The sequence below is a fragment of the Streptomyces sp. NPDC032721 genome, assembly GCF_055579625.1.
On sequence record NZ_JBVIMX010000016.1, the window covers coordinates 27,559 to 72,242 of the forward strand.

36 protein-coding genes and 1 pseudogene are annotated in these 44,684 nt (G+C 71.4%); 9 read left to right on the plus strand and 28 right to left on the minus strand.

Translation table 11 applies throughout. From position 1 onward, the window contains the following. Positions 1-117 precede the first annotated feature (117 nt). From ACZ5PB_RS29830 to ACZ5PB_RS29940, 23 genes and pseudogenes are all read right to left on the minus strand, one after another. On the minus strand, positions 118-1,455 hold the full coding sequence (locus tag ACZ5PB_RS29830) for a cytochrome P450 (RefSeq protein WP_468695361.1): 1,338 nt from the start codon (positions 1,453-1,455) through the stop codon (positions 118-120). Positions 1,456-1,494: 39 nt separating this feature from the next. Further along, complete coding sequence (locus tag ACZ5PB_RS29835; RefSeq protein ID WP_468695362.1) at positions 1,495-2,349, minus strand: class I SAM-dependent methyltransferase; 855 nt, start codon at positions 2,347-2,349, stop codon at positions 1,495-1,497. Next, positions 2,343-3,200: an alpha/beta fold hydrolase gene (locus ACZ5PB_RS29840; protein WP_468695364.1), complete on the minus strand. Its 858-nt coding sequence runs from the start codon at positions 3,198-3,200 to the stop codon at positions 2,343-2,345. The genes ACZ5PB_RS29835 and ACZ5PB_RS29840 overlap by 7 nt, the downstream gene beginning before the upstream one ends. Then, positions 3,197-3,886, minus strand: coding sequence for a LysR substrate-binding domain-containing protein (locus ACZ5PB_RS29845; RefSeq protein WP_468695366.1), 690 nt, complete (start codon positions 3,884-3,886; stop codon positions 3,197-3,199). The genes ACZ5PB_RS29840 and ACZ5PB_RS29845 overlap by 4 nt, the downstream gene beginning before the upstream one ends. Then, positions 3,879-4,622, minus strand: coding sequence for a DUF6182 family protein (locus ACZ5PB_RS29850; RefSeq protein ID WP_468695367.1), 744 nt, complete (start codon positions 4,620-4,622; stop codon positions 3,879-3,881). Before ACZ5PB_RS29850 ends, ACZ5PB_RS29845 begins: the two co-directional genes overlap by 8 nt. After that, positions 4,619-5,785, minus strand: coding sequence for a hypothetical protein (locus tag ACZ5PB_RS29855; protein WP_468695369.1), 1,167 nt, complete (start codon positions 5,783-5,785; stop codon positions 4,619-4,621). The genes ACZ5PB_RS29850 and ACZ5PB_RS29855 overlap by 4 nt, the downstream gene beginning before the upstream one ends. Further along, complete coding sequence (locus ACZ5PB_RS29860; RefSeq protein ID WP_468695371.1) at positions 5,782-7,344, minus strand: FAD-dependent oxidoreductase; 1,563 nt, start codon at positions 7,342-7,344, stop codon at positions 5,782-5,784. Before ACZ5PB_RS29860 ends, ACZ5PB_RS29855 begins: the two co-directional genes overlap by 4 nt. A 76-nt stretch (positions 7,345-7,420) precedes the next feature. After that, complete coding sequence (locus ACZ5PB_RS29865; protein ID WP_468695373.1) at positions 7,421-8,284, minus strand: class I SAM-dependent methyltransferase; 864 nt, start codon at positions 8,282-8,284, stop codon at positions 7,421-7,423. Positions 8,285-8,481: 197 nt separating this feature from the next. Further along, entirely contained in the window at positions 8,482-10,200 is a 1,719-nt protein-coding gene (locus ACZ5PB_RS29870; RefSeq protein WP_468695374.1) for a GH3 auxin-responsive promoter family protein, read from the minus strand. Beyond that, complete coding sequence (locus ACZ5PB_RS29875; protein ID WP_468695376.1) at positions 10,187-10,855, minus strand: dTMP kinase; 669 nt, start codon at positions 10,853-10,855, stop codon at positions 10,187-10,189. The genes ACZ5PB_RS29870 and ACZ5PB_RS29875 overlap by 14 nt, the downstream gene beginning before the upstream one ends. 337 nt (positions 10,856-11,192) lie before the next feature. Then, the gene (locus tag ACZ5PB_RS29880; RefSeq protein WP_468695377.1) at positions 11,193-11,990 is read right to left on the minus strand and encodes an alpha/beta fold hydrolase; all 798 of its coding nucleotides are present in this window, start codon (positions 11,988-11,990) and stop codon (positions 11,193-11,195) included. A 41-nt stretch (positions 11,991-12,031) separates the two neighbouring features. Next, positions 12,032-13,345: an acyltransferase family protein gene (locus ACZ5PB_RS29885; protein WP_468695378.1), complete on the minus strand. Its 1,314-nt coding sequence runs from the start codon at positions 13,343-13,345 to the stop codon at positions 12,032-12,034. A 469-nt stretch (positions 13,346-13,814) separates the two neighbouring features. Continuing rightward, positions 13,815-15,068: an FG-GAP repeat domain-containing protein gene (locus ACZ5PB_RS29890; RefSeq protein WP_468695379.1), complete on the minus strand. Its 1,254-nt coding sequence runs from the start codon at positions 15,066-15,068 to the stop codon at positions 13,815-13,817. Positions 15,069-15,122: 54 nt separating this feature from the next. Further along, complete coding sequence (locus ACZ5PB_RS29895; protein WP_468695381.1) at positions 15,123-15,875, minus strand: hypothetical protein; 753 nt, start codon at positions 15,873-15,875, stop codon at positions 15,123-15,125. Next, positions 15,875-17,071 carry a non-hydrolyzing UDP-N-acetylglucosamine 2-epimerase gene (gene wecB, locus ACZ5PB_RS29900; protein WP_468695382.1) on the minus strand — a complete coding sequence of 399 codons (1,197 nt, stop codon included), beginning with the start codon at positions 17,069-17,071 and terminating at the stop codon, positions 15,875-15,877. Before wecB ends, ACZ5PB_RS29895 begins: the two co-directional genes overlap by 1 nt. A 347-nt stretch (positions 17,072-17,418) precedes the next feature. Further along, positions 17,419-18,828 (minus strand): phosphomannomutase/phosphoglucomutase, encoded by a 1,410-nt coding sequence (locus tag ACZ5PB_RS29905; RefSeq protein ID WP_468695384.1) that lies wholly within the window; start codon positions 18,826-18,828, stop codon positions 17,419-17,421. A 106-nt stretch (positions 18,829-18,934) separates the two neighbouring features. Continuing rightward, positions 18,935-20,602: an FAD-binding oxidoreductase gene (locus ACZ5PB_RS29910; protein WP_468695385.1), complete on the minus strand. Its 1,668-nt coding sequence runs from the start codon at positions 20,600-20,602 to the stop codon at positions 18,935-18,937. A 385-nt stretch (positions 20,603-20,987) separates the two neighbouring features. Then, positions 20,988-22,187, minus strand: a pseudogene (locus ACZ5PB_RS29915) (MFS transporter); the annotation flags it as partial. Further along, positions 22,188-22,811 carry a sigma-70 family RNA polymerase sigma factor gene (locus tag ACZ5PB_RS29920; RefSeq protein ID WP_468695386.1) on the minus strand — a complete coding sequence of 208 codons (624 nt, stop codon included), beginning with the start codon at positions 22,809-22,811 and terminating at the stop codon, positions 22,188-22,190. 52 nt (positions 22,812-22,863) lie between these two features. Next, a complete protein-coding gene (locus tag ACZ5PB_RS29925) occupies positions 22,864-23,661 on the minus strand; it encodes an SDR family NAD(P)-dependent oxidoreductase (protein WP_468695388.1) in 798 nt (265 codons plus the stop codon). Positions 23,662-23,851: 190 nt separating this feature from the next. Beyond that, entirely contained in the window at positions 23,852-25,306 is a 1,455-nt protein-coding gene (locus ACZ5PB_RS29930; RefSeq protein WP_468695390.1) for an MFS transporter, read from the minus strand. 106 nt (positions 25,307-25,412) lie between these two features. Further along, entirely contained in the window at positions 25,413-26,480 is a 1,068-nt protein-coding gene (locus ACZ5PB_RS29935; RefSeq protein WP_468695391.1) for a ParB/RepB/Spo0J family partition protein, read from the minus strand. A 281-nt stretch (positions 26,481-26,761) separates the two neighbouring features. After that, on the minus strand, positions 26,762-27,730 hold the full coding sequence (locus tag ACZ5PB_RS29940) for a UTP--glucose-1-phosphate uridylyltransferase (protein WP_468695393.1): 969 nt from the start codon (positions 27,728-27,730) through the stop codon (positions 26,762-26,764). 221 nt (positions 27,731-27,951) lie between these two features. Here ACZ5PB_RS29940 and ACZ5PB_RS29945 point away from each other — a divergent pair, with 221 nt between their 5' ends. Then, positions 27,952-28,437 (plus strand): MarR family winged helix-turn-helix transcriptional regulator, encoded by a 486-nt coding sequence (locus tag ACZ5PB_RS29945; protein WP_468695395.1) that lies wholly within the window; start codon positions 27,952-27,954, stop codon positions 28,435-28,437. Between the two features lie 46 nt (positions 28,438-28,483). Here the strand turns inward: ACZ5PB_RS29945 and ACZ5PB_RS29950 are convergent, their stop codons facing one another. From ACZ5PB_RS29950 to treS, 3 genes are read right to left on the minus strand one after another with little or no spacing between them, the layout of a single operon-like run. Beyond that, positions 28,484-29,128, minus strand: coding sequence for a DsbA family oxidoreductase (locus ACZ5PB_RS29950; protein ID WP_468695397.1), 645 nt, complete (start codon positions 29,126-29,128; stop codon positions 28,484-28,486). After that, the gene (locus ACZ5PB_RS29955; protein WP_468695399.1) at positions 29,119-30,594 is read right to left on the minus strand and encodes a maltokinase N-terminal cap-like domain-containing protein; all 1,476 of its coding nucleotides are present in this window, start codon (positions 30,592-30,594) and stop codon (positions 29,119-29,121) included. The genes ACZ5PB_RS29950 and ACZ5PB_RS29955 overlap by 10 nt, the downstream gene beginning before the upstream one ends. Continuing rightward, complete coding sequence (treS, locus tag ACZ5PB_RS29960; RefSeq protein WP_468695401.1) at positions 30,591-32,267, minus strand: maltose alpha-D-glucosyltransferase; 1,677 nt, start codon at positions 32,265-32,267, stop codon at positions 30,591-30,593. The genes ACZ5PB_RS29955 and treS overlap by 4 nt, the downstream gene beginning before the upstream one ends. Here treS and ACZ5PB_RS29965 point away from each other — a divergent pair. Further along, a complete protein-coding gene (locus ACZ5PB_RS29965) occupies positions 32,254-32,598 on the plus strand; it encodes a hypothetical protein (RefSeq protein WP_468695403.1) in 345 nt (114 codons plus the stop codon). The genes treS and ACZ5PB_RS29965 overlap by 14 nt on opposite strands. On the opposite strand, the gene ACZ5PB_RS29970 is transcribed toward ACZ5PB_RS29965, so the two are convergent. After that, the gene (locus ACZ5PB_RS29970) at positions 32,579-34,549 is read right to left on the minus strand and encodes an alpha-1,4-glucan--maltose-1-phosphate maltosyltransferase (protein ID WP_468695405.1); all 1,971 of its coding nucleotides are present in this window, start codon (positions 34,547-34,549) and stop codon (positions 32,579-32,581) included. The two genes, ACZ5PB_RS29965 and ACZ5PB_RS29970, sit on opposite strands and share 20 nt — an antisense overlap. A gap of 36 nt (positions 34,550-34,585) precedes the next feature. Continuing rightward, positions 34,586-35,908 carry an acyltransferase family protein gene (locus ACZ5PB_RS29975; RefSeq protein ID WP_468695407.1) on the minus strand — a complete coding sequence of 441 codons (1,323 nt, stop codon included), beginning with the start codon at positions 35,906-35,908 and terminating at the stop codon, positions 34,586-34,588. Between the two features lie 199 nt (positions 35,909-36,107). On the opposite strand from ACZ5PB_RS29975, the gene ACZ5PB_RS29980 reads away from it, so the two are divergent. The 7 genes from ACZ5PB_RS29980 to ACZ5PB_RS30010 all read left to right on the plus strand — a co-directional run bounded on the left by ACZ5PB_RS29980 (position 36,108) and on the right by ACZ5PB_RS30010 (position 44,546). Then, positions 36,108-36,935: a type 1 glutamine amidotransferase domain-containing protein gene (locus ACZ5PB_RS29980; protein WP_468695409.1), complete on the plus strand. Its 828-nt coding sequence runs from the start codon at positions 36,108-36,110 to the stop codon at positions 36,933-36,935. Between the two features lie 33 nt (positions 36,936-36,968). Then, entirely contained in the window at positions 36,969-38,588 is a 1,620-nt protein-coding gene (locus ACZ5PB_RS29985; protein WP_468695411.1) for a thiamine pyrophosphate-binding protein, read from the plus strand. 32 nt (positions 38,589-38,620) lie between these two features. Continuing rightward, the gene (locus ACZ5PB_RS29990) at positions 38,621-39,070 is read left to right on the plus strand and encodes a nuclear transport factor 2 family protein (RefSeq protein WP_468695413.1); all 450 of its coding nucleotides are present in this window, start codon (positions 38,621-38,623) and stop codon (positions 39,068-39,070) included. Position 39,071: 1 nt separating this feature from the next. Next, positions 39,072-39,683, plus strand: a complete 612-nt coding sequence (locus tag ACZ5PB_RS29995) for a DJ-1/PfpI family protein (RefSeq protein ID WP_468695414.1) — start codon at positions 39,072-39,074, stop codon at positions 39,681-39,683. A gap of 62 nt (positions 39,684-39,745) precedes the next feature. Next, complete coding sequence (locus tag ACZ5PB_RS30000; protein WP_468695415.1) at positions 39,746-41,626, plus strand: AGE family epimerase/isomerase; 1,881 nt, start codon at positions 39,746-39,748, stop codon at positions 41,624-41,626. Then, positions 41,623-41,976, plus strand: a complete 354-nt coding sequence (locus ACZ5PB_RS30005) for an STAS domain-containing protein (protein WP_468695416.1) — start codon at positions 41,623-41,625, stop codon at positions 41,974-41,976. Before ACZ5PB_RS30000 ends, ACZ5PB_RS30005 begins: the two co-directional genes overlap by 4 nt. Before the next feature lie 74 nt (positions 41,977-42,050). Further along, entirely contained in the window at positions 42,051-44,546 is a 2,496-nt protein-coding gene (locus tag ACZ5PB_RS30010) for a sugar phosphate nucleotidyltransferase (RefSeq protein ID WP_468695418.1), read from the plus strand. Positions 44,547-44,684: the final 138 nt, after the last annotated feature.

A 44,684-nucleotide genomic window follows, 5' to 3' on the forward strand; every position in this document is an offset into this window, starting at 1 on the left:
TTGGGTTGTTGTCGTTCCCTTGGGTGGGGGGGTGGGGGGGGGGGGGGGGGAGGGGGGGGGGGGGGGGGAGGACCCCCTCCCCCCCCCCCCCCCTCCGCCATGCGTCACGTCCTCGTGTCAGGTGCGCGGTGTCACCATCAGGGGCAGGCTGCTGGGGTGCGGCAGGGAACTGTTCATCTCGCGGATCCGGGTGCCCGGGGCGATGCGCAGCCGCCACTGGGTGACCAGGGTGGCCAGGGCCACCACCATGGTGGTCTCGGCCAGGTGCTCGCCGACGCAGCGGTGCGGTCCGGTGCCCCAGGGGAAGTAGGCGCCCCGGGGAAGGTCCTTGCCCAGTGCGGACTCGGTGCGCTCGGGGTCGAACAGGTGGGGCATGTCGTAGGTGCCGGGGTTGCGGTGCATGGCCCGGGGGCTGTAGCCGACCTCGGCGCCGGCCGGGACCTCGATGCCCGCGAGCACGACGTCGTGGCGGGCCCGGCGGGTGAAGAGCATCGGCGAGTGCAGGCGCAGCGTCTCGTCGATGACCTTGCGGGTGTACGTGAGTTCCTGGAGCCGGTCGTAGGTGAGGGGGCGCCCGTCGAGTACCGCGGCGGCCTCCTCGTACAGCCTCTGCTGCACCTCGGGGCGGACGGCCGTCTCGAAGACCGCCCAGGTCAGTGAGGCGCTGGTGGTCTCCAGTCCGGCGAAGAGCATCATGAGCAGCTCGCTGCGGACCTGTTCGTCGGTGTAGGGCAGGCCGGTGTGCGGGTGGGTCGCCCGGAGGATGGCGTCGAGCACGTCGTGGGCGGCGGGGTCGGGGGTGGTCCTGCGCTGCTGGACGAGGGTGTCGATGGTGGCGTGGAAGCGTTGCACCGCGGCCTGGAAGCGGCGGTTGGCGGGGGTGGGCAGGGAGGTCAGGGCGTCGGGGAAGACGGTGCGGGAGATCAGCCTGCGCGCGATCATGAAGAGGGTCTCGCGGATGTCCCGTACGACGTCCTGCCCGAGGTCCGTGGAGAACAGCGCGCGCAGGACGACGGCGGCGACCAGGTCGGACATCTCCTCGTCGGCGGCGACGGGGGTGCCGGGCCGCCAGGCGGCGAAGCGGTTCCGGGCCTCGTCGACGATGTCCTGGCTGTGGTTGCGGACGCTGCGCCGGTTGAAGGCCGGTTTGACGGTGCGGCGCTGGTGTCGGTGGGCCTCGCCGTTGGAGGCGATGAGCGGGCTGCCGAAGTGGCCGGCCAGGCCCTCGAAGAAGCGGCCCCGTTCGAAGGTCTCGGTGTCCACCTGGATGCGGTGGACGAGGGCGGGGTCGTTGGCGAGGTACAGCCCGATGGGGCCGAATCCCACCCGTACCAGGGGGTCGCGGGTCCTGGTGGACTCGAAGAAGGAGAGCGGCTTGCGGAGCAGGGCGGGCGCGTGACCCAGGACGGGGACGCGGCCGGGGGCGGGTGGGCAGGCGGTGAGGGTCGCTGACATGGGCGGGAGGGCTCCTCTTCGGACGGGTGGGGGCGGGTACTACCGGTGGGGGTCCGGGACGGTGCCCGTGGCCAGTACGTTTCCCTCGCTGATGTAGCCGTCCGGGTCGTCCAGGGGGTGGTCGGTGGCGGCGGGGTCGGTGAAGCGGTGCCAGGACGGGTCCAGGCCGAGGGCCAGGGCCTGGTGGGCGAGTTGGGCGCAGGCCGCGGTGTAGAAGTCCCGGGCGACCGGTGCCAGGGGGGCGTGGTGCTCGATCAGGAGGGACTGCTGGGATACGGAGACCAGTCCGGCCCGCTTGAGGTGGCGGGAGAGCTCGCGGGTGCGCAGCAGTTGGCGGGCGTACCCCTGCTGGGTGCCCGCGGCGCGGAAGAAGTCGGCGAACAGGTAGGGGTCGGCGGGGCGTGCGGTGATCAGGTGGGCGTCCAGGTCCTTGACCGCGATGGTTCCGCCGGGGCGTACGACACGGCTCAACTCGCCGAGCGCGGTGGCGAGTTCGTCGTCGTCGAGGTACTGCACGGTGTTGGAGCACCAGGCGGCGTCGAAGGTGTCGTCGGGGAAGGGCAGGGCGTGCAGGCTTGCCTCCCGTACGTCCAGGGGGCAGGGGAGCTGCCAGGTGGCCGCGCGTTCGGCGGCGAGGGCTGCGTTCTCCCGGGCCAGGTCGATGCCGGTGACGCGTCCTTCGGCGCCGACGATCCCGGCCAGGTGCGGGAGGAAGTCGCCGGGGCCGCAGCCCGCGTCCAGGACGTGCTGTCCGGCACGGAACCCGGCGCGTCCCAGGAGTTCCAGGTAGGGCTTCTCGCAGGCGCGGAAGTGGGCGTCGACGATGCCGGCGTCGGTGAAGCCCAGTCCGGTGGACGAGGTGTATCCCCAGTCCCGGTGGTCCTCGGTCAGCATGCGGTGGCTTCCTTCGTGGCGGGGGCGGGGTGGCGGGCGTCGTCGTGGTCCTGGGTGCGGTCGACCTGGTCGAGGAGGTCGAGGAGGGTCCGGGTGACGTCCCGGGGTGCTTCCAGGGGCTGGAGGTGGCCGGTGCGCGGGAGGGTGATCAGGCGCCCGTACGGCAGGGTGTCCGCCACGTGGGCGGACTCCTCGGCGGTGACCAGGGCGTCCTCGGCTCCGGCGACCACCACGGCGGGCACCCGTGCGGTGCGCAGTACGTCGGTGGCGTCCGGCCGGTCGGCGATGGCCCGCTGTGCCCAGGCCAGCGCGGCGGGGTCGGCGGCGTGCGCGTCCGTGAGGACCCGGTCCAGGAGTCCGGGGTGTTCGGTGCGGGTGGTGGCGCCCAGCAGCAGGGGGGTGACCTTCTCGACGAGGGCCCGGTGGTGCTGTTCGTCTTGGACGAGTTGGGCGAACTGCCGCCGCTGGGCGGCCGCTTCGGGGCTGTCGGCACCCGCGCGGGCCGACAGCAGGGCCAGGCCGGCCACCCGCTCGGGGTGGCGGCGCAGGAACGCCATGGCCACGTATCCGCCCATCGACGATCCGGCCAGCACCGCACGCTGGACGCGTTGTGCGTCCAGCGTGCGGGCGAGGTCGTCGGCCACCACGTCCAGCGAGGGGGGCGCGCTGCCCAGCGGCGTACCGCCGAAGCCCCGTTGGTCGAACGCGAGGACCTGGTGTCCGGCCGCACGCAGGGCGTCGCGCTGCGCGTCCCACATGGAGGCGTGCAGGGACAGTGCGTGCAGCAGGACGACGGGGGTGTGCTGTTCGGGGGTACGTGGCTCGGGGGTACGCGGCTCGGGGGTGCTCATCGGAGGGCCGCCGCCGGGCCCGCGGATTCGGCCGCCGCTTCGGCCGCTGCTTCTGCCGCCGCGATGAAGTGGGCGACGTGGGAGGGGAGTTCGCCGCGCCGCCATGCCACGGTGACCGGTGCGGGCGGCAGGTCGTGGATGGGGACGACGCGGATGGCCGGCGGGGCGACGTCGGCCAGCGAGAGCAGCGAGATGTGGATGGCCTTGCCGGATGCCACCAGGCGCATCATGTCGGGGATGGCGGCGACGTGCTGGTTGCGGCGGACCAGACGGCCCGCCGGGGTGCGCGGCGGTACGACCTCGTCCCAGACGTAGGCAGGGAAGTTGCCGGGCCGCGCGAAGGTGTCGTAGTCGGCGAGGTCCTCGATGGACACCGATGTCCGGGCGGCGAGCGGGTGGTCGGCGGCGACGACGGCGGCGCGGGCGTCGTGGGCCAGGGTCCGGCCGGCCACCAGGTCGGGTTCGCGGAGCCCGAACTTGATGATCATGAGGTCGAGTTCGCCGGACCGTACGCCGCGGAACGGGTCGGCGACGTCGTACTCGCTCAGTGCGACGGCGGACTCCTCCCAGCCTGCCGACCGGGCGATGTCGGAGGCGACCGCGCTGGAACCGTGGTAGCCGAACCGGATGGTGGGCGTGGCCCGCAGGGTGCGGGTGAGCGTGGGGGTGGGGGTCGGGTCAGGCAACGAGGACCTCCTCGGTCAGCCCGGCGGCGGCCCTGAGCCGGCCGGGGAGTTGGGGTTCGGTGACGACGCGCACCCCTGCCAGCGGGGCGGGCAGTCCGGCGATGCGGGGCACCTGTCGCAGCAGGAGCCGGTCGCCGGGAGCGATCAGTCCGTCCAGGACCGCTTCGGTGATCACGTGGTTGAGGTGCACCAGGGCTTCGGCGACGGTGCATCCGGCGGTGGCGACGCAGAGCACGCGGCAGCGGCTCCGGGGGCCGCGCGCCGGGGTGCCGCCGGGGACCTCGATGAGGGTGTCCGGGCGGGCCGGGAGCGCGATGGGGCCCTGGAACAGTTTCAGCAGCCGTCGCAGTGCGGCGGTCTGCGGGGCCTCGGCGGGGCTGGTCCAGGCGGCGGACCGGTCCTCGGCGACGTACGCGAAAGAGAACCGGTCGCGCAGGTGCGCCGGGTTTCCGGCCAGGAAGACGGTCCGGGTGAAGGCGGTGCGCCAGGCCGCGCCCTGCTCCGGTGTCAGGCTCAGGCCGAACGCGCAGGTGTCGCGCACCCAGCGGGCGAGGTCGAGGTCCCGGAGGACCACGGTGGCCAGGGTGGTCAGGGCCGCGTCCTCGGCGGCGATGTCGGCCTGGGCGGCCAGCAGTCCGTCCAGCGAGTCCAGGTCGTGGCGGCCCGCGAGGTCGGGCCGGGCGCCCTGGATGCGCGACGCGGCCCGCTCGCGCAGTCCGAGTTGGGTGAGGGTCACAGGAACACCTCCCTGAGCAGGTCGAGGGCGGGTGCCGCGCGCCGTTTGCCGAGGAGTCCCGAGGTGAGCCGGTAGGGGTCGACGTACAGGTGGTCCTTGCGGTGGGACGCGAGGCGTGCGCCGAGCGGGCCCGGCACGTCGAGGTCCGCCGAGTCGAGCAGCCTGCGGGCCCGTTTGAGGCTCTGGTGCAGCAGGTCGGCGCGGAAGGACTGCTGCTGGCCGGGGCCCAGTACGGCGACGAAGTACAGCCGCATGCCCAGGTGTACGGTCTGCGGGTCGTGCTCCGCGTACGCGGCGTCCAGGAGCGCCGCGGCCTGGAGGTCCGGCAGGCCGCCGTGCCGCGCGGAGAGGATCTTTCCGTCGATGGGTACGCGGCCCAGGCTGACCCGGCGGACCCGGGGGCCCAGCGCTGTCAGGACCCGTTCGAGCAGCTGGTAGTCGGGGTCGAGCTCGCTGTCGTACAGGAGCACCACCTCGTCGAAGTCCGGTGCCAGCGGCAGCAGTTCACGCAGGGCGCAGGCCAGGTAGTTGGGGCGGCCGTCGGCGGTGACGAGCTGGCGCAGCGGGAGGCCGTAACGGGTGAGGTCCAGGTAGACGGGGCCGCCGACGGAGCGCTGGTCGAGACACATGCCGAGTTCGGCGAGGCGGTGGAGGGCGGGTTCCAGTTCCAGTCCTGGTGGCTGGTACGCCTGGAGTCCGGGGTCGTGCAGGCCCAGGGCGCGGTAGTGCTGGGCCCAGAGTTCCAGCACCCGGGCACCGGCGGGGTGCACCCAGCCCCGGGCGGCGGCTTCCGCGTAGGGGCGCAGCGCGGGGGCGGGTGCGCGGGGCGCGGCGCGGAAGGCGACGTACAGGTCGCCGATCCGGTGCTCGGTGAGGTCGTCGTAGTCGGTGTCGCCGCGGGTGCGGTCGAGGAACTCCCAGAAGCCGAGGGTCTGTTCGGTGGGGTGGTAGGTGGTGTGGCTGTAGCGGTAGGTGACGTCCGCGAGGGCGCAGGTGGCCCGGTACATGACGTCGGTCCACAGCAGTCCCTTGAGGTGGCTGGGGGTCAGGGGTTTGGACGGGGTGATGGTGATGGGGGCCAGGAGGACCTTGGGGCGGGGGGCGGTCGGGGGGTTCTCCGGGCGGGGGTGGGTGAGGGGCAGGTTCAGGGTCAGGGTCGTCACACGAGGACTCCTTCCGCTTCCCTTGCCGCTTGTGTTTCCGCTTGCGTTTCCGCCTGCATTTCGGCTCGCGTTGCCGCTTCGGTTGCCGCTTCCGTGACGCGGCGCAGGAGTTCCTGCCGGGACGGTGGCAGCAGGTGGGGGTCGGGCGCGGCTGCGGGGCCCGCCCGTTCCACCCGGGCGAGGAACGCCTCGTCGCCGAGTACTTCCGCGGGGACGCTGAGCGTCATGAGCATCCGCATCAGGCCGCGCCACACGGTGGCGTCGTGCTCGGCGGCGCCCGCCACCTCCTCGATGGTCGGCAGCGCGCCCTTCGGCCTGCCCGGGAGGGGGGCCGGAGTGCCGTGGACCGCGGCCTTCCAGCGGGCGATGCGCATCCGGTCGGAGGCCACCGACTGGGCGTACCAGGGCAGGAAGTGCTCCTGGGTCATCCGGGCGACGGCCTGCCGCTGGGCGTAGTCGACGGACGGCTGTTCGGCCAGCAAGTCGGCGAGGGCGAAGGCGTGGGACAGGGCCAGTGACATGCCCCGGCCGAACAGGGGGTTGGTGATGCAGGCCGCGTCGCCGACCGGGAAGAGTCCGGCGACCGGGCACTGGAGCGGTCCCGCGGTGCCCCACAGGGTGTTGGGCGGGCTGGTGATCGCGTGGACGGGCGAGATCGGTTCGCTGACGTCGGGGTCCAGCCAGGGCTGGAGTCCGGGGGTGGCACGTGCTGCCGCGGTGAATCCCGCGCGGGTGTTCAGGCCGTGCAGTGCGCGGTCGCCGGGGAGGGTGGCGAGGGCGATGGAGAAGGTGTCGTTGTCGCCGGGGTGCAGGACGCCGGCGTAGTGGCTGTAGATGCCGCCCACCGCGTTGCCGCGGTTGACGGGGCCGGGCAGGGTGCTGCCCTTGAGCCGGTAGAAGCGGGTGTGGCCGGCGAGTCCGGAGGGGCTGGTCCAGTTCGCGGCGAGCAGGATGCCCTCGTTGCGCAGCCAGGTGCGGGACAGGGCCCGGCGGCCGGTGGCGTCGACGACGATGTCGGCGGGGATGCGCTCGCCCGTGCCGGTGACGACGGCGCGTACCCGGCGGGCGGCGAGTTCGAGCCTGGCCACCGTGGTGTCGTGCCGTATCTCCACCCCGGGGAGCTCGCGGACCGCCCGGTGCAGGATCAGTTCGAGGGTGGAGCGGCGGATGCCGAGTGCGACGAGTTCGTCGTCGCCGGGCCGGGGCGCGCGGTCGGTGACGGCGGCGGGGAGGGCGTCGGTGAGGTGGAGGGTGGGTGCCGAGGCGGCGCGGGCGGCGGCCAGGATCTGCGGGGCCCGCTCGCGCAGCACCTTCACGCCGAGCGAGGTGAGGGTGTGCGAGTGCACGCCCTGCGGGACGGTGGGGCGCTCCCAGCGGCCTGCCGCTTCGGCGAGGGACCACCGCGGGGGTTCGGGGGCGCGTTCGAGGACCAGCACCCGGTAGCCGATGCGGGACAGGGCGAGTGCGGTGGCGAGGCCGGCGATGCTGCCGCCGGCGACTACTGCGGTCGGCGTGGCTTTGGCGGGCGTGGTTGTGGTCGGCATGGCTGTGGTCGGCATGGCTTTGGTCGGCCCAGCTGTGGTCGGCATGGCTTTGGTCGGCCCAGCTGTGGTCGGCATGGCTGTGGTCGGCATGTCAGCGTCGCCGTCCGTGGACGAAGAACACCCTGCGTACGTTCTTCTCGCTGCGCGGCGGGACCGGGTCGGGCCAGCGGCCGAAGTCGGCGCCCTCCTCGCCCGGTTGGGCCGCCTGTACGTCGTACCCGTAGGTGTCGAAGAGGGCTTCGGGCTCGTCGGTGCCGAACAGCCAGGGGCAGCCCCAGCCCTCGAACACGTCGAGCAGGCCCCGCATGTGAGGGAGCGTCAGGGCGGCGGAGTTGACGATGTCGGCGGCGATGCGGCTGCCGGGGGCGGAGATCGCCGCGATCCGGCGGAGGATGCGGTGGGTGTCGGCCTCGGGGATGTAGTACAGCAGCCCTTCGAGGAGCCAGGTGGAGGGGACGGTGGGGTCGTAACCGGCTGCCTGGAGGCGGTCCTCCCAGTCGGGTTCGGTGAGGTCGACGGCGACCTTGCGGTGGTCCGTGCGCGGCGGGGTGTCGCCGAGGCGCTCGTCCTTGTACGCGAGGACGGCCGGGCGGTCGACCTCGTACCAGCGCACCCGGTCCGGCCAGTCGAGGCGGTAGGCGCGCGAGTCCATGCCGGCGGGGGCCAGCACGATCTGGGTGGTCTGGGGGTCGCGGGCGGCCTCCTGGAGGTAGTCGTCGAAGAAGCGGGTGCGGATGGCGTTGTAGTCGGGGGTGCTGGGGAGGGTGCGCTCTCCGTCGGGCGGGAAGGTCGCGGTGCGGACCTCGGCGAGGAGCTCGGGGCCGATGTCGCCGGCCAGGGCGGCGGCGATCGGGTCCTCGTAGAGGCGGTCGGGGCGGCGGGTTTCGGCGGCGCGGAGGGCGGCGGTGAGGAGGGCGGTGCGTTCGACTGCGTCGAGGGTGGTGGGGGTGGTCATGGGTGGGCCTTTCTGGTCTGGGGTTGGTTGCGGTGGGCGGGGCGCCGGGGGCGGGGGTGTGGGGCCATGGCGGAGGTGGGGCGGGGGCGGGGGGTTCGGCTCCGCCGGGGGCCGCCCCCTTGCCCGCCCGTTCCGCCCCCGGGGGGCGGCCCCGCCGCCCAAGGTGGCTCGGCGCGCGGCCTCGCCGACCGAGGGGGCTAGGGGGTGGGGGAATCAGGGGTGGTGAGGGGGGACCAGTGGGTGGGGTCTTGGCGGAAGAGGCGGTCTTTGATTTGGGTGGGGCGGATTCCGCTTTCGAGCCGGGTGTGCCAGTCGCGCAGGAAGGCTTCCGGGTCCAGGCGGCGCAGAGTGGGGGCGCCGAGGAGCCCCCGGGAGCGTGCCGTGCGGTAGCCGGGCGACTCGTGCTGGAGTCCCCGGTCGAGGTGGGCGGTGAAGCGGTCGGTCTCGTCCTGGCTCCACGGGGTACGGACGGCGACGGCGAACTCGTAGGCGGCGAGGCCTCGTTCGGGGGCCCTTTGTCCGGGGGCGCTCTGTTCTGCGGTGGCCACGCGGCAGGCGGCGTTGTGCATTTCCAGTCCTGTGGCGTCCTGGGCGTGTTGCAGGGCTCTGATCACCTGGGCGTCGCGGAGCCTTTCGCCGGCGTGGTCCGAGAGGGTGCTGCGGCCCGCGTAGGCGAGGCGCGGTACGCCGTCCTGGTGGTCGGCCACGCGGACGACGTCGCCGACCGCGTACCGGTAGAGCCCGCCGACGTGGCTGAAGACGACGTGGTAGTCGCGGCCCGCTTCGAGTTCGTGCGGCAGCAGGGTGGCCGTGCCGGGGGTGAGGTCCTGGTCGGCGTCGGCGAATTCGTACACCGAGGCGGTGACCACCAGGCTGCCCGCGGTGGGGTGCCGGTCGAGGGCGACGCCGGTGGGGCCCTCGGACGCGGCCACGGGTGCCGGAAGGACCGTCACTCCGGGCCCGAACTCCTCCCGCAGTCTGGGCAGGTAGAGCGAGGCGAGCCCGGTCGTCCAGCAGAACAGGGCCCGGATCCGGGGCCAGACGTGGGCCGGCCTGACGGTGCCGTGTCGCCGGGCGAGCTGTTCGAGCTCGGCGGCCCGCGCGGGGTTGGGGGTGCCGTACGGCAGGCCGCCCAGGGTGCCGTCGCGGACCTCCTTGAGGATGCGGTCCCACCACAGGTTCAGCTGGTACGGCAGGGCAGCGACCATCGCCGGGTTGATCCCGATGACGCAGCGGACGTCGCTCTCCACCGCGAGCCGCAGGCGCAGGTACGTCTTCTCCAGGTGCTGGTCCGCCGCCACCTGTACGGGCAACCGTGCCCAGGGGGCCCCGGTGCCGGGCTCCGCGGAGAGCGGCTCGCCGAAGGCCGTGCCGAAGTCGACCTGGCTGGCGCCGACGTGCGGTTTGCCGGACGCGGTGGTGGGCGGGGCGCTGAGCGGGTCGTGCTTGAGGTTGAGCACCGCTCCGGGCGTGGACAGGACGTCGGGGAAGTGCTCGATGAGGGGTGCCCAGGCGGCGAAGTAGAACGGGAAGAAGGAGGTGCGCATGAAGCGGGGCGTCACCGGGATCTTCTTGTGCGCGCCGGTGCTGCCGCTGCTGGTGAAGAAGACGGCGGGGCGGTCCGCGGTCAGGACGTTGTTCTCGCCCGCGGCGGCACGCTCGATCCAGGGTTCGAGGTCGGCGTACGTCTGGATCGGTACCGCGTCGCGGTAGTCGTCCAGGGTGCGGACGCGGGCGAAGCCGTGCCGCGTTCCGTAGTCCGTGCCGGCGTTGAAGTCGAGCAGGTCGTGCAGGACGCGGTCCTGCTGGGCGGCCGGGTCGGCGAAGGCGCCGCGCAGGGCGTCGCGTTCGGCGAAGACCCGTTCCCGGTAGGCCCGCAGCCGGGCAGGGTCGCTCCACGCTTCAGCCGAGGTCATGGGTGAGTGCCTCTCGTATCGCCGCCGCGGTGTGCTGGGGGTGCTCCACCGCGTCGATCACGGTCACGGGGAGGTCCTGGATCTCGTCGCGGAGGGTTTTGGCCAGGTCGTTCTGGTAGCGGCGGAAGCCGTCCCACTCGGGGCTCGGTCCGTAGTGTTCGAGCAGGTTCAGCTCGGCGCCCCGTCTGCTGCGGCGCCAGGCGATCTCCGGGGGTACGTCGAGGTAGACGACCCGGCGCGGCCGGGGGAACGTACGCCACCAGTCGAACAGGGCGCTGTCGGGGGCGCCTGCGAGGCGGCACTTGGCGAGGAGCTTGTAGTAGTACGAGTCGATGACCGCGGGCGTCCGGGGGTCGCCGCGCAGGAGTTCGTCGCGGAGGTGCACGGCGGCGGTCTGCAGCAGCGTGGTGAGGAACTCGGGCGACCAGGCGCCCGGGTGGGGGGCCACTTCCTTCACCACGTCCCGGCGCAGCTGCCCGATGAGCCGGTGCTCCGGGGCGAGGCGGTCGGTGTCGACCGAGAGGTAGCGCCAGTGCGGTGCCAGCTTGGCCAGGCGGGCCAGTGCGGAGGACTTGCCCGCGTAGTCGGGGCCGAGGAGCACGGCGAACGGCGGGTGTCCGGCGTTCGCCTGGCCGTCGGGTCCGGGTACGGGCACGGGTACGGTTCCGGGTCCGCGGGCTTCGCTCGCCGGGTGTTGCGGTGTGGCGCTGCGGTGACCGGCCATGGTGGTGCACCCCCTGGAGTGTGGGCCGACCGTGGCGTGGGCCGGTCGGCCGGCGGCTGCGTACAGCGACCGATATTAGGTAGCGACCGTTCGGTTTCACGTGGTTGCGGCGGGGGTGGCCACGACACTGGCAACTCGCCCAAGAAGAGCGGGCGTTGGGGCCGGGCGGGGGCTGGGCGACACAACGCCGGAGGGGCCCGCGGCTGGTTGCCGCGGGCCCCTCCGGGAGTGCCAGGTACTGGGGGTACTAGGTGCTAGGCACTAGGTACTAGCTGAGGAACTCGGTGATCAGGCCGGCCAGTTCGCCGGGGTTCTCGAAGGGGATGTTGTGTCCGCCGTCGATCTCGGCGTAACGGCTGCCGGCGATGCCGGTGTGCAGGTCACGGGAGTGCGCGATCGGGATCACCTGGTCCTGGCGGGCCCCGATCACGAGTGTTGGCGCTCGGATCTCGGCCAGTTTGTTGTGTATGTCGACCGTGATGTCCAGATCTATCTGGCGGCGGGCCCCTTCGGTGGGCAGGGCCGATGCCGCCAGTTTCGCGATCTGCTCGGGAGCCAGTCCTGAGAGGTGGCCGGGGGCCAGGGACAGCAGGGTGATGAACTCGCCGTAGGCCTGCGGGTCGAGGTCGGCCAGGCGCCGCCACAGACCGAGGGCCAGTTGCTGGCGCGGATCGTCGTTGCGGGCCCAACCACCCACCAGGACAAGGCGGTTCACCAGGTGGGGGTGGTCCGCCGCGAGGGCGGCGGCGATGACCGCGCCCAGGGAGGCGCCGACGACATCCAGCGGGGCACTGTCGTTCCCCGTGCTGTCGCTCTCGGCTTGTGCGACGGCGGCGATCTGGTCGACCAGGTGGTCGAGGGTGAGGGTTCCGCCGGGCGGCAGTGCGGTGAGGCCGCTGCCCGCGTAGTCGGGGGTGATGACGGTGTGGCGGTCGGTGAAGTACGGGCGCAGGCCGGCGAAGTTGGCTTCGGAGTCGGCGGTGGAGCCGTGGACGAGGAGCAGGCCGGGGCCGGTGCCGTTCTTTCGGTAGTGGACCTGTGTGTCTGCGACTTGGAGGGTCGGCATGGGGGCTGTGCTCCATTCTGCTGGGGGGGTGGCTGAGGCGGTCAGAGGGAGGGGAGGCCGGCCAGGGCCTTGTCCTGCGCCTTCGAAACGGCCGGGTCGGCCGGGTCGATCGGGTCGGCCGGGGTGCTTTCCGTCGCGTGAACGGTGGCGACGGGTGCCGCCTGCTCGGGGGTGGACGGTGCGACGGCGGTACGGGGCTTCCGGCTGCGGGCCCAGCGGCGCATCGCGGGCATTTCCACGAAGCGGTAGAGGAGCCAGCCGCCGAGGAGGGAGGCGGCGAAGAAGAGGGCGATCACGGCGATCGAGACGGGGACGCTGTAGGTGTTCGCGCCGAGCAGGGAGCGCAAGTAGAAGATCGTGACGCCCTGGACGAGGTAGAAGCCGAAGGAGATCTCGCCGAGCCACTGCATGACCGGGCCCCGCAGACGGGTCCTGCGGCCGTCGACGTCGGCGGCGGCCACGGCGCTGATCAGCGCGCCGACCGGGATGATCGTGGCGACCACGAAGCCGTACTGGAAGGGCAGGACCAGCGCGGCGGCGTAACCGACGGCGGTCAGGACCAGGGAGAAGCCGATGCCGATGCGGCGCGGCCAGTTGCCGGACAGGACGATGCGGGCGAGCAGGATGCCGAGGGCGAACTCGAAGACGCGGCCGGGCGGGAAGAGGTAGCCGAACCAGAACTGCATGTCGGAGATCGGGGTGATGGCCGACTTCGGGGAGTCGGAGACCAGGTAGGTCGAGATGAGCTGGACGGCGACCATGCCGAGGACCATGACGCCGGACCAGGCCCACAGGGCCTTCTGGGCGATCTTGCGGATCGGGACGATGAGCAGCGGGAAGAGCAAGTAGAACAGCAGCTCGCTGCCCAGGGACCAGCTCGGCGGGTTGACGCTGAGGTTGATGCCGGGCTGCGGGAAGAACGTGTGCAGCAGGAACAGGTTGGGGAGCCAGTCGGCGATGCCGGACACCGCGGCGCCGGCGAAGAGGATCATCGAGGCGGCGAACACCACCAGGTGGTTGGGGAAGATCTTGAGCATCCGGCGGCGCCAGAACGAGGTGACCTTCTCACCGGGCTTCGCGGCCCAGGCGAGGACGAATCCGCTGAGTACGAAGAAGAAGGAGACTCCCAGGTAGCCGGCCTTGCTGAAGGCGGCCTCGAAGAGGTTGGCCAGTCCCCCGTCGGCGAAGGGGTTGATGGGGGCGTTCGGCGGGATCGGGGAGTCCATCAGGGAGGAGTGGAAGAAGAAGACGAGCAGCGCGGCGAAGAACCGGAGACCGGTGAGGGAGGGAAGCTTCGGCGGCTTGGTCGCTGTCGCTCCGGATGGGCTGGGGGCGGTACGTATGGTCGTGGACATGACAGGAGTGGCCTTCTGAGTCGGTGAAGCGGCGGGAGGTACGGCGGGTGGGGTGGCGCGGGGCGGGTGACGCTGCGGGGGGCGGAGGCCGGCAGGAGCGGGAGGGGCGGGGCCCTTCGGGACCTGAGGTGCGTGACGGGCCGGAGGTGGACCGAGGTGGAGGCCCACCGAGGGGGGAAGTCCACCGAGTCGGGAGCCTGTCGGGCCGGGCCGTTGGGGCGGGCGCACTTGGGGCGGGAGCCCGTTGAGGCAGGAGCCCGTCGGGGCGGAGATCCGCCAGGGCTGAGGCCTAGCGAGAGTGGGGCCCGCTGAGGCGGAGGCCACCAAGGGCGGAGGCCCTTGAAGTGGTGGGTCCTTGAAGCGGAGGGCGCTTGGGGCGGACGGGCCTTGAAGCGGAAGGCTTGAAGCGGAGGGTCCTTGGGGCGGAGGGGGCGGCTTTGGTGGGGCCGCCCCCGGTCCCGGGCCGGGGTTACTGCACGTCCGTTTCGTTGCGGTAGAGCATGAGCTTGGCGTCCTTGGCCACGTAGTAGTTCTGGACCGAGTAGGCGATCGTGGCGAAGTCGAGGCGGCCGTCGCCGTTGAAGTCCGCGGTGGCGATGCGGGCGACGGACTCGTCGGAGACCCGCCACTTGGCCCAGACGCCGTTCTTCATGTCGATGGCCTTGTAGTACATGACGCCCTGCCACGGCCACGGCCCCCGCAGCGCGACCAGGAACTCGTCCTCCCCGTCGCCGTCGAAGTCGGCGGTCACGATCTGGTGGCCCGGTCCCTCGCCGTTCTCGTTGGGGTCGCCGTAGACGTCCAGCAGTACGCGGTTCCACTCGACGTCCTCGGGGGCGCCGTCGGTGGCCTTGGTGTAGACGGCCACGGTGTTGCCGTGGAAGGGCTCGACGGCGGCGACGTACGCCATCGGGTCGTCGCCGACCCGGCCGACGTTCAGGTCACCGCTGCCGCGGAAGCCGGTCTGCTCGAACTGGGTCAGTTCGCCGGTGCCGATCAGCTTGCGGATCCACTCCTTCTTCGCGTCGTCCCAGAACAGCCAGGTGACGCCTTCGTCTGAGGCGAGCAGCATCGAGTCGCGGTCCGAGCCGGGGATCAGGCCCTTCTTCTTCTCGGCTCCGTGGATCATGCGGAAGTGGTTGTCGTCGATGACCGTCATCGGCCACTCCTCGGCGGCGTGGACGTCGTCGGGCTGGGTGAACATGACCACCGGCAGCACCGCGTGGACGTCCTCCTTGGCGACGATCGGCAGGCCGATGATCTCCAGGCGTTCGGTCTGGGTGAAGTGGCCGACCCGCAGCCGGTGCATTCCGGTGGCGCGGCCGATGTAGTGGCGCTTCCAGCGCGACTCGTCCTTGTCGGGGCTGCCCGGGTTCTCCAGCCAGTCGATCTTGCCGCCGGCTGTGTTGGCGTCGTGGATGGTGCCGATCGGGCCGTAGAGGTCGTAGCAGACGATGATGTCCGGGTGGCCGTTGCCGCTGACGTCGGCGTAGTCCGCGCCGACCGGCATCTTGATCTTGTCGGCGACCAGGTGCTTCGTCCACTTGTCGTCGTTCTGGTACCAGTAGATCTCGCCGAGGCGCAGACCGTAGCCGAAGAGGTCCGGCTTGTTGTCGTTGTCGATGTCCGGGGCCTCCAGCCAGTACCCGTCGCGGAGTTGGTCGGCGACGACCTCCGGCGTGAACTTGGGGGCGCGGAAGGTGGCGAGGTCGTTGTTCGGCATGGTCTTCTCCTGAAGTCCTGAAAGTCGGGGCAAGTGGGTGGGTGGGTCAGTGGGTCAGTGGGGGAGGGCGTGGTACTCGACTGCTAGCCAGACGCAGTCGGTGTCGGCGTAGTACTGGTGCCAGGGGTAGCGGTACGAGCCGTCGGGCGCGATGTCGCAGAAGGGGTCCGGGGTGGTGTAGCCCGGGCTCATCCGGAGGTCCTCGTAGAGGGTTGCGTGGTCCTGGGCGGTGAACTTCTGCATGCGGCCCAGGCCGTGCACCTGGGTGTGGACCTCGATGAAGTCGTGCTGGTTGTGGATGGCGCAGTCGGTGCCGGCCGGGGCGTACCAGAGGTTGAGCTTGATCTGGAACTTCCGTTCCTGGAGCGGCAGTTGACTGCCCGTCAGGAGGTGGTCGGGGTCGAAGGAGACGGTTCCTCCGTCGTCCTGGGGGCTCTTCCAGAGGGGGGTTTCGCGGGGGAAGGCGGGGAGCAGGTCTCCCAGCAGGTCCCAGCCCGGTTCGCCGACGATGCCGGCGACCGGTGCGTCCAGGTCGGTGTGCAGGAGTACGAGGGTGTCGGCCCGCTCGATGCGGGTGTCGCGCAGGATCGTCGAGGACAGGGGCGGGATGCTCTTGCGGGGGATCTCGGCGAGGTGGGCCGGGGTGGCACCGGTGTTGACGACGATGGCGGTGCCCCGGACGAGGTAGTTCTCGGCGTTGCCGACGAGGGTGGCGCGGACGTGGCGGCCGCTGAAGTTGAGGGGTGTCTCCTGGTTGGCGCGGGTGGGGGTGGTCGTCGTCGGGCGGGGGCGGGTGGGCGTACTCATCAGGCGTCCGCGTAGGCGGCGGTGCGGGCCAGGTCCACGACCAGGTCGTCGATCGGCATGGCCGGGACGAAGGGCGCGACCGCGGGGCCGTCGCCGAAGTGGTGGGCGATCGCGTTGACGGTGCGTTCGGTGGCGAGTCCGTCGCCGTAGGGGTTGGCGGCGTTGGCCATGCGGTCGTACTCGTCCTTGTTGCGCAGCAGTTCGGTGGCGGCGGTGACGATTCCCTCGGTGCTGGTGCCGACGAGGCGTGCGGTTCCTGCGACCACGGCTTCGGAGCGTTCGGTCACGCTGCCCAGTACGAGGGTCGGCTTTCCGAGGGCCGGTCCCTCCTCCTGTGCGCCGCTGCTGTCGGAGACGATGATGTCGGCGCGCCGCATCAGCTTGCTGAAGTTCAGGTAGGCCAGCGGGTCGACGACGGTGATGTTCGGGTGGCCGCCGATCCTGGGGAGCAGGGCGTCGCGGACCACGGGGTTGCGGTGCAGCGGTACGACGACCCTGACGTCGGGCTCCTCGGCGATCTCCACCAGGGCCTGGGCGATCTGGGGCAGGTGGGGCCAGGCCTCGCGGCGGTGGGCGGAGGCCAGGACGATGCGCCTGGGGTCGGTGTCGAGGTCGGCGAGAGCGGGGTCGCCGTAGGAGTGGGACTTGTCGGCGGCCCAGCGCAGGGCGTCGATGACCGTGTTCCCGGTGACGACGATGCAGCTCTCCGGGATGCCCTCGCGCAGCAGGTTGGTCTTGTTGCCCGGGGTGGGCGCCAGGTGCAGCGCGGCGATCTGGGCGACCAGCCGGCGGTTGCCCTCCTCGGGGAAGGGGGATCCCAGGTAGCCGCTGCGCAGGCCCGCTTCGACGTGGATGACGGGGATCTGGTGGTGGAAGCCGCAGAGGGCGGCGGCGAGGGTGGTGGCGGTGTCGCCGTGGACGAGGATCGCGTCGGCGTGGAGCTCCTTGAATATCTCGCCCAGACCGTTCAGCGAGCGGGAGGTCACCTGGGAGAGGGTCTGCTTGGGCGCCATGATCTTGAGGTCGATGTCGGGCCTGAGGTCGAAGGCCTCCAGGGTCTCGTCGAGCATCTGACGGTGCTGGCCGGTGGAGATGACGATGGGATCGAATCGGGGGTCGTCCTGGAGTGCCCGGATCACCGGTGCGAACTTGATGGCCTCGGGCCGGGTGCCGAGAACGACTGCTACGGAACGCATGGGTCTTCTTCCTTCAACTGTGGGGGCGGGCAACGGGAATTTCCGGGCGTAATCAATCAGGTCGGCAATTCGCATCCGAAGACGGTTTGGATGGAATCGACTTGGGCTTTTGTCGGTGCTTCTCAGTTCTTCTCGGTTCTTCTCAGTGCTTCTCGGTGTTTCTCAGCGCTTCTTGGGGGGCTTTCCGTTCCCCCTTCCGCTGATAGATATCTTTCCCGTGAGCTAGTTCTGCGTCAATTGAGCTAGGTGGGAGTTGCACACCCGGGAGGGGCCTGCGGTAAGCAGCCCGCGGGCATGAAAAAACCCCGTGCTCGCGGCGCGAGCACGGGGTTTGGGCAGGTCAAAAGCTAACTGCGGATGAGGGCGAGGACCTCGTCGCGGATGCGGGACATGGTGGTGGCGTCGCGTGCCTCCACGTTCAGCCGCAGCACCGGTTCGGTGTTGGACGGGCGCAGGTTGAACCACCAGTCGGCCCCGGAGGCGGTCAGACCGTCGAGCTCGTCGAAGAGGAGCCCCTCGCGGCCGTCGAAGGCCGCACGCACCGCTTCCGTACGTCCTGCCTGGTCGGCCACGGTCGAGTTGATCTCGCCGGAGGAGTGGTAGCGGTCGTAGCCGGCCACCAGCGCGGACAGCGGGCCCTCCTGGCCGCCCAGGGCCGCCAGGACGTGGAGGGCGGCGAGCATGCCGGTGTCCGCGTTCCAGAAGTCCTTGAAGTAGTAGTGCGCGGAGTGTTCGCCGCCGAAGATCGCGCCCGAGTTGGCCATCTCCTGCTTGATGAAGGAGTGGCCGACCCGGGTGCGGACCGGGGTGCCGCCGTGCTCGCGGACCACCTCGGGGACCGACCAGGAGGTGATCAGGTTGTGGATGACCGTGCCCTTGCCGCCGTTGCGGGCCAGCTCACGGGCCGCGACCAGGGCCGTGATCGCGGAGGGGGAAACGCCCTGGCCCCGCTCGTCGACCACGAAGCAGCGGTCGGCGTCACCGTCGAAGGCCAGGCCCAGGTCCGCGCCCTCCGCACGGACCCGTTCCTGGAGGTCCACGATGTTCGCCGGGTCCATCGGATTGGCCTCGTGGTGGGGGAACGTACCGTCCAACTCGAAGTACATCTCCACCACTTCGAGCGGAAGGCCCGCGAAGACGGTGGGCACCGTGTGGCCGCCCATGCCGTTGCCCGCGTCGACCACGACCTTCAGCGGCCGGATCGCGGAGAGGTCGACGAGCGACCTCAGGTGGGCCGCGTACTCCTGCTGGACGTCCTTGCGCCGGATCTGCCCGACGGGGGTGAGCGAGGGCGGCGGGCCGTTGCGCACCCAGCTCTCGACCAGCAGGCGGATCTGGGTCAGGCCGGTGTCCTGGCCGACCGGGGCGGCGCCCGCGCGGCACAGCTTGATGCCGTTGTACTGGGCCGGGTTGTGCGAGGCGGTGAACATCGCGCCCGGCAGGCCGAGGGCGCCCGACGCGTAGTACAGCTGGTCGGTGGAGCACAGGCCGATCTCCGTGACGGCGGTGCCGTACAGCGCCGCGCCCTGGGCGAAGGCCAGCGCCAGGGCGGGCGACGAGGGCCGCATGTCGTATCCGGTGACGATCGCGTCCGCCCCGGTGATCTGCGCGAAGGCGGCGCCGAAGAGGCCGGCCAGGGCGTTGTCCCACTGGTCGGGGACGACGCCTCGGATGTCGTACGCCTTCACCAAGGGGGTGAGGTCGATCTCCGGCGGGGCGGCGGGCAGCGGGGCGAGGGGCAGGGGCGTGCTGGGCAAGGGGGTCCTCCGTGGGGTACGGGCCGGGCGAGCAGGGCAAGAGCAGGGGGTACGGCAACGGGCGCGCCCCGCGTGAGTCACGAGGGGCGCGCCCGGTGCGTACGGGTCAGCGGCGGGGCAGCTCGACGGAGAGCGAGTGGCGGAAGAAGTCGGTGGGGTCCCAGCGCTTCTTCACCTGCTGGAGGCGCGGGTAGTTGCCCTTGTAGTAGAGGGTCTGCCAGGGCACGCCGGAGGTGTTGTGGCGGGGGTCGGAGACGTCCCGGTCGGGGTAGTTGATGTAGCAGCCGTCCGTACGGTCGTCGATGACCGGGACGCCGCCCGTCTTGGCGAAGAAGTCCTCGTACAGGCCGCGGGCCCAGTCGAGGTGGAAGTCGTCCTCGCTCTCGTCGGCCCAGAAGGTCTGGAAGCACATCTTGAAGATGGAGCTGCGCTGCGCGTTCGCGGTGGCGTCCGGGGCGAGGGCGTTGACCTGGCCGCCGAAGGAGAACAGCACGAGCATGGTGTTCGGGTTGTGGAAGTCCGGCCGGGACATGTGCTTGTAGAGGGCGGCGACCTGGTGGTCGGTGAAGTTCTTCCGCATGTACCCGGACTTGTGGGCGCCGCGCGAGGTCGGGTTGGTGATGGTCGGGTTGTTGGTGCCGACCAGGCGGGTGGCCTGGAGCCACGGCAGGTGCTGGGGGGCCAGGAGTTCGGGCATCGCGGGCAGTTCGCCGTTGGCCTTGGCGAGGGCGGTGGGCGTGACGCCGGTGCCCGCCAGGATCGCCTTGAGGTAGTCGTCCAGGAGTTGCCGGGCGCCGGGGACGGTGGCGTCGACCTGGGTGAACATGCCCATGCTGCCGTGTGCCTTGGCGCTGACGTTGAACAGGCTGCTGAGGTGGCGGTACTTGGAGTCGGGGGCGCTGTGTGCCTCGTGCCAGGCGCCGAAGTTCTTCAGCAGCCGGGTGAACCTGGCCTCCGTCAGCTGGTCCCAGGGCAGGTCAATCGCGCTGACCAGGACCGTGGACGGCGGGGATATCAGCTGGTCCTCGGGGCGGCTGCCGGTGGCGCCCGGGGAGCGGAAGTAGTACCGGGTCACCAGGCCGAAGTTGCCGCCGCCACCGCCGGTGTGGGCCCACCACAGCTCGCGGTTCGGGTCGTTGGCCTCCCGGGTGGCCAGTACGGTGCGGGCCTTGCCGCGCTCGTCCACGACCACGACCTGCACGGCGTAGAGGTGGTCGGAGACCAGGCCGTGGGCGCGGGAGAGGAGGCCGTAGCCACCGCCGGCTATGTGGCCGCCGGCGCCGACGCTGTAGCAGATGCCGCCGGGGATGGTCACTCCCCAGCCCTTGTAGAGGGCCTCGTACACGTTCACCAGACGGGCGCCCGGCTCGACGGTGAAGGCGCGGAGTCCGGCGTCGTAGCCCACCTCGGTCATCTCGGAGAAGTCGAGGATCACCTCGATGTCGGGGTTGGCCGTGAAGTCGGCGAAGCAGTGGCCGCCGCTGCGCACCGATATGCGCTTCTTGGCGCGGAAGGCCTGCTCCAGGGCGCGTTCGGCGTCCGCCGACGACTTGATCATTTTTACGTAGTCGGGGCGGGCCACGAAGCGCTGGTTGTTGCCGCTGGTGAGCAGCGGATAGCGCGGGTCACCGGGCTTGACGGTCGCCCCGACCGCGGCCGGGCCGGATCCGGTGGGGGCTGCCACCGCGGTCTTGGCCACAAGACCGGAGACGGCAACGGTGCCGGCGACCGCAGCACTGCGGCCCAGCATTGTCCGGCGAGCGACACCACTCATCGTCAGAAACCTCGAATTCTCGAATCGGCTGCGCGGAAGGCGCGGAGGAGGCTGGGCACGGGGTCGGGCGGTCGTACGGTCATACGCGGGCGTGCGTCGGTGCTGGGGGTGCGGTGGGATCGGCGGATGCGGGGGACCCGGCGGGGGTAGCGGATGCGGCGGGCTCGGCGGGCGTGGCGGGCCCGGCGGGCGTGGCGGGCCCGGCGGGCGTGGCGGGCGTGGCGGGCCCGGCGGGCGTGGCGGGCGTGGCGGGCCCGGCGGGCGTGGCGGGCCCGGCGGGCGTGGCGGGCGTGGCAGGCGCACCAGACCCGGCGGGCGCGGCGGACCCGGCGGGCGCGGCAAGTGCGGCGGACCCGGCAGGCGCGCCGGGCATGCCAGGCCCGGCAGGTCCGGCGGCCGTGGTGGGTTCTGCGGGCGCGTTGGCGAGTGTGCGGCGTTTGGCCGGGCGGCGGTCGAGCAGGACGGAGAGCAGGGCCACGGCCAGGCCCGCGGCGGCCAGTAGGGCTCCGATCCAGTTCGGGGCGGTGTAGCCGAGGCCGTTGCTGATGGCGAGGCCGCCCAGCCAGGCGCCGAGTGCGTTGCCGAGGTTGAAGGCGGCGATGTTGGCCGCCGAGGCCAGCGCCGGTGCGCCTTCGGCCTTGCGCATCACCCGCATCTGCAACGGCGGTACGGTCGCGAACCCGATGGCGCCGAACGCGGCGAGGGTGAGGGCGGCGGGCAGCGCCGCGTGCACGGTGAACACGAAGATCACCAGGATGGTCGCGAGGGCGGCCAGGATGAGGCAGAGGCTGCGCATCAGATTGCGGTCCGCGAGCCGCCCGCCTGCCATGTTGCCCACGCACAGCCCCACGCCGAACAGGACGAGCAGCCAGGTCACCGCCCCGTCGGAGAACCCCGCGAGCCCCGTCATCATGGGGGCGACGTAGGTGAACGAGGCGAAGACACCGGCGAATCCGAAGGTGGTGGTCAAAAGTGCCAGCCACACCTGCGGCGAGCGGAAGACGGCGAGTTCGCGGCGCAGACCGCCGCTGTCGTCGCGGGGCTGGTGCGGCACCAGGGCCATGATGCCCAGCAGGCCGACGATTCCGAACGCGGTCACCACCCAGAAGGTGGAGCGCCAGCCGAAGTGCTGGCCGAGGAAGGTCCCGAGCGGTACGCCGAGCACGTTGGCCACGGTGAGGCCGGTGAACATCAGGGCGATCGCGCCGGCCTTCTTCTCCGGTGCGACCAGTCCGGCCGCGACGACGGAGCCGATGCCGAAGAACGCGCCGTGGGTGAGGGCCGCGACCAGACGGCCGGCCATGAGCAGGCCGTAGGTGTCGGCGAGCGCGCACAGCAGGTTGCCCGCGATGAAGACGAGCATCAGGGCGCCGAGCATGGTCTTGCGGGGCAGCCGGGAACCCGCCGCGGTCATCAGGGGGGCGCCGACGACGACTCCCAGGGCGTAACCGGTGACGAGCATGCCCGCCGAGGGGATCGAGACGCCGAAGTCCCCGGCGATCTCCGGCAGCAGGCCGACGATGACGAACTCGGTGGTGCCGATGCCGAAGGCGCCGAGGGCCAGGGCCACGAGGGCGAGGGGCATTCAGACCGTCTCCTTGGGCTTGTTGGTCTTGCCCCGACGGCCGGCCGGGCGGCGCTCGGAGCGCTCCTCCAGCAGGCTGCGCAGGCGTCTGCGGCCGCGGTGCAGCCGGGAGTTGACGGTGCCGCCGGGGATGCCGACCAGGGAGGCGATCTCCTGGTAGGGCAGGCCCTCCACGTCGGCGAGGTAGACGACGGTGCGGAAGTCGTCGGGTATGGCGCGCATGGCCGAGCTGAGGTCGGGGTCGGGGATCCGTGCCAGGAGCTGTTCCTCGGCGGAGGGCAGTCCGCCCGAGGTGTGGGAGGCGGAGCGGGCGAGCTGCCAGTCGTCGGCCTCGGGCATCGGGACGTACCTCGGCTCGCGCTGCTTCTTGCGGTGGGCCGTGAAGTGGGTGTTGGTGAGGATGCGCGACAGCCAGCCCCCGAGGTTGGTGCCGGGGCTGAACTGGTGGAAGCCCCGGTAGGCCCTGGTGTAGGTCTCCTGCACCAGGTCCTCGGCGTCCGAGGGGTTGCGGGTCAGGCGCAGGGCGCGGGCGTAGAGGTCGGACTGGTGGCTCAGCGCGTCGCGGGCGAAGCGCGCCGCGCGCTGCTGGTCGGTCTCTGCGTTGATCGTCGTCGTGTGCGTCATCGGTGTCCTCGCGCTCCGTTACGTCCGCTGCGCCCGCAGGGGGCCTGGCCGCTCAGATCTGGCGCAGGGCGCCGCCGTCGACCGCCCATTCGGCGCCGGTGACCTGTCCGGCCAGCGGGGAGAGGAGGTAGGCGATGACGCGGGCGACGTCGTCGGGGGTGCCGATCCGGCCGCTGGGCAAGGCGCGTACTTCGCGTACGAAGTGCTCCACGGCGTCGTCCGGCGACAGGCCGAAGCGTTCGGCGAGCTGTTCGGCGAAGCCGCCGGGGGCGTCGAACAGGGCGGTCCTGGTCGGTCCCGGGGAGACGATGTTGGACCGGATGCCGCGCGGGGCGAATTCGGCGGTGAGCGACTTGGAGAGCGACAGGAGTGCGGTCTTGGTGGCCGCGTAGTCGGCCAGCGGGAAGTCGGGGAAGCGTGCGGCCTCGCTGGCCAGGTGGACGATGCTGCCCCGGCCCTGGGCGAGGAGGGCGGGCAGCGCGGTCCTGGTCATGCGGACCAGCGAGTGGAAGTTGAGTTCGAAGGTCTCGCGCCACTGGTCGTCGGTGATGTCCAGGAATCCGGTGCGGGACTTGAGTCCGCCGACGTTGTTGACCAGACCGTCGAGCCGCTGGTGGCGTTCCAGGACGGTGTCGACGACGAGCCGGGCCGCGTCGGGGTCGGTGACGTCGGCGGCGACGGCGGTGACGGTGCCGTCCGTGCCCTCGCCCAGGGCCTCGATGCGGTCGGCCTTGCGGGCGACTCCCACCACGGTGGCGCCCTCGGTGGCGAGCAGCCGCACGGTGGCCGCGCCGATTCCGGCGGAGGCACCGGTGACCAGGAAGACCTTGTCGGCGAGTTGCAGGTCCATCGGAGGGTTCCTTTGCGTGTACGGGGGGGTGCCCGGGGCACCGGTGGCGGGCGCGGGGGGGGGGAACGGGAGGAGCCGGGTAAGGCGGCGGTGCGTGGACGACGGGGGGGGGGACGTGCACGCACCGCCGGTCAGCTGCCGAAGCGGTACGGCACTCGGGGGCGAGCCCTCAAGTGCCGTACAGCAGGGGCTAGTTGAGGGCCGACTCGCGCTTCTTCCCCTTGAGGAAGACAGCGGCCGCGGCGACACCGATCAGGACGATGGCGGTGTTGATCAGAACGGCGAGGGAGACGCCGTCCAGGACGGCACCGGGGCCGGTGTTCCCCGCCATGTGCCCGGTGGCGATCGCGCTCATGATCGGCGTACCCATGGTGATACCGATCTGCTGGGTCATGGTGGCCAGACCGGTCGCCATGCCCTGCTCGCTGTCCGGCAGTCCGGACGTGGCGGTCACCATGAACCCGACGATGACCAGCATGTTGCCGATGCCGCCGAGGAAGGTGCCCACCAGCAGGAGCCAGATGAACGACCGCTCGTCACCGAGGAAGAACAGTCCGAAGGTGGCGGCGGCCTGGAGCAGGCCACCGAGGATCAGCGTCGACTTCGTGCCGATCTTCCCGATCACCTTCGCGGCGACCATGCCGCCGATGACCGTGCCGACACCCAGCACACCGAAGGACAGGCCCGCCGCGAGCGGCGAGAAGCCCAGTACTTCCTGGAGGTAGAGCGTCATCAGGAAGACCAGCGAGGTCTCGGTGATGAACGCGATGACACCGGCCACGTTGCCCCAGGCGACCGTGCGGCGCTTGAGGACCGACACCGGCACCAGCGGCGAGGCGGCGTTCTTCTCGATCGCGTAGAAGATCAGGAGCAGCACCACACCGACGGCCAGCGAGATCAGCGTGACGGGCGCGCCCCAGCCGTGCTCACCGGCCTGGGTCAGACCGAAGACCAGGGCAAGGAGACCGACGGTCACCGCGACGGCGCCGGGCAGGTCCAGCTTCGGGCGGACGGTCGGCTTGGACTCCTTGATCACCGCGGGGGCGATCAGCAGCACGGCCAGCGCCACCGGCACGTTGATGAAGAACGACCAGCGCCACGACAGCAGGTCGGTCAGTACGCCGCCGAGGATCGCGCCGGTGGTGAAACCGGCCGACATCAGCGCGCCGTTGAGGCCCAGCGCCTTGTCGCGCAGCGGGCCCTCCGGGAAGGAGGTGGTCAGCAGCGAGAGACCGGCGGGGGTCACCATCGCCGTCGCCAGACCCTGCGCCACACGGGCGATGAGCAGCATCTCCGGCGAGGTGGCGAGACCGCCGACCAGCGAGGAGACGCCCAGCAGGGCCAGGCCGAGCAGGAACAGCCGGCGGCGGCCGAAGAGGTCCGCGATCCGGCCGAACAGCAGGGTGAAGCCCGCCGCGCAGAGTGCGAACGAGGTCGCGATCCACTGGAGGTTCGCGAGATCGAAGCCGAGCCCCTTGCCGATGACCGGCAGGGCCACGTTCAAGATGGAGAAGTCCACCGCGAGCATGAACTGCGCCACCAGCAGCACCACCAGTACCAGGCGCATTCGCCCGGTCATCTTCGTGGGATCGGGCGCCTTCCCTCCGCTCCGCGCTGCTACTGAAACCTCTTCGATCACCGACATGGAAAGCTCCCTCATCTGTTGTTCACTGGTTCATTCGCAGAGCTCTCCTCACACCGGTGCCGACGGATCGGAACCGGTGGAAAGAAAGCGAAGTGCTGCGCGACTGCTACGTGGGGTTGGTCCGCTGGGTTTTTTCCGCGAATTCCTGCCATGCCGTAGCGCATTCCATGGCCGCCGTGGCGACCAGGCCTGCCCGGTGCGGGGGGACGGCTTCGGCTATGCGCCTCCATTGAGCGGGGAGGTGCATTTCCAGCAGCCGCAGCAGCAGGCGCCCGGCTTCCGTCTGGCGCAGGGACGGGTCCCTGCGCAGACTCGCCACGGCCGACGCCAGGTCGACCGCCGTGCCGCCGCCGGTTCCCCGCGCGGCCGGGCCGGGGGTGCCCGTCGCCGCTCGGGGCGCCGCCGTCGGCGCCGCTGCTCCTGGACTCGCTGTTCCTGGCCTCGCCGTACCGGGCGTTGCCGGTGCGGGCCTTGCCGCTCCTGGCCTCGCCGGTGCGCGCAGGGCCGGGGGGACCGGGTCCTCCCCGCGCGCGATACGGGCGCGTACGTCACGCACCGTGCCGGGTGAGATGCCTGCCTTACGGGCTATGTGCCGCAGGGAGGCGTCGGGTTCCTCGCTCAGCAGCCGGCCGGCGGCCCGGCGGCCGTTGGCCGAGTTGACGGGCCGCAGTCGGCCGTCCTGCCCCACGCGTACCGCGGGCCCGGGGTTCTCCCCGGCACTCCGGCGGCGCAGGGCCCCTATGGTCTTGGGGTCGAGCCCCGCCACGGAGGCGATGGCCCGGTCCGACCACTGCGGGTGGGTGATCATGATGCGGGCCGCGGCCGCGGCCCGCTCCGCCAGGGTCAGCGGCAGACCGTGGGCCATGTTGGACCGCACGGCCACGACATAGGCCTCCTCCGGTGTTCCGTCGAAGAACCGCGCCTCGATGACGTCCTGTTGGCGCATCATCGCCGCCCGCACGCGGTGCATGCCGTCGATGACCCGCATGGTGGGCCGGTGCACGAGGATCGGCGCGAAGCCGCCCGATGCGCCGAGGGTCCGCGCATGCTGGAGGTTCTCCCCCATGCGCGGCGAATCGGCCGGCAGCAGGGCGCCGACGGGTACTTCGTACACGGTGTCCGAGTCGGATGCCCCGCCCAACTGGCGTACGGGTACGGCGTGTTGTACGTCCATGTGCGGCACACCCCCTCAGGTGTCGGTGTGGACAGATGGTCCGTCGCGCCCGGTCGTACGGAGCGGCCCGGCGCGACTCTCCGAGATTACATAACGAACGCTATTTTCTTTCGGCGGGAGCCAACTCCGCCTACGATCTGGGCAAGTTGCCGAAATCGCCGGCCCGTACGGCGCCCTCCGGCACGGCACTCGCGGGCACGGCACCCGCAGGCACGACGCCCCCGGGCACAGCACCTCCCGGCCTGTGCAACCGCGGGAGATTCCCCGGTTGCACAGTGCGCTCACGCCACGGGTACGAGCGTGCTCCGGTCCACCTGCACCGGCACCGTCGCGTCCTGGGCCACGAACTCCCGCAGCCACTGCCGGAATTCGGGCCCCAGGTCGTCGCGCTCCCAGGCCAGGCGCACGGTGGCGCGCAGGAAGTCGGCGCGGTCGCCGGTGTCGTACCGGCGCCCCTTGAAGATCACCCCGTGCACCGGTCCGGTGTCCGCCCCGTCCTCGGGGGCGGCCGGGGCGGCCAGTTCCTGCAAGGCGTCGGTGAGCTGGATCTCGCCGCCGCGCCCCGGCTCCGTACGGCGCAGGACGTCGAAGATCTCCGGGTCGAGCACATAGCGGCCGATGACCGCGTAGTTGCTCGGGGCCGTCCCCGCGTCCGGCTTCTCGACCAGCCCGGTGATGCGTACGACGTCGTCGTCCCCGCACGTCGACGGCGCGACGGCGGCGCACCCGTACAGATGGATCTGGGCGGGGTCGACCTCCATCAGGGCCACCACGCTGCCGCCGTGCCGCGCGCGGACCTCGGCCATCCGGGAGAGCAGCGGGTCCCTGGGGTCGATGAGGTCGTCGCCGAGCAGCACCGCGAACGGTTCGTTGCCGACGTGCGGTGCGGCGCACAGCACGGCGTGCCCGAGTCCGCGCGGGTCCCCCTGGCGCACGTAGTGGATGTCGCCGAGCTCGGAGGGCTCGCAGACCCGGGCGAGCCGGTCCGCGTCGCCCTTGCGCTGGAGGGTCGCCTCCAGTTCGTAGTTGCGGTCGAAGTGGTCTTCCAGCGGCCTCTTGTTGCGCCCGGTGATCATGAGGATGTCCGTCATTCCCGCGGACGTCGCCTCCTCGACCACATACTGAATGGCGGGCTTGTCCACCACGGGAAGCATTTCCTTCGGGGTCGCCTTGGTGGCCGGGAGGAAACGGGTTCCCAGACCGGCGACGGGAACAACTGCCTTGGTTATACCGACAGACGTGTCATTCATGGGAATTACGCTAGGAGCCGACCCGCACGACAAGGAAGCATTTCCCCTTACGGAACTCCTACTTCGGCAATTCCGTTCCGGTCCGTTCCGGTCTGTTCCGGCCTGTTCTGGTGCCACCGTGTTGGCCCCGTCTAGACTGCGCTGACCCTTGGCGTGGATCACCGATCCATCAATCCAGCGATCCAGCGATCCATCGGGGCGGACCGGGAAAGCGAGTGCACGTGGCGGCTGGCGCAGGCGCGGGACGGGGGCACGGCCTTGCGCCGGCTCCCTCCGCGGAGTTGGCCGAGCTGGCGTCCCGGCTGTGCGCGTCGATGGACACCACCATCAACGGCCGGGCCGCCGAGTACGGTCTGACCCGCGCGGACTACGACGTCCTGGCCGCGCTGCGCAGCTCTGGCCCGCGCCTGCGCCTCAAGCCGACGGAGCTGATGGCGCGCTGCCGGCTCTCCTCGGGCGGTACCAGCAACGTGGTGCGCCGGATGACGGAGTCCGGGTACGTGGTGCGCGAGGCCGACCTGTACGACGGTCGCAGCGCCTGGGCCCAGCTGACCGAGGAGGGGCTGCTGGTGTGCGCCCGTATCCAGGACGGCATCGACGCCGCCCACGACCGGCGGCTGGAAAAGCTGCCGCCGGGCGTGGTCGACGCCCTGTCCGCGCTGCTGGCCCAGGCGGTCGACGCGCTTGAGGCCGAAGAGGACGACTGACGTCCGGGGCCGGGGCCGGGGCCGGGGGGCGGGGCCGGGGCCTGCCTCAGACCCGGGCGCGGGCCCGCGCCCGGGGGCGCTTGCGCAGCGTCAGCTCCGACACGACCTCCCGCAGCCTTCCGGCGTCCGGTACGCCCTCGGACCGCCACGCGCCGATGACCAGCGTCGGCACCGTGTGGATCCGGTGTTCCCGACGGGCCTCCCGCTGCGCCGCGAGGTGCTCCTCGTCCGCCTCCGCGGAGAGTATCCGGGCATGGAACCGGGCCGGGTCCAGACCCACCTCGCCCGCCAGCTCGGCCAGGGTCACCGGGTCCTCGATGTCCCGGTCCTCGTGGAAGTACGCGTCGAAGACCCGGGTGTCGTAGGCGAGTTCGACTCCGTGCCGCTCGGCGTAGCGGTGTCCGTGCATGGCGGGCTGGGTCCGGGGCAGCCGGCCGGACGGGGGCCGGCTGAAGTCCAGTCCCAGGCGCGCGGCCATGGGCACCACGGAGTTCTCCCACACTCCCTCGGGGTAGTCCCGCTTGCCGCTCGCGGGGACGCCGCCGGGGTGCAGTTCGTAGGGCCGCCACCGGATGCGGACGTCCGGGTCCAGGCCGGTGTCGGCGATGACCTTGCTGGTCATCACGGAGAACGGGCAGAGGTAGTCGAACCAGACGTCGAGGGTCAGGGGTGTCAGCTGTGTCAGGGGCATCGGGGCTGCTCCTCGTCAGAGGGGTGGGACGTTCCGGTGAGCCGGGTGGGCCGGGTGAGCCGGGCGACGGCGGCGAGCGGCACATGGACCCAGTGCGGCCGGCCGCGTGCCTCGTAGACGGTTTCGTACAGGGCCTTGGAGAGGGTGTACGCGCGCAACAGGACCCGGTCCTCGCGCGGGTCGTGCCCGGCGGTGCGGGCGTATCCGGCGCAGAACGCGTTCTGCGCGGCGCGCACCCACCGGCGCCGGAGCGCGGCGGGCACGGCCGGGTTCTCCCGGGCGGCGAAGTGGGCGGCGTAGTCGAACGAGCGGAGCATGCCCGCCACGTCGCTGACGGCGGGGCGCACCGCACGGCGTTCCGCCGTCGGCGCCGAGGGCTCGCCCTCGAAGTCGGTCAGCAGCCAGTCGGACCCCGAGGGCCCTGAGCGTCCCGAGCGCAGGACCTGCCCGAGGTGCAGATCGCCGTGCACCCGCTGCACCCGCACGCGTGGTTCCGCTGCCACCTGCGCGTACACCTCCCGTACCGCCTGCTCGTGCGGGAGCAGGGCGGGCACCACGTGCAGGGCTTCGTCGAGTCCGGCCAGCAGTCGTGCCACCAGGGCGTCGAGGCCTTCCGCGGCCAGTTCCCGGGTGCCGAACGCCCCGGCCAGTGCGACGTGCACGGCCGCCGTGGCGCGGCCCATCCCGTACGCGTCCGCCGTGAAGCCGTCCCATGCGGGTGCCTCGCCGCCCAGCCGCGCCAGGGCCGCGCTCCAGCCGTCCTCGGCGCCGGGCACATAGCCCTGGAGCACGGCGTAGGTGACGGGCGCCCCGTGCATGGCTCCCTCCACCGCCCCGTGCAGGGGTGGTGTCGGGGCGCCGGGGACGCTCCGCAGGACGCGTTGCAGCTCCGGTTCGGGGTGGGTGCCGGTGTGCAGGCGCCGGTAGAACTTCAGGAGGTACTTGTCGTCGACCACGACGGAGGTGTTGCTCTGGTCCACGTCCAGCAGCCTGCTGGAGGCGGCCGGGGCGGCGGGCGGCCAGTCCCGCGGGGCGGACGGCTCGCTGCGGAAGGCGAGCGTGTCCCGGTCGGCGTCCTCGGCCACCAGTGCGAGCAGCGCACGCACCAGGCCGGTGTCCCCGAGTGCTTCGTAGACGACCACGTCGTCCAGGACCGCGATCACCCGGGGGCCGTGCGGCGGGGCCGTGGCCGGGCGGATGCCGACGGGCACCTGGTAGTACTCGTCGGCGCCGCCGTCGTCGAATGCCGTACGGGTGACCAGGATCAGCCCCTGCCGGGGGGTGGGGCCGGAGGCATCGGTGCCGGAGGCCTCGGTTCCGGTGCCCTCGGTGAACGGGCAGAGTTGCTCGATCGACGCATGTCGCAGCGGGCGCCCCTTGGCCGCGTACCAGCGCTGCCAGGGGAGCCACACCGCGAGCGCGCGCTCCAGGCTGTCGAAGGGGATGGACAGCCCGGTGGACGTCATCGGTTCTCGTCGGCCGGGCAGACGCAGAACCAGTAGAAGCCGTGGCCGCGCAGGGTGAGTTGGTAGGGCGTCTCGCCGATGGGGTGGAAGGGGGTCTTGCCGGTGACCTCCACCGGGACGATGCCCGCGAAGTCGCGCAGTTCGAGGCCCACCGGCTGCGGGTCGCGCGAGAGGTTGTTGACGCACAGCACGGTGGTGCGGTGTCCGTTCTCGTCCTCGTGCCGGCGTACGTAGGCGAGCACCGCGGGGTTGTCGGTGGCGATCTCCTCGAACTCGCCCAGTCCGAAGGCGAGGTGGCGGCGGCGGGCGGCGAGCATCCGGCGGGTCCAGCGGAGCAGGGACGCGCGGTTGTTGCGCTGGCTCTCGACGTTGACGGCCTGGTAGCCGTAGACCGGCCCGAGGTTGCTGGGGAGGGTCAGGCTGCCGGGGTCGCCGGTGGAGAATCCGGCGTTGCGGTCCGGGCTCCACTGCATGGGGGTGCGGACGGCGTCGCGGTCGCCGAGCCAGATGTTGTCGCCCATGCCGATCTCGTCGCCGTAGTAGAGGATCGGCGAGCCGGGGAGGGACAGCAGCAACGCGGTGAACAGTTCGATCTGGTTGCGGTCGTTGTCCAGGAGCGGGGCGAGGCGGCGGCGGATGCCGATGTTGGCGCGCATCCGGGGATCCGTGGCGTACTCCGCGTACATATAGTCGCGCTCTTCGTCGGTGACCATTTCGAGGGTGAGCTCGTCGTGGTTGCGCAGGAAGATGCCCCACTGGGCGGTGTCCGGGATCTTCGGGGTGCGGGCCAGGATCTCCGAGACCGGGTACTTGGATTCCTTGCGTACGGCCATGAACAGCCGGGGCATCAGGGGGAAGTGGAACGCCATGTGGCACTCGTCGCCGCCGCTGGCGTGTTCGCCGAAGTAGTCGGCGACGTCCTCCGGCCACTGGTTGGCCTCGGCCAGCAGGATGCGGCCGGGGTAGTGGTCGTCGATGAGTGCGCGTACCCGCTTGAGGAAGGCGTGGGTCTCCGGGAGGTTCTCGCAGTTGGTGCCCTCGGCGGCGTAGAGGTAGGGCACCGCGTCCAGCCGGAAGCCGTCGATGCCCAGGTCGAGCCAGAACTTCAGCGCGTCGACGATCTCCTCCTGGACGGCCGGGTTGGCGAAGTTGAGGTCCGGCTGGTGGGAGAAGAAGCGGTGCCAGTAGTACTGCCCCCGGACCGGGTCGTAGGTCCAGTTGGAGGTTTCGGTGTCGGTGAAGATGATCCGGGCGTCCGGGTAGCCCTTGTCGTCGTCGGCCCAGACGTAGTAGTCGCCGTACGGTCCTTGCGGATCGCTCCGCGACTGCTGGAACCAGTCGTGCTGATCGCTGGTGTGGTTCATGACGAAGTCGGTGATGACCCGCATGCCCCGGCTGTGGGCGGCGTCCAGGAGTTCGGTGAAGTCGCCCAGGGTGCCGAACTCCGGGAGTACGGACCGGTAGTCGGCGACGTCGTAACCCCCGTCGCGCAGCGGCGACTTGAAGAACGGCGGCAGCCAGAGGCAGTCGACACCCAGCCACTGGAGGTAGTCCAGCTTCCCGGTGAGGCCCTTGAGGTCACCGACCCCGTCACCGTTGCTGTCCTGGAAGGACCGGACGAGAACCTCGTAGAAGACGGCCCGCTTGTACCAGTCGGGGGTGTCGGACAGCATCTGGACACTGGGGGCGGCGGCCGGGGCGGGTCTCGCGGGCGGTGCGGGGGTCGTGGCCGGTGCCGGTGCTGATGTCGTGGCCGGTGCGGCCGGTGCGGCCGGTGCGGCCGGTGCGACCGGTGCGACCGGTGCCGCGGCCGGTGCGACCGGTACCGCCGGTGCCATAGGCGCCGTCAGTGCGGCCGGTGCGGCTGGTGGCGGAGTCGCGGCCCGTGCGGCCGGTGCCAGTGTCGTCCCTGGTGCGGACGGTGGTGGTGTTGCGGGTGTCTCGGCCGGTGCCCGGGTCGTGGCTGGTGGGGCGAAGTCCGTGCTCAACCGTTCCTCCAGGTGAAGATGCAGGCCGGGGCCTGTTCGGGGTGGATCGTGATGTTGATGAGGGGGCCGAGGTCGGTCTTTTCGCCGCGCAGCAGGTCGACGGCGTCGAACCGGTCGCAGGGCGCCAGGGTGTGGCCCTGCGGGCCGATCGGCGTCAGGTCGAGGGCGACGGTGCCCGTCTCGGTGCCCTCGGGGTTGAGGCTGACCACGCACAGCACGGTGTCGCCGCCGACGGGGTCGGTCTTGCTGTAGGCGATGAGGTGGTCGTTGTCGACGGGGTGGAAGCGCAGGGTGCGCAGTTGCTGGAGGGCCGGGTGGGCCCGGCGGAGCCGGTTGAGCTCGGTGATCCACGGTTGCAGCGAGCGGCCCTCGCGCAGGGCGCCGTCGAAGTCCCGGGGCCTGAGCTGGTACTTCTCCGAGTCCAGGTAGTCCTCGCCGCCGGCTTCCAGCGGGGTGCCCTCGTAGAGCTCGTATCCGCTGTAGAGGCCCCAGCTCGGCGAGAGGGTCGCGGCCAGGGTGGCGCGCAGGGCGAACGTTCCGGGCCCGGCGTGCTGGAGTTCCGCCGGCAGGATGTCGGGGGTGGTGACCCAGAAGTTGGGGCGCAGGAAGTCGGCCTTGGCGCGGAGCTCGGTGAGGTAGTCGGTCAGCTCCTGCTTGGTGTTGCGCCAGGTGAAGTACGTGTACGACTGCGAGAAGCCGCGTTTGGCGAGCCCTTCCAGCACGGCGGGGCGGGTGAAGGCCTCGGCGAGGAACAGCACGTCGGGGTCGGTGTGCTGGACGCTGCGGATCAGCCACTGCCAGAAGTCCGGCGGCTTGGTGTGCGGGTTGTCGACCCTGAAGACGCGCACCCCCCGGGAGACCCAGAGGCGCACGATGCGCAGGATCTCCGCGTAGAGGCTCTCGGGGGCCTGGTCGAAGTCGAGGGGGTGGATGTCCTCGTACGCCTTGGGCGGGTTCTCGGCGTACGCGATGGAGCCGTCGGGGCGGTGGGTGAACCACTCCGGGTGCTCGGTGATCCAGGGGTGGTCGGGGGCGCACTGCAGGGCGAGGTCGAGGGCGACCTCAAGGCCCAGGGCGCGGGCCTCGGCGACGAAGAAGGCGAAGTCGTCCGGGGTGCCGAGGGCCGGGTGCAGGGCGTCGTGCCCGCCGTCGGCGGAGCCGATCGCCCAGGGGCAGCCGACGTCGTCCGCGTCCGCGGTCAGCGCGTTGTTGCGGCCCTTGCGGCGGAGCTCGCCGATCGGGTGGACGGGCGGGAGGTAGACGGTGTCGAAGCCCATGTCGGCGATGCGCGGCAGTTCCGCGGCGGCGGTGCGCAGGGTGCCGTGGACGGGCCGCCCGTCGGCGTCCCAGCCGCCGGTGGAGCGGGGGAACATCTCGTACCAGCTGCTGAACAGGGCCTTCTGGCGCTCCACCCGGACCTGGTGGACCGGGCCCGGGGTGAGGAGTTCGCGGCACGGGGTGGTGGCGATCTGCGCGAGCAGCGAGGTGGTGAGGGCGGCGGCCCGCTCGGGCGCGCCGAGCCGGGTGTCGCGGAGTTGCGCGGCGGCGGCCCGGAACCGGGGGAGGTCGGCGGCGCAGCGGCGCCGGCCCATGCGTTCCAGGAGCCGGGCGCCGCTCTCCAGTTCGTTGTCGAGGTGCCGGATTCCTGCCGCGAGCTTCGCCCGCAGGCCCTGCATCCAGGTGGCCCAGGGGTCGCTCCAGGCGACGACCTGGAAGGTCCACAGTCCCTCCGTGTCGGGGACGACGGTGGCGTGCCAGCGGTCGCAGTCGGTGGTGCTCGGGGACATGGCGATTTCCTGCCGGTTCCCGTCGGGTCCGCTCCAGCACACGGTGGCGCCCACCGCTTCGTGGCCTTCGCGCCACACGAGGGCGGTGATCGGAAGGTGTTCGCCGACGACGGCCCTGGCCGGGTGCTCGCCCGCGCCGATCACCGGCGCCACTTCGTCAATTCCCAGGCGCCCGCCCATTGTTCACTCCCCTGAGTCGTCGACCGTGCAGGAGGATCAGCATTCGGTCTGGGGGGCGCGGTGGGCAAGGACGGGGATTTCACCCTGGCAAGTTGCCGAAGTCGGTGGTGGCGGTGCTGGAATTACGCACGGAGCGGTGTCCGGCCGACTTTCCTTTGAGGGGCTTTCCGCTGAGAGGGGTTCCGCCGGAAGGATTTCCGCTGAGGGGTTTTCCGGTGAGAGGCTTTCCGCCGCCCCGTATCGCGAAAGGGGCCTTTCCACCAGGACGTAAAGAATGCGGGCGAGCAGCAGGCAGAGGGCGAATGCGGCCGCTATGAGAAGGAATGCCACCGGGGTGGACCAGCTGCTTTCGGTGCCCAGCAGCCGGTGGCCGTGGACGAGGACCAGCCGGTGGACCAGATAGAACGCGAAGGAGGTCTCGCCGAGCCACCGCATGGTGCGCCCGGCGCACAGGCCGCCGCGCCCGGTGGCATCCGTGTGGGCCGCCGAGACGATCAGCACGGCGATCGGCACGATCGTGGCGGCGACCAGTCCGTACAGGTAGGGGACCAGGTTCGCCAGTACGTAGCCGGCGACGGCCGCGGCCCACGCGAGCAGTGGGTGCACCCGGATCCACCGCCCTTCGCGCAGGAGGCGGGCGAGCAGGATGCCGAGCACGAACTCCAGGGCCCGCACCGGGGGCAGGACGTACACGAACCAGTACTGCCAGAGCCCGGTGCTGCCGTCCGGCATGGCCACCGCGGGGTCGGCCGGCAGCAGCCCGGCGACCAGCGGCATGCACACGATGGCAAGGGTCACCGCTCCCGCCCACCACCACAGCCGGGCCGGGGCGATGCGGGACAGGGCCCGCCACAGCAGTGGGAAGGCCAGGTAGAAGAACAGCTCGCAGGAGAGTGACCAGCTCACCGGGTTCCCGCTGATGAAGATCTCCAGTTGCGGGAACCAGGAGTGCAGCAGCAGGACGTTGGGGATGATCTCGGCGGCCCCCGGGGCGGCCCCTGCGGTGACGAGCAGCAGGAACGCCGCGGCGGCGGTGACCAGGTGACTGGGCCCGATCTTGAGGATCCTGCGCCGCCAGAACCGGCGGGTGGTGTCCCGCTCGCGCGCCGACCAGGCCAGTACGAACCCGCTCAGGACGAAGAAGAACGACACCCCGGCCCAGCCCGCCTTGCCCAGCAGCGCGGCGACCGCCCCGCCCGTCTCCTCGTCCCGGAAGAAGCCCTCGAACGAGGCGTGGAAGGCGAAGACGAGCGCGGCCGCGACGAAGCGCAGCCCGGTCAGGGACGGCAGGACGGCGGGGCGGGCGGAGTTGGTGGGGGCGGGGCGGACGACGGCGGTCCGGACGGTGGTGGGGGCCATGGGAGGCACTCCTCTGCGGTGCACTACGGGACCCCACAGGGGACCAGCGAACGCCTGGGAAGTGCCCTGCCCGCCCGCGCCTTCGGTACGACTGGGGCAAGTTTCGACAGTCGCCCCGCGCTGGCCCCATCCCGTTGCCCGGCCACGTGGGAGGGGATTGACTCCTGATCACATCCGGATCCGACGGCAGGGAGAGCTCGTGTCACAACGCATCCTGGTCGTGCTGTCCGAGTACGGCTACTGGGGCGAGGAACTCGTGGGCCCGCTGCGGGCGTTCGACGCCCACGGCTACCGCACGACGTTCCTCACACCCACCGGGAAACGACCGCAGGCACTCCCGCCGAGCCTCGACCCGCACTACATCGACCCCCCGCTGGGGCGCTCGGTGACGACCCGCGACATGGCCGCCCTGGCCGGTGCGCTGGACGGGTCGAGCCGGCTGGACACCCCGCTCAGCCTGGCCGAACTCGTACCCGAGCGGCCGTACTTCAGCGCCCTGAACCACCTGCGCGACCTGGAGGACTACCACCGCAAGCTGGCCGCCGCCACCGAGGAGCTGCTGTCCGGCTTCGACGCGCTGGTCATCGTCGGGGGCAGCGGGCCGATCGTCGACCTGGCCAACAACGAACGGCTGCACGAACTGATCCTGGCCTTCGCCGCCGCCGACCGGCCGATCCTCGCCGAGTGCTACGGCGTCGCCGCCCTCGCCTTCGCCCGCGACCTCGAGACCCGCACCAGCATCCTGTGGGGCAAGCACGTCACCGGGCACCCCAAGGAGTACGACTACAAGGACGGCACCGGGTTCGTCGGCGTCGACTTCAACATGGGGCCGCCGCCCTACCCGCTGGAGTACATCCTGCGCGACGCCACCGGCCCCGACGGCGCCTTCCACGGCAACGTCGGCAGGCCCACCTCGGTCGTCGTCGACTTCCCCTTCGTCACCGGGCGCTCCACCCCGGACTCCGTACTCGCGGGCGAACTGCTCGTCGAGGTCCTGGACAACGGGCTGCGCCGCTACGGCTGGTGACCCGCCGTGCCGTACTTCTGTGAGGAGCCACTCATGCGTGCCAGGTCAGGGAACGCCGCCCTGTTCGAGCAGCTCGCCGCCGACGGTGTCAGCCACCTCTTCGGCAACCCCGGGACCGTGGAGCAGGGGATGCTCGACCTCGCGGACAAGAGCGGCACGTCGTACGTGCTGGCCCTGCACGAGTCCGTGGCCGTCGCGATGGCCGACGGGTACGCCCGTGCGGGCGGCGGCCCCGGCGTGGTCCAGCTGCACAGCGGGGTCGGTCTCGGCAACGGGATCGGCATGCTGTACCAGGCCAAGCGCGGCGGGTCCCCGCTGGTCACCCTGGTCGGGGAGGCCGGTGTCCGCTACGACGCCATGGACGCCCAGATGGCGGCGGACCTGGTCGCGATGGCGGAGCCGGTCACCAAGTACGCGACCCGGGTGCTGGATCCGTCCTCCGTGCTGCGGGTGCTGCGGCGCGCGGTGAAGGTCGCGATGACTCCGCCGCGCGGCCCGGTCCTGGTGGTGCTGCCCGCCGACGTCCTGGACGAGCTCACCACGGAGCCCGCGGTGGCCACCTCGGTCCCCTCCACCCGCACCATGCCCGCGCCCGAAGCGGTGGCGGAGGCGGCCGGTCTGCTCCGCTCGGGCAGCGCCCCGCTGATCCTGATGGGCGACGGGGTGGCCACCAGCGGCGCACAGCCCGAACTGACCGCCGTGGCAGAGGAGTTGGGGGCGGAGGTGTGGGGGGTGAACTCCTCCGAGGTCAACTTCGACACCACCCATCCGCTCTTCGGCGGCAACCTCGGGCACATGTTCGGCGCCGACAGTGCCCGGGTCGTGGGGGAGGCGGATTCGGTCCTGATCGTCGGCACCTATGTCTTCCCCGAGGTCTTCCCGGAGCTGGAGAGCCCGTTCGCGGACGGCGCCCGGATCGTGCACATCGACGCGGACGCCCACGAGATCGCCAAGAACTTCCCCGTGGACCTCGGCCTCGTCGCCGACCCGAAGCTCACTCTGGCCGCCCTGGCTGCCCGGCTGCGGCACGACTCCCCCGGCCGGGCCGAGACTCCCGCCGGCCGTTCCAGCGCGGTGCGCCCCGTGGCCCCGCCGTCCGACGGCTCCTCCCTCATGGATGCCTTCGCGGCCGAACTGGCCGCTCAGGCACCGCAGAACCTCGCCGTCTTCGACGAGGCACTGACCTCGTCGCCCGCGCTGACCCGGCACCTGCCGCCCCGCACTCCCGGCACGTACTTCCAGACCCGCGGCGGCTCGCTCGGCGTCGGCATCCCCGGTGCCATGGGGGTCAAGCTGGCCCGGCCCGACCTGCACGTGGTGGGCTTCACCGGGGACGGCGGAAGCATGTACACCATCCAGGCGCTGTGGACGGCCGCCCGGTACGACATCGCCGCCAAGTTCGTCGTCTGCAACAACGGCCGCTACCGGCTGCTCGACCTGAACATCGAGCAGTACTGGCGGGAGCAGGGCATCGCACCGCACTCCCCGCCCGACTCCTTCGACCTGTCCCGGCCCCACATCGGCTTTCCCGAACTGGCCGAGTCCCTGGGCGTCGCGGCGCTACGGGTGCGGACGCCCGAGCAGATCCCGGACGCGGTCCGCACGATGCTCGCGCACGACGGCCCCTTCCTCATCGACCTGCTCACCGCGTGAGACCCCACTCCCGACTTCCCGAGGAGCACCCCATGCCCACTCTTCAGGCCCAGCGCCCCGTGACCGTCGCCACGGCCCAGCGCCTCGTCACGGACTGGTTCGCGGCCCTCGACCGGCACGACCCGGTCGAGGACGTCGAGCGGTTCCTGGTGTCCGACGGACTCACCATGCACCTGCCGGAAGGCACCCTGCACGGGCTCGACGGCTTCCGCTCCTGGTACGAGACGGTCATCCACCGGTTCTTCGACGAGACGCACACGCTCGCCTCGGTGGACATCCGGCTCGGCGACGGGCCCGGCGCGGAGATCAAGCTGGTCGTCAACTGGCAGACCATGGTGTGGAATTCACCCGCCCCCACCAGCGAGTGGCTCGGCTTCGACGCGTACCAGACCTGGACCCTGGCCGTCGAGGACGGCACCGCCCGCATCCGCACCTACACCGTGGACGGCCTCGCTCCGATGGCCGGCTCCGCAGCGCTCTGACATGGGAGCCGTCAAACCCTTGCCCGCCGGCCGGCTGGAGGGCCGTCGCATCGGGGTGCTCATGGAGAGCGGTTACGTCGAGGAGGAGATCGCCTACTTCCGGCGCCGCTTCGCCGAGGAGGGTGCCGAGGTGGTGCTCCTCACCCGCCTCTGGGGGCAGCCCAGCCTCACCTTCACCGGCCACGAGCACCAGGTTCCGCTGGAGGTCGACGGCGACCTGGAGGCACTCGACTACCACGAACTGCTCCGGTTCTCCGCCCTCGTGGTGCCTTCGGGGACCGTTCCCGACCGGCTGCGCTACAGCGAGGACGTCGAACGGGGTTCGCCCGCGCTCGATCTGCTGCGCCGCGCCTTCCGGCTCCCGGACCTGATCAAGGCCTTCTCCTGCCACGGGCTCCAACTCCTGTCCGCCGCACCGGAGTTGATCGAGGGCCGCCAGGTCGCGTGTCACAACAACGTGGTCTTCGACGTCCGCCGCATGGGCGCCGTCCACCTCAACCAGGACCTGGTGGAGGACCGGGACCTGATCACCTCGCGCAGCGTCGACGACTGCCACCTGCTGGCCCGCACCCTCGTCGAACGCCTCGCGGCCCCCGCCAGGTCCGCCGCCTGAAGCGCCGCACCCCGCACCCCGCACCCGTGACGACCGTGTCACCACACCGGAAAGGATTCCCCGTGCCCGCCGAAGTCCCCTTCTCGTTCTCCGATCTGACGGCCGGCTACGTCACGGGCCTGCGGGCCGGCGGCTTCTCGCTCAAGACCCTGGACGACCGCGAGGTCACCGTCCGGCTGACCGACGCCACCACCGCGCAGCTGCTGCGCAACCTCGGCGAGCCCTACAAGGACGAGACCGCCCGGATACGCGACTGCCTGACGCCCGGCACCCTGGTGTTCTGCTACGGGCCCGTGTACCCCGACCCCGAGGGCCTCGACTTCCAGGCGGACCGGCTGGTCATCGTCGGACAGGAGCCCACCCCGCACCCGTACGAGGAGAAGGGCTGGTGGACCCGGCAGCTGGACGAGCTGGCCCGCTTCTACCGGCGCACCCAGTTCGGCGACGGGCCGGTCGACTTCGCGGATTACCGCACCCAGATCCACGGCAGCGGGCACAAGACCGACCAGCAGGTGCAGGAGGGCATCACCATCTCGCGGCTGGTCTACGGCATGGCCTGCGCCTACCTGCTCACCGGGAACGAGGACCACCTGGAGGTCGCCGAGCGCGGGGCCCAGTACCTCCAGGAGCACCTGCGATTCCACGACGAGAGCGAGGGGATCGTCTACTGGTACCACGGCATCGATCTGACGGGCTCCCGCGAACGCAAGCTGTTCGCCTCGGAGTTCGGCGACGACTACCGGGCGATCCCGGCGTACGAGCAGATCTACGCCCTGGTCGGCCTCACCCAGACCTACCGCGTCACCGGCAGTCCGGCACTCCTCGCGGACATCGAGGGCACCGTCAGCCTCTTCGAGAGGTTCTTCCGCGATCCGCGCCTCGGCGGCTACTACTCGCACATCGACCCGGTCACCCTCAGCCCCCACCACGACAGCCTGGGTCCCAACCACTCCCGCAAGAACTGGAACTCGGTCGGCGACCACGCCCCCGCGTACCTGATCAACCTGTACCTGGCCACCGGCGACGACCGCCATCTGCGGATGCTGGAACACACCCAGGACATGATCGTCACCTATCTCCCGGACCGCGCCCCGGACGCCGGTCCCTTCGTGAACGAGCGCTTCTACGCGGACTGGACGCCCGACCACTCCTGGGGCTGGCAGCAGAACCGCGCGGTCGTCGGCCACAACCTCAAGATCGCCTGGAACCTGATGCGGATGAACGCCGCACTGCCCAAGCGCGAGTACCGGCAGCTGGCCGCGGAGCTGGCGGCCACGATGCCCGCCGTCGGCCGCGATGGTCAGCGCGGCGGCTGGTACGACCTGCTGGAACGCGACGCCGAGAGGGGCCGGCACGCCTTCGTCTGGCACGACCGCAAGACCTGGTGGCAGCAGGAACAGGCCATCCTGGCCTATCTGGTGCTGGCCGGGCACACCGGCGACCGGGAGCATCTGCGCCATGCGCACGAGGCGTCCGCGTTCTACAACGCGTTCTTCCTCGACCACGACTCGGGCGGCGTCCACTTCACCGTGCTGGCCTCCGGCATCCCGTACCTGATGGGCAACGAACGCCTCAAGGGCAACCACGCGATGGCCATGTACCACAAGGCCGAGCTCTGCTACCTCGCCGAGGTCTACACCCGGCTGCTGGTGCGCGGCGATCCCCTGGACCTCTGGTTCAAGCCGCACGCCGACGCGCAGTTCCCGGACGGGCTGCTGCGCGTGGCACCGGACCTGCTGCCGCCGGGCCGCGTCGTCATCGAGCACGTGCTCATCGACGGAGCGCCCTGGCACGACTTCGACGCCGAGGAGATGACCGTGCGCCTGCCGCCGCGCGAGGACCGCGTGACGGTCCGGGTACGGCTGCGGCCCACCACTCCCCCGCCCCACCCCGAACCGCACCACCCCGAACCGCCCCGCCCTGAACAAGGAAGCAGACCATGAGCTTCGAGGCCTACTACGGCTTCACCGGTACCACCGCCACCCTCCACCTCTCCGGGCAGCTCACCGACAAGCGGGTCCCTGCCCTGCACACCCTCGTCGAGCAGGCGCTCACCCACCCGGTCCACCGCCTCGTGCTGCGCCTGCACGACCTGGAGTCCATCACCGCGGGCGGGATCCGCTGCCTGGCCTTCGCCCAGCAGAGGCTTCCGCCCGACGCGGAGGTCGTGCTCGACGGGGCCGGTCCCGGCATCCGCCGTCTCCTCGCCGCCAGCGGCTTCGACCGGTCCGTCACGGTGATCGAGCGGTCGCTCGCCTTCCCCGACGAATTCCCCGACGAACCCGCAGCCTGAAGCGCCGTACCCCGCGTTCCCCGGCGCGTTGTCCCACCCATGTCACTTCCACACCGCACGGAAAAGGATCTGCGATGAAGGCTGTTGTGATGGCCGGCGGCGAGGGCTCCCGGCTGCGCCCGATGACCTCGGACCTCCCCAAGCCCCTGCTCCCGGTCGCCGACCGACCGATCATGGAACACGTACTGCGGCTGCTCAGACGGCACGGCCTGGCGGAGACGGTGGTCACCGTCCAGTTCCTCGCCTCCCTGGTCCAGGACCAGTTCGGCGACGGCAAGGAGCTCGGGATGTCCCTCTCGTACGCGAAGGAGGACACCCCGCTGGGCACCGCGGGCAGTGTGAAGAACGCGCAGGAGCAGCTGGCGGGCGAGCCGTTCGTGGTGATCTCGGGCGACGCGCTGACCGACATCGACCTGACGGACCTGATCCGCTTCCACCGGGAGAAGGGGGCACTGGTCACCGTCTGCCTCACCCGGGTGCCCGAGCCCGTGGAGTTCGGCATCACCATCGTCGGCGACGACGGCAAGGTGGAGCGGTTCCTGGAGAAGCCGACCTGGGGACAGGTCTTCTCCGACACCGTCAACACCGGCATCTACGTGATGGAGCCCGAGGTCCTCGACCACGTGGCCGCCGGGCAGAGCGTGGACTGGTCCTCGGACGTCTTCCCGCGCCTCCTCGAAGAGGGCCACGGCGTCTACGGCTATGTCGCCGAGGGCTACTGGGAGGACGTGGGCACGCACGCCAGCTACATGAAGGCCCAGGCCGACGTCCTGGACGGGCGGGTGACGGTGGACCCGGCCGGGTTCGAGACCTCCCCCGGGGTGCACGTGGCCGCCACCGCGCAGGTCCACCCCACCGCCGTCCTCGAATCCCCCGTGCTCATCGGCCCGTACGCCCAGGTCGGGGCCGGTGCCCGGATCGGCAGGCACACCGTCGTCGGCGGGCACGCGGTGATCGACCAGGGCGCCTCCCTGGAGCGGACCGTGGTGCACCCGCACGCCTACGTGGGGCCCTCGGCCGCCCTGCGCGGCTGTGTCGTCGGCCGCAACAGCAGCCTGCGGCGCGGCAGCCGGGTGGCGGAGGGCGCGGTCATCGGCACGGGCTGCGTACTGGAGGACGAGGCCAGCGTCGCCGGTGACGTCCTGGTGTACCCGGGCAAGACCATCGAGTCGGGCACCACCGTCAACGACTCGCTGATCTGGGAGTCCCGGGCGACGAAGTCGCTGTTCGGGGTGCGCGGGGTGAGCGGGGTCGTCAACAACCAGATCACCCCCGATCTCGCCGTACGGCTGGCCAGTGCCTTCGCCACCACCCTGCCGCGCGGGGCACGCGTCTCGGTGGCCCGCGACCACGGCGCGGCCGCCCAGGTCCTGCTGCCCGCCATGACCGCGGCGCTGCGCTCGGCCGGGGTCGACGTACGCGACCTGGGCCATGTGCCGCTTCCGCTGGCCCGACGGGCGACCGCGGCCGGTCTGGACGGCGGCATCGTCGTCACCACCACGCCCGGCAGCCCCGAGAGCGTGGACATCGTCTTCCTCGACTCCTACGGCGTGGACCTGTCGCAGACCACCCAGCGCGGACTGGAGCGGGTCTTCGGCCGGCGCGAGTACCGCCGGGTGCTGGCCGGTGAGATGGGCCGCCTCAGCAGCGCCCCGACCTCTCTGGAGGAGTACGCGGAGCAGCTGGTCGAGGGCATCGACGTGTCGGGCATCGCGGAGCGGCGCCTGAAGATCGTGGTGGACGCGGCCTGCGGCAGCACCGCTCTGACGCTGCCGCCGGTCCTGGGTCTGCTGGGCATCGAGGCCCTCACGGTCAACAACGCGCTGACGCCGGGCTCGTGCACCGAGACCCGTGCCGAGCGCCGGGCTGCCCTGCACACGCTGGGGCATCTGGTCGCCGCGTCCAAGGCCGCGTTCGGGGTGCGCTTCGACGCGACCGGCGAGCGGATGTCGCTGGTGGACGAGCAGGGCCACATCGTCGAGGACGACACGGCGCTGCTCCTGATGGTCCAGCTGATCACCGCCGAGTCGGGCGGCGGGCGCATCGCCGCCCCGGTGACCGCCAGCCGTCTCGTCGAGGAGGCCGCCGAGTCGAAGGGCGGCCGGGTCCGCAGGGTCGCCACCGCGCCGGGCGAGCTGACCCGGGCCGCCGCGGCGGACGCCGCCGTACTGGCGGGCGACGGCGAAGGCGCCTTCATCCTGCCGGAGTTCTCCCTGTACGCGGACGGCGTCGCCGCCTTCGTACGGCTGGCCGGGCTGCTCGCCCGGGGCACCGTCGAGCTCGGCGAACTGGTCGCCCCGCTCCCCCGCATCCACGTCCGGCACCGCGAACTGCCCACCGCCTGGCGGGCCAAGGGGCAGGTCATGCGCACGGTGGTGGAGGCGGCGGGCGGCCGCCGGATCGACACCACCGACGGGGTCCGGGTCCTGGAGGAGGACGGCCGCTGGGCACTGGTGCTCCCCGACTCGACCGCCCCCGTCACCCGGCTGTGGGCGGAGGGCCCCGACCCGGCCGCGGCGGACGCGCTGCTGGACGAGTGGTGCGCCACGGTGGAGGAACTGGTCGCATAGCGGCCGGCCGCACGGCCGATACGGCACCGGGGGGGGGGGGGGGGGGGGGGGGGGGGAGGGGGTGGGGGGGGGGGGGGGGGTGGGGGGGGGGGAGGGGGGGGGGGGGGGGGGGGGGGGGCGGGGTGGGGGGTTGTTTCT

What these genes read in the sequence shown, in the direction of transcription:
- ACZ5PB_RS29830 (WP_468695361.1), bottom strand. Translation starts at nt 1,455, where the DNA reads ATGTCAGCGACCCTCACCGCCTGCCCACCCGCCCCCGGCCGCGTCCCC.
- ACZ5PB_RS29835 (WP_468695362.1), bottom strand. Translation starts at nt 2,349, where the DNA reads ATGCTGACCGAGGACCACCGGGACTGGGGATACACCTCGTCCACCGGA.
- ACZ5PB_RS29840 (WP_468695364.1), bottom strand. Translation starts at nt 3,200, where the DNA reads ATGAGCACCCCCGAGCCGCGTACCCCCGAGCCACGTACCCCCGAACAG.
- ACZ5PB_RS29860 (WP_468695371.1), bottom strand. Translation starts at nt 7,344, where the DNA reads ATGCCGACCACAGCCATGCCGACCACAACCACGCCCGCCAAAGCCACG.
- ACZ5PB_RS29865 (WP_468695373.1), bottom strand. Translation starts at nt 8,284, where the DNA reads ATGACCACCCCCACCACCCTCGACGCAGTCGAACGCACCGCCCTCCTC.
- ACZ5PB_RS29870 (WP_468695374.1), bottom strand. Translation starts at nt 10,200, where the DNA reads ATGACCTCGGCTGAAGCGTGGAGCGACCCTGCCCGGCTGCGGGCCTAC.
- ACZ5PB_RS29880 (WP_468695377.1), bottom strand. Translation starts at nt 11,990, where the DNA reads ATGCCGACCCTCCAAGTCGCAGACACACAGGTCCACTACCGAAAGAAC.
- ACZ5PB_RS29885 (WP_468695378.1), bottom strand. Translation starts at nt 13,345, where the DNA reads ATGTCCACGACCATACGTACCGCCCCCAGCCCATCCGGAGCGACAGCG.
- ACZ5PB_RS29890 (WP_468695379.1), bottom strand. Translation starts at nt 15,068, where the DNA reads ATGCCGAACAACGACCTCGCCACCTTCCGCGCCCCCAAGTTCACGCCG.
- ACZ5PB_RS29895 (WP_468695381.1), bottom strand. Translation starts at nt 15,875, where the DNA reads ATGAGTACGCCCACCCGCCCCCGCCCGACGACGACCACCCCCACCCGC.
- wecB (WP_468695382.1), bottom strand. Translation starts at nt 17,071, where the DNA reads ATGCGTTCCGTAGCAGTCGTTCTCGGCACCCGGCCCGAGGCCATCAAG.
- ACZ5PB_RS29910 (WP_468695385.1), bottom strand. Translation starts at nt 20,602, where the DNA reads ATGAGTGGTGTCGCTCGCCGGACAATGCTGGGCCGCAGTGCTGCGGTC.
- ACZ5PB_RS29920 (WP_468695386.1), bottom strand. Translation starts at nt 22,811, where the DNA reads ATGACGCACACGACGACGATCAACGCAGAGACCGACCAGCAGCGCGCG.
- ACZ5PB_RS29925 (WP_468695388.1), bottom strand. Translation starts at nt 23,661, where the DNA reads ATGGACCTGCAACTCGCCGACAAGGTCTTCCTGGTCACCGGTGCCTCC.
- ACZ5PB_RS29930 (WP_468695390.1), bottom strand. Translation starts at nt 25,306, where the DNA reads ATGTCGGTGATCGAAGAGGTTTCAGTAGCAGCGCGGAGCGGAGGGAAG.
- ACZ5PB_RS29935 (WP_468695391.1), bottom strand. Translation starts at nt 26,480, where the DNA reads ATGGACGTACAACACGCCGTACCCGTACGCCAGTTGGGCGGGGCATCC.
- ACZ5PB_RS29940 (WP_468695393.1), bottom strand. Translation starts at nt 27,730, where the DNA reads ATGAATGACACGTCTGTCGGTATAACCAAGGCAGTTGTTCCCGTCGCC.
- ACZ5PB_RS29950 (WP_468695397.1), bottom strand. Translation starts at nt 29,128, where the DNA reads ATGCCCCTGACACAGCTGACACCCCTGACCCTCGACGTCTGGTTCGAC.
- ACZ5PB_RS29955 (WP_468695399.1), bottom strand. Translation starts at nt 30,594, where the DNA reads ATGACGTCCACCGGGCTGTCCATCCCCTTCGACAGCCTGGAGCGCGCG.
- treS (WP_468695401.1), bottom strand. Translation starts at nt 32,267, where the DNA reads ATGCTGTCCGACACCCCCGACTGGTACAAGCGGGCCGTCTTCTACGAG.
- ACZ5PB_RS29970 (WP_468695405.1), bottom strand. Translation starts at nt 34,549, where the DNA reads ATGGGCGGGCGCCTGGGAATTGACGAAGTGGCGCCGGTGATCGGCGCG.
- ACZ5PB_RS29975 (WP_468695407.1), bottom strand. Translation starts at nt 35,908, where the DNA reads ATGGCCCCCACCACCGTCCGGACCGCCGTCGTCCGCCCCGCCCCCACC.
- ACZ5PB_RS29985 (WP_468695411.1), top strand. Translation starts at nt 36,969, where the DNA reads ATGCGTGCCAGGTCAGGGAACGCCGCCCTGTTCGAGCAGCTCGCCGCC.
- ACZ5PB_RS29990 (WP_468695413.1), top strand. Translation starts at nt 38,621, where the DNA reads ATGCCCACTCTTCAGGCCCAGCGCCCCGTGACCGTCGCCACGGCCCAG.
- ACZ5PB_RS29995 (WP_468695414.1), top strand. Translation starts at nt 39,072, where the DNA reads ATGGGAGCCGTCAAACCCTTGCCCGCCGGCCGGCTGGAGGGCCGTCGC.
- ACZ5PB_RS30005 (WP_468695416.1), top strand. Translation starts at nt 41,623, where the DNA reads ATGAGCTTCGAGGCCTACTACGGCTTCACCGGTACCACCGCCACCCTC.
- ACZ5PB_RS30010 (WP_468695418.1), top strand. Translation starts at nt 42,051, where the DNA reads ATGAAGGCTGTTGTGATGGCCGGCGGCGAGGGCTCCCGGCTGCGCCCG.